The 55707-nt window shown below is 65.6% G+C and carries 54 protein-coding genes and 1 pseudogene (2 of these 55 only partly in view); 20 read left to right on the top strand and 35 right to left on the bottom strand.

From position 1 onward, the window contains the following. On the top strand, positions 1-1464 hold the 3' portion of the coding sequence (locus B1A87_RS03535) for an aminopeptidase P family protein (RefSeq protein ID WP_078028093.1). Its footprint begins 117 nt before the window's first position; the window shows 1464 of its 1581 coding nt (coding positions 118-1581); its start codon lies off the left edge, out of view; its stop codon occupies positions 1462-1464. 151 nt (positions 1465-1615) lie between these two features. Here B1A87_RS03535 and B1A87_RS03530 read toward each other — a convergent pair whose 3' ends face one another. Further along, on the bottom strand, positions 1616-2458 hold the full coding sequence (locus B1A87_RS03530) for a general stress protein (protein WP_078028094.1): 843 nt from the start codon (positions 2456-2458) through the stop codon (positions 1616-1618). Positions 2459-2535: 77 nt separating this feature from the next. Between B1A87_RS03530 and B1A87_RS03525 the strand changes: the two genes are divergently transcribed. From B1A87_RS03525 to B1A87_RS03515, 3 genes are read left to right on the top strand one after another with little or no spacing between them, the layout of a single operon-like run. Next, entirely contained in the window at positions 2536-3819 is a 1284-nt protein-coding gene (locus B1A87_RS03525; protein WP_078028204.1) for a magnesium transporter MgtE N-terminal domain-containing protein, read from the top strand. Continuing rightward, entirely contained in the window at positions 3800-4534 is a 735-nt protein-coding gene (locus B1A87_RS03520) for a DUF1003 domain-containing protein (RefSeq protein WP_078028095.1), read from the top strand. The genes B1A87_RS03525 and B1A87_RS03520 overlap by 20 nt, the downstream gene beginning before the upstream one ends. An 11-nt stretch (positions 4535-4545) precedes the next feature. After that, entirely contained in the window at positions 4546-5673 is a 1128-nt protein-coding gene (locus B1A87_RS03515) for an Mrp/NBP35 family ATP-binding protein (protein WP_078028096.1), read from the top strand. Positions 5674-5718: 45 nt separating this feature from the next. Here the strand turns inward: B1A87_RS03515 and B1A87_RS03510 are convergent, their stop codons facing one another. From B1A87_RS03510 to sigE, 3 genes are all read right to left on the bottom strand, one after another. After that, on the bottom strand, positions 5719-6141 hold the full coding sequence (locus B1A87_RS03510) for a Sec-independent protein translocase TatB (protein WP_078028097.1): 423 nt from the start codon (positions 6139-6141) through the stop codon (positions 5719-5721). Between the two features lie 89 nt (positions 6142-6230). After that, complete coding sequence (locus B1A87_RS03505) at positions 6231-7145, bottom strand: hypothetical protein (protein WP_144275710.1); 915 nt, start codon at positions 7143-7145, stop codon at positions 6231-6233. A 118-nt stretch (positions 7146-7263) separates the two neighbouring features. After that, the gene (gene sigE / locus B1A87_RS03500) at positions 7264-7881 is read right to left on the bottom strand and encodes an RNA polymerase sigma factor SigE (protein ID WP_078028098.1); all 618 of its coding nucleotides are present in this window, start codon (positions 7879-7881) and stop codon (positions 7264-7266) included. Between the two features lie 256 nt (positions 7882-8137). On the opposite strand from sigE, the gene B1A87_RS03495 reads away from it, so the two are divergent. Further along, positions 8138-8770, top strand: coding sequence for an O-methyltransferase (locus tag B1A87_RS03495; protein WP_078028099.1), 633 nt, complete (start codon positions 8138-8140; stop codon positions 8768-8770). A gap of 44 nt (positions 8771-8814) precedes the next feature. Here the strand turns inward: B1A87_RS03495 and B1A87_RS03490 are convergent, their stop codons facing one another. The 4 genes from B1A87_RS03490 to B1A87_RS03475 form a co-directional block, all read right to left on the bottom strand. Further along, a complete protein-coding gene (locus B1A87_RS03490; protein ID WP_009357720.1) occupies positions 8815-8982 on the bottom strand; it encodes a DUF3117 domain-containing protein in 168 nt (55 codons plus the stop codon). 237 nt (positions 8983-9219) lie between these two features. Beyond that, positions 9220-10473, bottom strand: coding sequence for a hypothetical protein (locus tag B1A87_RS03485; RefSeq protein WP_078028100.1), 1254 nt, complete (start codon positions 10471-10473; stop codon positions 9220-9222). Between the two features lie 95 nt (positions 10474-10568). After that, positions 10569-10976, bottom strand: coding sequence for a DivIVA domain-containing protein (locus tag B1A87_RS03480; protein ID WP_260680626.1), 408 nt, complete (start codon positions 10974-10976; stop codon positions 10569-10571). A 35-nt stretch (positions 10977-11011) separates the two neighbouring features. Continuing rightward, positions 11012-11797, bottom strand: coding sequence for a TIGR00730 family Rossman fold protein (locus B1A87_RS03475; RefSeq protein WP_078028101.1), 786 nt, complete (start codon positions 11795-11797; stop codon positions 11012-11014). Between the two features lie 106 nt (positions 11798-11903). Here B1A87_RS03475 and B1A87_RS03470 point away from each other — a divergent pair, with 106 nt between their 5' ends. From B1A87_RS03470 to B1A87_RS03455, 4 genes are all read left to right on the top strand, one after another. Beyond that, a complete protein-coding gene (locus B1A87_RS03470) occupies positions 11904-12659 on the top strand; it encodes an amino acid ABC transporter ATP-binding protein (RefSeq protein WP_078028102.1) in 756 nt (251 codons plus the stop codon). Between the two features lie 59 nt (positions 12660-12718). Further along, a complete protein-coding gene (locus tag B1A87_RS03465) occupies positions 12719-13606 on the top strand; it encodes a glutamate ABC transporter substrate-binding protein (RefSeq protein ID WP_078028103.1) in 888 nt (295 codons plus the stop codon). A gap of 99 nt (positions 13607-13705) precedes the next feature. Further along, complete coding sequence (locus B1A87_RS03460) at positions 13706-14356, top strand: amino acid ABC transporter permease (RefSeq protein WP_078028104.1); 651 nt, start codon at positions 13706-13708, stop codon at positions 14354-14356. Then, positions 14353-15192, top strand: coding sequence for an amino acid ABC transporter permease (locus B1A87_RS03455; protein WP_078028105.1), 840 nt, complete (start codon positions 14353-14355; stop codon positions 15190-15192). Before B1A87_RS03460 ends, B1A87_RS03455 begins: the two co-directional genes overlap by 4 nt. Positions 15193-15313: 121 nt before the next feature. Here the strand turns inward: B1A87_RS03455 and dapE are convergent, their stop codons facing one another. After that, positions 15314-16438: a succinyl-diaminopimelate desuccinylase gene (gene dapE, locus B1A87_RS03450; RefSeq protein ID WP_139362791.1), complete on the bottom strand. Its 1125-nt coding sequence runs from the start codon at positions 16436-16438 to the stop codon at positions 15314-15316. 64 nt (positions 16439-16502) lie between these two features. Here dapE and dapD point away from each other — a divergent pair, with 64 nt between their 5' ends. Both dapD and B1A87_RS03440 read left to right on the top strand, forming a co-directional pair. Beyond that, a complete protein-coding gene (gene dapD / locus B1A87_RS03445) occupies positions 16503-17531 on the top strand; it encodes a 2,3,4,5-tetrahydropyridine-2,6-dicarboxylate N-succinyltransferase (protein ID WP_078028106.1) in 1029 nt (342 codons plus the stop codon). A 61-nt stretch (positions 17532-17592) separates the two neighbouring features. Further along, positions 17593-18444 (top strand): hypothetical protein, encoded by an 852-nt coding sequence (locus tag B1A87_RS03440; RefSeq protein WP_078028107.1) that lies wholly within the window; start codon positions 17593-17595, stop codon positions 18442-18444. Here B1A87_RS03440 and B1A87_RS03435 read toward each other — a convergent pair. Continuing rightward, on the bottom strand, positions 18441-19052 hold the full coding sequence (locus B1A87_RS03435) for a hypothetical protein (protein WP_078028208.1): 612 nt from the start codon (positions 19050-19052) through the stop codon (positions 18441-18443). The genes B1A87_RS03440 and B1A87_RS03435 overlap by 4 nt on opposite strands. A 90-nt stretch (positions 19053-19142) precedes the next feature. Next, positions 19143-19769: a TetR/AcrR family transcriptional regulator gene (locus B1A87_RS03430; protein WP_078028108.1), complete on the bottom strand. Its 627-nt coding sequence runs from the start codon at positions 19767-19769 to the stop codon at positions 19143-19145. Positions 19770-19882: 113 nt separating this feature from the next. Between B1A87_RS03430 and galE the strand changes: the two genes are divergently transcribed. After that, on the top strand, positions 19883-20902 hold the full coding sequence (gene galE, locus B1A87_RS03425; RefSeq protein ID WP_078028109.1) for a UDP-glucose 4-epimerase GalE: 1020 nt from the start codon (positions 19883-19885) through the stop codon (positions 20900-20902). A gap of 139 nt (positions 20903-21041) precedes the next feature. Here the strand turns inward: galE and B1A87_RS03420 are convergent, their stop codons facing one another. The 3 genes from B1A87_RS03420 to fdxA all read right to left on the bottom strand — a co-directional run bounded on the left by B1A87_RS03420 (position 21042) and on the right by fdxA (position 24058). After that, positions 21042-22325: a citrate synthase gene (locus B1A87_RS03420; RefSeq protein ID WP_078028110.1), complete on the bottom strand. Its 1284-nt coding sequence runs from the start codon at positions 22323-22325 to the stop codon at positions 21042-21044. A gap of 244 nt (positions 22326-22569) precedes the next feature. Next, entirely contained in the window at positions 22570-23718 is a 1149-nt protein-coding gene (gene dapC, locus B1A87_RS03415) for a succinyldiaminopimelate transaminase (RefSeq protein ID WP_078028111.1), read from the bottom strand. Between the two features lie 13 nt (positions 23719-23731). Further along, on the bottom strand, positions 23732-24058 hold the full coding sequence (gene fdxA, locus B1A87_RS03410) for a ferredoxin (RefSeq protein WP_028269445.1): 327 nt from the start codon (positions 24056-24058) through the stop codon (positions 23732-23734). 154 nt (positions 24059-24212) lie between these two features. Here fdxA and B1A87_RS03405 point away from each other — a divergent pair, with 154 nt between their 5' ends. Continuing rightward, on the top strand, positions 24213-24458 hold the full coding sequence (locus tag B1A87_RS03405) for a hypothetical protein (protein WP_078028112.1): 246 nt from the start codon (positions 24213-24215) through the stop codon (positions 24456-24458). 6 nt (positions 24459-24464) lie between these two features. Here B1A87_RS03405 and B1A87_RS03400 read toward each other — a convergent pair whose 3' ends face one another. Further along, complete coding sequence (locus B1A87_RS03400) at positions 24465-25745, bottom strand: MFS transporter (protein ID WP_078028113.1); 1281 nt, start codon at positions 25743-25745, stop codon at positions 24465-24467. A 63-nt stretch (positions 25746-25808) separates the two neighbouring features. Here B1A87_RS03400 and B1A87_RS03395 point away from each other — a divergent pair, with 63 nt between their 5' ends. Then, positions 25809-26315, top strand: coding sequence for a helix-turn-helix domain-containing protein (locus B1A87_RS03395; protein ID WP_078028114.1), 507 nt, complete (start codon positions 25809-25811; stop codon positions 26313-26315). Here B1A87_RS03395 and B1A87_RS03390 read toward each other — a convergent pair. Together B1A87_RS03390 and typA are read right to left on the bottom strand one after the other, a co-directional pair. Next, positions 26312-26740, bottom strand: coding sequence for a hypothetical protein (locus B1A87_RS03390; protein ID WP_260680624.1), 429 nt, complete (start codon positions 26738-26740; stop codon positions 26312-26314). The two genes, B1A87_RS03395 and B1A87_RS03390, sit on opposite strands and share 4 nt — an antisense overlap. A gap of 26 nt (positions 26741-26766) precedes the next feature. After that, complete coding sequence (typA, locus tag B1A87_RS03385; protein ID WP_078028115.1) at positions 26767-28695, bottom strand: translational GTPase TypA; 1929 nt, start codon at positions 28693-28695, stop codon at positions 26767-26769. Positions 28696-28967: 272 nt separating this feature from the next. Here typA and B1A87_RS03380 point away from each other — a divergent pair, with 272 nt between their 5' ends. Beyond that, a complete protein-coding gene (locus B1A87_RS03380) occupies positions 28968-29174 on the top strand; it encodes a hypothetical protein (RefSeq protein ID WP_144275709.1) in 207 nt (68 codons plus the stop codon). Next, complete coding sequence (locus tag B1A87_RS03375) at positions 29152-29835, top strand: SGNH/GDSL hydrolase family protein (RefSeq protein ID WP_144275708.1); 684 nt, start codon at positions 29152-29154, stop codon at positions 29833-29835. The genes B1A87_RS03380 and B1A87_RS03375 overlap by 23 nt, the downstream gene beginning before the upstream one ends. A gap of 104 nt (positions 29836-29939) precedes the next feature. Here the strand turns inward: B1A87_RS03375 and B1A87_RS03370 are convergent, their stop codons facing one another. The 5 genes from B1A87_RS03370 to B1A87_RS03350 form a co-directional block, all read right to left on the bottom strand. Further along, the gene (locus tag B1A87_RS03370) at positions 29940-31655 is read right to left on the bottom strand and encodes an ABC transporter ATP-binding protein (protein ID WP_185982225.1); all 1716 of its coding nucleotides are present in this window, start codon (positions 31653-31655) and stop codon (positions 29940-29942) included. Between the two features lie 11 nt (positions 31656-31666). Next, positions 31667-32653: an ABC transporter permease gene (locus tag B1A87_RS03365; protein WP_078028117.1), complete on the bottom strand. Its 987-nt coding sequence runs from the start codon at positions 32651-32653 to the stop codon at positions 31667-31669. Beyond that, complete coding sequence (locus B1A87_RS03360) at positions 32643-33572, bottom strand: ABC transporter permease (RefSeq protein WP_078028118.1); 930 nt, start codon at positions 33570-33572, stop codon at positions 32643-32645. Before B1A87_RS03360 ends, B1A87_RS03365 begins: the two co-directional genes overlap by 11 nt. A 216-nt stretch (positions 33573-33788) precedes the next feature. Then, a complete protein-coding gene (locus tag B1A87_RS03355; RefSeq protein WP_078028119.1) occupies positions 33789-35429 on the bottom strand; it encodes an ABC transporter substrate-binding protein in 1641 nt (546 codons plus the stop codon). Positions 35430-35658: 229 nt separating this feature from the next. After that, positions 35659-37494, bottom strand: a complete 1836-nt coding sequence (locus B1A87_RS03350; RefSeq protein WP_078028120.1) for an ABC transporter ATP-binding protein — start codon at positions 37492-37494, stop codon at positions 35659-35661. A 79-nt stretch (positions 37495-37573) separates the two neighbouring features. On the opposite strand from B1A87_RS03350, the gene B1A87_RS03345 reads away from it, so the two are divergent. Next, the gene (locus B1A87_RS03345) at positions 37574-38203 is read left to right on the top strand and encodes a PH domain-containing protein (RefSeq protein ID WP_078028121.1); all 630 of its coding nucleotides are present in this window, start codon (positions 37574-37576) and stop codon (positions 38201-38203) included. A gap of 25 nt (positions 38204-38228) precedes the next feature. Here B1A87_RS03345 and B1A87_RS03340 read toward each other — a convergent pair whose 3' ends face one another. From B1A87_RS03340 to ychF, 4 genes are all read right to left on the bottom strand, one after another. Further along, on the bottom strand, positions 38229-39380 hold the full coding sequence (locus tag B1A87_RS03340) for an ABC transporter permease (protein WP_347032754.1): 1152 nt from the start codon (positions 39378-39380) through the stop codon (positions 38229-38231). Next, entirely contained in the window at positions 39377-40918 is a 1542-nt protein-coding gene (locus B1A87_RS03335) for an ABC transporter permease (RefSeq protein WP_078028122.1), read from the bottom strand. The genes B1A87_RS03340 and B1A87_RS03335 overlap by 4 nt, the downstream gene beginning before the upstream one ends. Before the next feature lie 187 nt (positions 40919-41105). Next, positions 41106-42869 carry an ABC transporter family substrate-binding protein gene (locus B1A87_RS03330; protein ID WP_078028123.1) on the bottom strand — a complete coding sequence of 588 codons (1764 nt, stop codon included), beginning with the start codon at positions 42867-42869 and terminating at the stop codon, positions 41106-41108. 323 nt (positions 42870-43192) lie between these two features. Then, on the bottom strand, positions 43193-44278 hold the full coding sequence (ychF, locus tag B1A87_RS03325) for a redox-regulated ATPase YchF (RefSeq protein WP_078028212.1): 1086 nt from the start codon (positions 44276-44278) through the stop codon (positions 43193-43195). Between the two features lie 144 nt (positions 44279-44422). On the opposite strand from ychF, the gene B1A87_RS03320 reads away from it, so the two are divergent. After that, positions 44423-45790 carry a DNA recombination protein RmuC gene (locus tag B1A87_RS03320; RefSeq protein WP_078028124.1) on the top strand — a complete coding sequence of 456 codons (1368 nt, stop codon included), beginning with the start codon at positions 44423-44425 and terminating at the stop codon, positions 45788-45790. A gap of 29 nt (positions 45791-45819) precedes the next feature. On the opposite strand, the gene B1A87_RS03315 is transcribed toward B1A87_RS03320, so the two are convergent. Beyond that, the gene (locus B1A87_RS03315; protein ID WP_078028125.1) at positions 45820-46896 is read right to left on the bottom strand and encodes a 4-hydroxy-3-methylbut-2-enyl diphosphate reductase; all 1077 of its coding nucleotides are present in this window, start codon (positions 46894-46896) and stop codon (positions 45820-45822) included. Between the two features lie 51 nt (positions 46897-46947). Continuing rightward, complete coding sequence (locus tag B1A87_RS03310; RefSeq protein WP_078028126.1) at positions 46948-47796, bottom strand: hypothetical protein; 849 nt, start codon at positions 47794-47796, stop codon at positions 46948-46950. A 179-nt stretch (positions 47797-47975) separates the two neighbouring features. Between B1A87_RS03310 and xseA the strand changes: the two genes are divergently transcribed. Beyond that, positions 47976-49274, top strand: coding sequence for an exodeoxyribonuclease VII large subunit (gene xseA, locus B1A87_RS03305; protein WP_078028127.1), 1299 nt, complete (start codon positions 47976-47978; stop codon positions 49272-49274). Positions 49275-49367: 93 nt separating this feature from the next. Further along, a complete protein-coding gene (locus tag B1A87_RS03300) occupies positions 49368-49628 on the top strand; it encodes an exodeoxyribonuclease VII small subunit (protein ID WP_078028213.1) in 261 nt (86 codons plus the stop codon). A gap of 27 nt (positions 49629-49655) precedes the next feature. Here the strand turns inward: B1A87_RS03300 and B1A87_RS03295 are convergent, their stop codons facing one another. The 7 genes and pseudogenes from B1A87_RS03295 to rsgA form a co-directional block, all read right to left on the bottom strand. Continuing rightward, positions 49656-50510 carry a polyphosphate kinase 2 family protein gene (locus tag B1A87_RS03295; protein ID WP_078028128.1) on the bottom strand — a complete coding sequence of 285 codons (855 nt, stop codon included), beginning with the start codon at positions 50508-50510 and terminating at the stop codon, positions 49656-49658. A 36-nt stretch (positions 50511-50546) separates the two neighbouring features. Beyond that, entirely contained in the window at positions 50547-51767 is a 1221-nt protein-coding gene (locus tag B1A87_RS03290) for a pyridoxal phosphate-dependent aminotransferase (protein ID WP_078028129.1), read from the bottom strand. Positions 51768-51980: 213 nt separating this feature from the next. Beyond that, positions 51981-52937 carry an ABC transporter substrate-binding protein gene (locus B1A87_RS03285; protein WP_078028130.1) on the bottom strand — a complete coding sequence of 319 codons (957 nt, stop codon included), beginning with the start codon at positions 52935-52937 and terminating at the stop codon, positions 51981-51983. Next, positions 52934-53680, bottom strand: a complete 747-nt coding sequence (locus B1A87_RS03280; protein ID WP_078028131.1) for an ABC transporter permease — start codon at positions 53678-53680, stop codon at positions 52934-52936. The genes B1A87_RS03285 and B1A87_RS03280 overlap by 4 nt, the downstream gene beginning before the upstream one ends. Continuing rightward, the gene (locus B1A87_RS03275) at positions 53677-54390 is read right to left on the bottom strand and encodes an ABC transporter permease (RefSeq protein WP_078028132.1); all 714 of its coding nucleotides are present in this window, start codon (positions 54388-54390) and stop codon (positions 53677-53679) included. The genes B1A87_RS03280 and B1A87_RS03275 overlap by 4 nt, the downstream gene beginning before the upstream one ends. Next, positions 54390-55508, bottom strand: a pseudogene (locus B1A87_RS03270) (ABC transporter ATP-binding protein). Before B1A87_RS03270 ends, B1A87_RS03275 begins: the two are co-directional and overlap by 1 nt. 175 nt (positions 55509-55683) lie before the next feature. Further along, on the bottom strand, positions 55684-55707 hold the end of the coding sequence (gene rsgA / locus B1A87_RS03265) for a ribosome small subunit-dependent GTPase A (protein ID WP_078028134.1). The gene runs 1089 nt beyond the window's last position; only the last 24 of its 1113 coding nucleotides appear in the window; its start codon lies beyond the right edge, outside the window; it ends in the stop codon at positions 55684-55686.

The raw sequence follows: 55707 nt of genomic DNA, 5'->3' as shown, positions 1-55707 counted from the left end.
GCGCCGTCCCCGCAGGTGACCCCTGCGCGCGACGCCGTGGCTGACCACGCCGCCCGAAGGCGCCGCGCCATCTCCGGACAGTTCAAAGGTGAACGCCTGGTGCTGCCGGCCGGTCCGCTGAAGGTCCGCTCCAACGACTGCGACTACCGCTTCCGGCCGCACTCCGGTTTCGCGCACCTCACCGGCCTCGGCCTCGACCATGAGCCCGATGCCGTGCTCATTTTCGAACCTGTCAAGGAAGGCACCGGCGACGACGGCGGGAACCACCGGGCCACCCTTTACTTCCGCCCGCTGGCGGGCCGGGACACCGAGCAGTTCTATGCTGACGCGCGGTCCGGCGAATTCTGGATCGGCGCGCGGCCCACCCTGGCCGAGTTCGAGGCACGCCTGGGCCTCGCGACAGCGCACATCGACGAACTTGAAATGGCCATCACCAAGAACGTGGGCGCCCCGGAAATCGGCGGCATCTCGATCCGGCTGGTGCGCAAGGTGGACGAGAACATCGACGCCCTCGTGGACACCGCCCGCTACAACACGGCCAAGGACCCGGACAACCTGGACCTCGGCGTGCTGGACGCCCTGGACGAGAAGCTCACCGAGGCCCTCTCCGAACTCCGCCTGATCAAGGATGAGTGGGAAGTCGAGCAAATGCAGATCGCGGTGGCAGCCACGGCTGAGGGCTTCACCGAAGTGGTCAAGGCGCTGCCCCGGGCGCTGACGCACTTCCGCGGCGAGCGTGTGGTGGAGGGCGCCTTCTTCGCCCGGGCCCGCGAGGAAGGCAACGAACTCGGCTACGACACCATTGCCGCGGCCGGCAACAACGCCACCGTGCTCCACTGGACCAGGAACACCGGCAAGATCAACGCCGGCGAACTCCTCCTGCTGGACGCGGGCGTCGAAGCGGACTCCCTCTACACCGCAGACATCACCCGCACGCTCCCGGCCAACGGCACCTTCTCCGAGGTCCAGCGCAAGGTCTACGAAGCTGTGCTTGACGCGGCCGACGCCGGATTTGCCGCAGCCCAGATCGGCACCAGGTTCCGTGACATCCACACCGCGGCCACCACCGTGCTGGCGGAACGCCTTGCCGAGTGGGGCCTGCTTCCGGTGCCGGTCGAGGAAGCCATCAGCGAGGACGGGCAGCAGCACCGCCGCTGGATGCCGCACGGCACCAGCCACCACCTCGGCCTGGACGTCCACGACTGCGCGCAGGCCAAGCGGGAACTCTACCTTGACGGCGTGCTCGCCGAGGGAATGGTCTTCACCATCGAACCCGGCCTCTACTTCAAGAACGAGGACCTGGCCATCCCCGCGGAGTACCGCGGAATTGGCGTGCGCCTTGAGGACGACATCCTGATGACAGCTGACGGCCCGGTCAACCTCAGCGCCGCCCTGCCCCGCACCGCCGACGACGTCGAGGCATGGATGGCGGGAATCTACCAGGAGCTCGACGCCCGCAGTTAGCACGGGCGGCGCCTGCACGGGAGGCTGGGCAGCGCCGGGCGCGCACTGGCGCAGTGCACGAGCAAGGGGTCGCAGTGTACGAATAAGGCAGGGCCACCGTCAGGTGGCCCTGCCTTATTCGTACAGGCCGTGCAGCGCAGCCGCCGGGCTGCTACCGGTGCTCTTCGTCCTTGTGCTGCGGCGCCTGGCCGGAATCGCTCACGCGCACGCCGTACTGCGGGCGTCCGTCCGGCAGGTCCGGGTAGCGGACAGCCGGTGAAGGCCGCTGCACCTGAGGCTCCGCGGCGTGGTCGCCCTGCGCCGGGGCACCGCCCTGGGCCAGGTTACCCTCGGCCGGTGCGCCCTGCGGCTCCTGGCGCTGGCCATAGGGGTCGTTCCACCCGGCGGGCCGCTGCGGTGCCGGGCCCTGCTGACCGGGCTGCTGGTAGGGCTGGCCCTGGTAGTCGCGCTGCGGGTAGCTCACGGGCCGGGCACCCGAGGCGTCCGACGGCGACATGGGCAGCTGCTGGAGCAGCCGGCGGGCCTCATGTGCGGCTTCCAACGCCACCACGACGTCGTAGTTGGTCGCCACCACCTGGCTGGTGGACGTGAAGTCACGCTTGCCGCGCTGCGCGGCATAGGTGACGATCCCGAAGAGCATGAAGAACGCCGCGCCCATCAGGACGGAACTGATGATCGAAAACGTCCCGCCGGCAGGCGTGAAGAAGGACAGCATGACGCCGACGAAGAGACCGAACCACATGCCGCTCAGCGCACCCGAAAGTGCCACGCGGGGGTAGCTGAGCCGCCCGGTCACCCGTTCCACCATCTTCAGGTCGTTGCCCACGATCGACACCATGTGCACGGGGAACTGCTGGTCGGCGAGGTAGTCGACTGCCTTCTGGGCGTCCAGGTAGGAGGTATACGTGCCGACGGTATCCCCCGTGGGGACTGTCCGGGATTCGTCGGAGCCGTTCGGGACACCAGCCTTGGGACCACCAAAAATGTTTGACATACACCCATTCTTGCCCATAAGGATGTGTGCGAGCTGAAAATTCAGCTAAAAGAGAGCAGACTCGGTAGCCTGTAGTGGTGAGCACAAATCCTACCCGCGTCTTCGTGGCACGCCTTCTGGGACTGGACGTCTTCGACCCCCTGGGCGACCGTCTGGGCCGGCTGCGCGACGTCGTGGTGCTCTCCCGCGGTACCCGCGGCGCCCCGCACGTGGTGGGCATCGTCGTCGAGGTGCCCGGCAAGAAGCGCGTGTTCGTACCCATGACGCGGATTACCTCCATCGACCAGACCCAGATCATCTGCACCGGCCTGGTCAACCTCCGCCGCTTCGAACAACGCGGTGCCGAGACCCTGGTGGTGGCCGAGATGTTCGACCGCCGCGTCACGCTCCGGGACGGCAGCGGTGACGCCACCATCGAGGACATCGCGATGGACCAGCACCGCTCCGGCGACTGGTTCGTCAGCAAGCTGTTCGTCCGGCGCGGCCATTCGCTGGCCCCGTTGAGCAGGCTCCGGCGCAACGAAACCATGATCATCGACTGGGCGGACGCGCACCAGGGGGCCAAGACCGAGCCCCAGGCCGCCACGCAGTTCGTCGCCAACCACGAGGACCTCAAGCCCGCGGACTTCGCCGAGGCACTGCAGGAGATGAGCGACAAACGGCGGTTCGAAGTCGCCAGCGAACTCCAGGACGAACGCCTCGCCGACGTCCTGCAGGAGCTGCCCGAAGACGACCAGGTGGAGATCCTCTCCGCCCTGGACGTCCAGCGCGCGGCCGACGTCCTGGAGGAGATGGACCCCGACGACGCCGCCGACCTCCTCGGTGAACTCCCCTCCGCGCAGGCCGAAGAGCTGCTGCAGCTGATGGAGCCCGAAGGCGCGGAGGACGTTCGCCGCCTGCTCGAATACGACGAAGACACCGCCGGCGGCCTAATGACGCCCGTTCCTGTCATCCTTCCGCCCGAGGCCACGGTGGCTGAGGCACTCGCCCACGTCCGCCGTGAAGAGCTGTCCCCCGCTCTGGCCTCGTCCATCTTCATTGCCCGGCCGCCGCTGGAAACTCCCACCGGCCGCTTCCTTGGCGTGGTGCACATCCAGCAGCTGCTCCGCTTTCCGCCGTTCGAGCCGCTCGGAAACCTCGTGGACAAGAACCTGGAGCCGCTGTCGGACCAGGCCCACATCAGCGAGGTGGCCCGCACGCTGGCCACCTACAACCTGAACTCGCTACCCGTGGTCAACCAGGCCGGCCGGCTGGTAGGGGCCGTGACCGTTGATGACGTCCTCGATCATCTGCTGCCGGATGACTGGCGGGCAAACGACGGCGAAGCTCCCATCAGAAGGCTTGGAGGCCGCATTGGCTGAAAACACCGCAAAGGGCGCCGGTCCGCGGACTCAAGGTAAGGCCGCGGGCAAGGGCAGCCTGGACACCCCGCTGAGCGGCCGGCAGCGCATCCTGCCCAAGTTCTCCCCCGATCCCGATGCGTTCGGCCACGCCACCGAAGGTTTTGCCCGCTTCATGGGCACGCCGCAGTTCCTGCTGTACATGACCGTGTTCTGTTTGTTCTGGCTGGCCTGGAACACGTTCGCCCCCTCAGCCTGGCAGTTCGACAAGGTTGAGCTTGGCTTCACGCTCCTGACGCTGATGCTCTCCCTGCAGGCCTCCTACGCCGCTCCGCTGCTGCTGCTGGCCCAGAACCGCCAGGACGACCGCGACCGCGTCTCCCTCCAGCAGGACCGCCAGCGCGCCGAGCGCAACCTCTCCGACACCGAATACCTGACCCGCGAACTGGCCTCGCTGCGCATCGCGTTGCGTGAAGTGGCCACCCGCGACTACGTCAGGGCCGAGCTCCGCAGCATGCTCGAAGACCTGCTGGAGGCCCAGGAGGAGTTGCGCACGCACGAAGCCACCGGCCCCGGCAGCCACGAGTCGCCCCGCGAACTGGTCAGGGAGAAGCTGAAGGAAAAGCGGGACCGGCAACGCAACCCCCGCACGCAGCAGATCCCCAAGGTCAAGCCGGACAAGGCGGCGCGCCAGAACCGCTCGGCGCAGCCGCGTCCCACCTCTCCCGAAAGCTGAGTACCCACAGCATGAGCACCGCCCTCGTTGAGGCAGTCAACGCTGCCCTGGCAACCGTCATCGATCCGGAACTCCGCCGCCCCATCACGGAACTTGGCATGGTTGATTCCGTGGAGATTTCCGAGGACGGCACGGTGCGCCTCGCGGTGTTGCTCACCATCGCGGGCTGCCCCCTCAGGGACACCATCACGAGGGATTCCGAGGCAGCGTTGCTGCGTGTTCCAGGCGTCACCGCCGTCGACGTCGACCTGAAGGTGATGACCCAGGCCCAGCGCGACGCCCTGAAGGAGCAGCTCCGCGGTCCCGGGGGCCAGCGCGGCATCCCGTTCAACCAGCCGGGATCGCTGACCAAGGTGTTTGCCGTGGCCAGTGGCAAGGGCGGCGTGGGAAAGTCCTCCGTCACCGTCAACCTGGCCTGCTCCCTGGCAGCCCAGGGCCTCCGCGTCGGCATTGTGGATGCGGATGTCTACGGCTTCTCGGTTCCGGCCCTGATGGGCATCACGCAGCCGCCTACCCGGGTGGATGACATGATCCTTCCCCCGGTGGCCTACGGTGTGAAAGTCATCTCGATCGGCATGTTCGTCACGGGAAACCAGCCGGTCGCCTGGCGCGGACCGATGCTGCACCGGGCACTCGAGCAGTTCCTCACGGACGTCTACTTCGGAGACCTGGACGTCCTCTTCCTTGATCTGCCTCCGGGCACCGGCGATATCGCCATTTCTGTGGCGCAGCTGCTGCCCAAAGCCGAAATCCTGGTGGTCACCACTCCCCAGGCCGCCGCGGCCGATGTCGCCGAGCGGGCCGGCGCCATCGCCACCCAGACGGGTCAGACGGTGGCCGGGGTCATCGAGAACATGTCGTACCTGGAAATGCCCGACGGCGGCCGGATGGAACTGTTCGGAAGCGGCGGCGGGCAGTCGCTCACCGAACGGCTGAGCGCCACGACCGGCACGGACGTGCCGTTGCTGGGTCAGATCCCGCTGGATATCCTCTTGCGGGAAGGCGGGGACTCCGGCCAGCCCATCGTGCTCGGCCGGCCCGAAACGCCCGCAGCGGCGGCACTGTCAGGGATCGCCGGGAAGCTTTCGGCCAAGCCGCGCGGCCTCACCGGGCTGTCGCTGGGGCTGCAGCCCCGCTGAGCCCGGAGCAGAGGGCTGACCGCAGCGCCTAAATAAGGGCAGCGCCTAGGTGGCTTCCGTGTCGAACGGTGCGGGCACGCCGTCGGGCAGGCGCTCCAGCAGCGGCCTGATGTGGGATTCCGGCGACGATTCTCCAGCCGCTACCGCGCCGGAAACGGCGGCCGCGGTGGCAGCGGTCCCGCTGGAAGGTCCGCCCGGGCTCACCGGCTTCGTGTCGTCGTCGAGGAGCGCTTCCTTGATGATGCGGCGCGGATCGTACTGGCGCGGATCGTACTTCTTCCAGTCGACTTCATCGATGTCGATGCCGACTTCTTCCTTGATCTGCTCCCGCGCCCCGGACGCCATCCGGCGCACCTCGCGGACCAGGTTTGTCAGCTTCTGGGTGTATTCGGGCAGCCGCTGGGGGCCGATCACCAGAATGCCGATGAGCAGCAGCAGAATAAACTCCGGGCCGTTGATTCCAAACACTTTAGGAAGATTACCCTCTCCTGGGACGTGGGGACGATTTGATGCCGGTCACGGCCGTATTCCGCCCGCCGGCACAGCCGGGATGCATGTCATTTCGGGAACTGCCGCGCCAACTTGCGGAGGCCGCGTTCCAGGCGGTCAAGGATGGATTCCGTACCGGCATGGTCCGCGCCCGCGTCCGGCCGTGCGTTCGCCACGAGTCCCGGATCCGTTGCCAGGCCTGCCGCCGCCAGCGCTGCCACGGCGTCGTCGGCTGCCTCGGCCGGAAGGTCGGACGTGTAGGTGAAGGTGGTCCCGGAAGCCTCGTAGATGGCGCTCCAGGGCGCCGCCGCCTTGATCCAGAGCCTTCCGCCCGCCTCACTGCCGGCAGCAGCGACTGCAACGAACCCGTCGAGGCCGGCCGGGTGACCCGTCAGCGGATTGACAGGTGAGTCCGGCTGGGTGGGAACGGCCGCATCCTGCCCCTCGGCCGGGAGCGTTGCGGAGTGCTGTTCCAGGATGGTGGCCAGATGCCGGCCGTCGGAGAGCCGCAGCACCACGGCGCGATGGCCGCCCCGCACTGTCGTCGTGGCTGACACCAGGCGGAAGCCCATGGCCTTAAGGTCAGGACACGCCCAGCCCTGGGATCGCAGGTTGGCCAGCCGGTTTTCCGCCTCGCTGGCGGCCGGGCCGTTCCCGGCCGCGCCGGTGACGGGGGTACCGTCCTGGCCAGGAGTGTCAGCGGGGCCGGTGTGCCCGGTGTCGCCGGACACCGAAGCAGCGGTGGCCGCATATTGCGGGGGTTCTCCGGCGGACAGGTAGGCTCCCGCGGCGACTGCCCCGGCGGCCACGACGGCGACGCCGCCGGCAAGACCTGCCAGCCTGAGGGGCTGGTGCGTGGAGCGGCCGCGGCGGGCGCCATGGCCAGATGTGTATAAGAGACAGGATCGTCGCTGGCCGCGGGGATGGCAGCCTCGCGGAGCCTTTCCAGGTACTGGCGCTGCCGCCGGAGCGCGGCGGCGCATTCGCTGCACTGGCGGAGATGATCCGGCGTCCTCGGATGGCGCGCCGCAGCGACGTGCAGAGATGCCGTTTTGTCTTTAAGCCCCCCCAGCAAGCGATGCAACTGAACCATGGCGCCGATCAGAGAACGCCGGCGATGCGGGACAACTTCAACCTCGGCTTGCGGGACTGCTGGGGCCTCGGATCCCGGTGGGCGAGCTTCTCGCGGAGCATGGTCCGGCCACGGTGGATGCGCGACCTCACCGTACCGAGCTTCACGCCCAGGGCCTCGGCGACCTCGTCGTAGGACAGGCCCTCCAGGTCGCACAGCACCACTGCGGCGCGGAAGTCCGGCGGCAGTTCCTCCAGGGCGGCCTGCACGTCGAGGTCCAGGTTGTTGAGTTCGAAGCTCTGCTCCGGCCCCGGCTCCCGGCCCGGCAGCCGTGATTCGGCGTCCTCCGCCAAGGCATCGAAGCGGATCCGGCTCTTGCGCCGCGCCTGGTCCAGGAAGAGGTTCGTGGTGATCCTGTGCAGCCAGCCGTCCAGCGTCCCGGGCTTGAAGTTGGCCAGGGAACGGAAGACCCTGACGAACACTTCTTGGGTCAGGTCCTCGGCGTCGTACTTGTTGCCGGTCAGCCGGTACGCAAGCCGGTAGACCTTGGCGGAGTGGTTGGTCACCACTTCTTCCCACGTGGGCATGACCCAGTCGGCTGCGGGCTCTTCAATTGTAGGGACAGGTGCCACAACTGATCCTGACATCGTCCACTCCCCTCGTGGATGTACTAACGCCTGATGTGGTTGACATCATTGGTTCGGCGCCGATCACCACTTGGATGAGCGGATAACCATCATTTCAAAGATGGCTGGGAATTTCCTGACTGCGGGTCCCCCTTTTGCCGTAAGCGCAACAGTATCCGCCATCACAGGCCACCCCGCCGTCACCTTCCGGCCGTGCGCCGCCGGACCAAGTACGCTGTAAGCAACACGCCCCCTGCCGCCCAGAAAGCGAATACCCATGAGCGCCGATAAGTCCACGAGCTGGTCCTACGCAGAAGATCTGCCTGCCGAGGACGAGGTCCTGCTGCGCGCCCGGGAACGATCATTTGAGCTGGGTGTGACCCCCATCGGACGCGGAGTGGGAGCCGTGCTGACGGTGCTGGCGGCAGCATCAAAGGCGCAGACCGCCGTCGAGATCGGCACGGGCGCCGGGGTGTCCGGCGTGTGCATCCTCCGCGGGCTCGGGCCGCAGGCCGTGCTGACCACCATCGATGTCGACGTCGAGCACCTCAAGGCCGCGCGCGAGGCATTCCACGAAGCCGGAAGCCCGGCGAACCGGACGCGCACCATTTCGGGCCGCGCGGGCGACGTCCTGCCCAGGCTGACCGATGCCGCCTACGACCTCGTGTTCATCGACGGCGACAAGCCTAATTTTCCCCGCTACGTGGAGCAGGCCGTCCGCCTGCTCAAATCCGGCGGCCTCCTGATCGTCAACGATGCCTTGGACAAGGACCGGGTCTCCAACCCCGCGGCGCGTGACGCCACCACCGTTGTACTGCGCCAGGTTGGCAAGTCCGTGCGCGACGACGACCGGCTGTCCTCCGCGATGCTGCCCACCGGAGACGGGCTGCTGGTAGCGGTTAAGAAGTAAAGGCAGGGCCCGCAGCCTGCTGGCTGCGGGCCCTGCCCAACACATTATTCGGTGACGCCGACGAGGCATTCCTTGAGGTTGGCCGCTTCTGCGGCGTTGAGTTCAACCACGAGCCGCCCTCCGCCTTCGAGCGGCACACGCATGATGAGGCTGCGGCCCTCCTTGGTTACTTCCATAGGGCCGTCGCCGGTGCGTGGTTTCATAGCCGCCATGAGGAATATCCCCTCCAAGTAGTCCCAGGACTGAGCAGCCCGGCCGGGCTGAGTCCGCATGGTCAAACAAGCCGCTATGGCGACCGGTTCCGGCAGCCGCCATGGCTGAACACTTCGTATGCTTCTTGTCCCTGCTTATCCTCTATTATCCTGTAATTACCCGTCTGTAGCTAATCGATGGACATTCCGTGCGGCTGAAGATTACGTGTGCTGCCGCACGGCGTGTCGGCGCGGCGGTCAGGGCGGATAATCCCCGCCTCCGGGGAGCTGGGCCCAGGCCCAAAGCCACACCACCCACACGATCTGCAGCAGGACGAACATGACGAGCACCGCGCCACGGTAGGCCCGCGACCTCGACACCAGCGCTGCGGACAGGGCCAGCGGAAACAGCGGGAGCAACATGCGGAACGTGCTGGTCTGCGGGTGCAGGAAAACCACGAGATACCCCATGTAGCACACGCACCACAGCCTGAGTTCCGTTCCCAGCCGCAGCACCGGCCGGGACATCATGAGCAGGCCGAACGCCGCCACGAAGGCAAAGGGCGCCACAATGCCCATGACGGGGCCGAACAGTTGCACGCCGGTGTCGAACCACGGCCTGAACGGCACCAGGTCCTGCCCGCGCCACACCGTTTCGGTCTTGGTGTAGGCCTCGATGTCTCCTGTTGTTGCCCACGCGATGGCGGGCCACAGGAGCGCGGCCGCCGCGCTCACCGCGGTTAGCGCCGCCAGCGACCACAGCTCCGCCCGGCCATGGACGCCTGGGAGGTCCGGCGCGGCAGGGTTCGCCGCACCCCTGTTCCGGCCGTGCCGCCATGCCTCCGCCGCACGGTAGAGGAACAGGAAGCCGGCCATCGCGGCGAACGGCACGCCGGTGGGGCGGGAAAGGCACATCGCCACAACCACGGGAATGGCCCACAGATATTGCCGCCGAATCACCAGCAGCAGGGAGGTGGCGAGCAGAAGTACGTTGAGGGACTCCGCGTACGGCACCTGCAGCACCGGGGAGACGGGGAACGTGGCAAAGAACGCCACTCCCCAAAGGGCTGTCGCGTGCCCGGCCCTGTCGCGGAACAGCACATAAATCACCAGTGAGGCGGCGAGGCCCGCGAGCATCGCGATGACCGTGAGGGCGGCCGCAGGGCTGATTCCCGCGACGCCGGACAGCATCCGCGCCAGCGCGGGGAACAAAGGGTAGAAGGCCCAGGTGTTTTCCCTGACGTTCCCGGCACCATCCACCGGCAGCTCGGAGGGGTACCCGCCGGTGATGACATCGCCGTACCAGCGGGCATCCCAGATGTTGATGAAGTTCCAGTAATCGGGCTTGGCGGGGAACCAGGGGTTCACCCCCTGGTGCAGCGCCGCGGACATGAAGATGCAGGCGCTGAGCAGCCGGGCACCCACATAGAGGGCCGCCGCCTGGACCCACCACGGCGAGCGGCCTGCCCGCGCAGCAAACGACGACGAGACCGCACCCAGCGCACCCGTCATTCCGCCGGCCCGAGCGGGCCGAAGTGCCCCGGACGCTGCCTCGGGCCTGCTGGAAGCAGATCCGGAAGCGGAGCCGGGACCGGGGGCATGACCGGTCAAGGCCGGTCCTCGGCGGTGGCGCTCAGGACATTGTTCCGGAGCTGCTCCCGGAGCCGCTCGATCTCGGCGTCCCGGGCCGCGATCTCGGCCTCCTTGGAAGCGAGCTGGCCATCCTTGGACGCGATCTGGTCGCGGAGGTCATCGAGCACCTCGTCCACCTGGTCCATCCGGTACCCGCGAAGACCCAGCGAAAAGCGGACGTGGTCGACGTCGGTGGGCTTGGCATCGGCGGGCAGCAGGACCGGGGGCAGCGACGCCACAGGCTCATCGAAACCGTCGTCGATCAGCGGGTTCCCGGAGCGCCTCTTCCGCATGAGGCCTGCCCCGATGTCGGTCCCGATCAGGGCTGTTGCGCCTATCAGGACGATGGCAAGGAAAACGAGGAAGAAACTCACATCAACCATCGTGCCAGACGCCGGCGCCTCTGCGGCCCAGCCCGCTACTCGGGCCGCTGGTCGCCGTTGGTGGACGGCGGGCGGACGTGGCCGTGCAGGACAAGGTTGACGGCCTCTTCCGGGTCGTCCACCACCTGGACCAGGTCCATGTCCTTCTCGGACACCATGCCCTCGGCCACCAGCGTCCCCCGGATCCATTCCATCATCGGGCCCCAGAAATCCTTGCCCAGGAGCACGATCGGGAAGGAGGTCACCTTCTGCGTCTGGACGAGGACCATGGCTTCGAAGAGTTCGTCAAGGGTGCCGAGTCCACCGGGCAGGACAATGAAACCCTGCGCATACTTCACGAACATGGTCTTCCGGGCGAAGAAGTACCGGAAGTTGATCCCCAGGTCCACCCACTGGTTCAGCCCCTGCTCGAACGGCAGTTCGATGCCAAGGCCGACCGACACGCCGTTGCCTTCCACGGCTCCGCGGTTGGCCGCCTCCATCGATCCCGGGCCGCCTCCGGTGATGACCGCCACGCCGGCTTCCGCCAGTTTGCGCCCCACCTCAACACCCATCTCATAGAACAAGCTCCCCGGCTTGGTGCGTGCCGAGCCGAAAACGCTGACAGCCTGGCCCAGGTCCGACAGCGCACCGAAGCCTTCCACGAATTCGCTCTGGATCCGCATCACCCTCCAGGGGTCGGTGTGGATGAAGTGTCCGGGGCCCTTGGTGTCGAGCAGCCGCTGGTCCGACATCTCAACCGCCGCCTGCTTGCGGCGGAGCTCAAGGGGCCCTTTGCGGCGGGGCTGAACGGATTTTGACGGATCTGCGTTGATGCTCATCACCCAAGGCTAACCTGCTGACCTGCAGGTATCTCTTGAATTACGATCCGCAGGAAGTTGGAGTGATTGCGGTCATATGTGACCAATGTTCGCTAGATTCGTACTTATGACTACTCAAGTGCCCGGCGATGCCCTCGTCTCCCTGAATGCCGTCAATAAGCACTACGGCCAGCTGCACGTTTTGAAGGACATCAACCTCCAGGTCCGCAAGGGCGAGGTCGTTGTGGTCATCGGTCCGTCAGGCTCGGGCAAGTCCACGCTGTGCCGGGCCATCAACCGCCTCGAAACCATTGATGACGGCGATATCGCCATCGACGGCAAGGAACTGCCCGCAGAAGGCAAGGAGCTTGCGCGCCTCCGCGCGGACGTCGGCATGGTTTTCCAGTCGTTCAACCTCTTCGCGCACAAGACCATCCTGGAAAACGTGACCCTCGGCCCCATCAAGGTGAAGGGAGTGTCCAAGGCGGAGGCGGACAAGGAGGCCATGGCCCTGCTCGAGCGTGTGGGAGTCGGCCACCAGGCACCCAAGCTGCCGGCCCAGCTCTCCGGCGGCCAGCAGCAGCGTGTGGCCATCGCCCGCGCACTGGCCATGAAGCCCAAGGTCATGCTTTTCGACGAGCCCACCTCGGCGCTGGACCCGGAGATGATCAACGAAGTCCTGGACGTCATGATCCAGCTGGCCAAGGAGGGCATGACCATGATCGTGGTGACCCACGAGATGGGCTTCGCCCGCAAGGCAGCCGACCGCGTCGTGTTCATGGCGGACGGCCAGATCGTCGAAGACGCCACGCCGGAGCAGTTCTTCACCAATCCCCAAAGCAGCCGCGCCAAGGACTTCCTCTCCAAGCTCCTCACGCACTGACAACTCCCCAGTTCGCACCCCAAGGCCGTCTATGGCGGCCGCCCAATGAAAGGAATGTCATGAAGGCATTTTTGACCCGAAGGAAATCCCTTCTGGTAGCAGCATCCGCAGCTCTTGCACTGACCCTGAGCGCTTGCGGCGGCGGCAGCACCGGCGGCGGCACCAATCCCTCCCCCGTCGAAAAGCCGAGCTTCGCCGCTGGTTCCACCATGGAAAAGCTCTCTTCTGCCGGCAAGGTGACCATCGGCACCAAGTTTGACCAGCCGCTGTTCGGCCAGAAGGGCCTGGACGGCAAGCCGGTGGGCTTTGACGTCGAAATCGGGAAGCTGATCGCTGCCAAGCTGGGGATCCCCGCTGACAAGATCGAATGGGTTGAAACCGTCTCCGCCAACCGCGAACAGTTCATCAAGCAGGGCAAGGTGGACCTGATCGTCGCCACCTACACGATCAACGACAAGCGCAAGACCGAAGTCGACTTTGCCGGCCCCTACTACGAAGCAGGCCAGGCGCTCATGGTGAACAAGGACAACACGTCCATCACCAAGCCAGAGGACGTCAAGGGCAAGAACGTCTGCTCCGTGACCGGATCCACCCCTGCTGCCACCATCGTGGAAAAGTACGGCGCAGTCCTGGTTCCGGCGGCCACCTACTCGGCCTGCCTTGAGCCGCTGCGCAACAAGCAGGTTGAGGCGGTCACCACAGACAACGTGATCCTGGCCGGCTTTGTCAACAAGGAACCGGACGCCTTCAAGCTGGCCTCCGAAGAGACCTTCACGAAGGAGCCCTACGGCATCGGCCTGAAGAAGGGCGATACCGAATTCCGCAACTGGATCAACGACCAGCTGGAAGGCTTTGCCAAGGACGGCTCCTACAAGAAGGCCTGGGAAGCCACTGCTGGCGCTGTCATCAAGACTGCACCTGACCTTCCCGCGATCGACCGCTACTAAAACCGGTGTGGCGGTTACCTGCGGCCGTGCACTCCACGGCGCCGGTAACCGCCGCCTCCGTTTTCCGCTCATTCCCCACGAACGCAGCTGAAGGACCCTATGGACGTCATCATTGAGAGCCTCCCGCAGTACTGGGACGGCTTTCTCAGAACCCTGTTCCTGGCCGTCGTGTCCGGCATTATTGCCCTGGTCGTTGGCACGCTCCTCGCCGCCGCCCGGGTGTCCCCCGTAGCAGCCCTCCGCGGTTTCAGCATGGCGTACGTGGAGGTGGTGCGTAACACCCCCCTGACCATCGCCTTCTTTTTTGCTGCCGTGGTTCTGCCCCGGCTTGGCGTGACCTTCCAGCAGTTCGAGGTCGCCGCCATCATCGCGCTCAGCGCGTACACGTCGGCCTTCATCGCCGAAGCCGTGCGGTCAGGCGTCAACAGCGTCCCGGTCGGCCAGGCGGAGGCTGCACGCAGCATCGGCATGAAGTTCGGCCAGGTGCTGTCCCTCATCATCCTCCCCCAGGCACTGCGCACGGTGGTTCCGCCCCTCATCAACATCCTGATCGCACTCGTCAAGAACTCCTCGGTGGCCGGTGCGTTCTACGTGCTGGAGCTGTTCGGCTACGGCAAACAGCTCGCCAACGAACACGGTGACGCGGTCATGTGGGTGCTCGTGGGCGTTGCCTTCTTCTACCTCCTGATCACAGTGCCGCTTGGCTACCTGGCCCACCAGGTCGAACGAAAGGTGGCGATCGCCCGATGACTTCCGTTCTCTACGACGTCCCGGGCCCCAAGGCCCGCCGGGTCTCCCTGATCGGCTCCGTCATCGGTGTCGTGCTCATCGGCGGCCTGCTGGCGCTTGCCATTGTCACGCTCGCCCAGCAGGGAATCTTCCAGGCGCAGCGGTGGGCGATCTTCGGGCAGGCGGATGTCTGGACGCTGATCCTTAACGGCATCGGCGCCACGTTGAGTGCCGCCGCCATCTCAGCTGTCATCGCCTTCCCGCTGGGGCTCCTGCTGTGCCTCATGCGCATCTCTGATATCGCCTGGATCAGGATTCCCACCCGGATCGTGCTGGAATTCCTGCGCGGCATGCCCGTGGTCCTGATGATGCTGTTCGTGCTGCTCGTGTTCGCCACCAGCTCGTTCATTGCGGTCGTTGCCGGCCTGGTGCTCTATAACTCGGCGATCTTTGCCGAGATCATCCGCGCGGGCATCCAGTCCCTTCCAAAGGGCCAGCGCGAAGCCGGCCTGGCGATCGGCCTGACCAGCTTCCAGTCCCGGCTAAGCGTCGAACTGCCGCAGGCCATCAGGCGCATGCTGCCGTCCCTGGTGGCTCAGCTCGTGGTGCTGCTGAAGGACACCTCGCTGGGGTACATCGTCGCCTACGGCGAGCTCCTGCGCGCGGTGCAGGTGATGGCGGACTTCCTCGGCCCGCAGTTCCTGTTCCCGGTGTTCTTCGTGGCGGCGGCAATTTACATCGCCATCAACCTGGCGGTCTCCCGGCTCGCCATCTGGATTGAACGCCGCGGTTCCAAGAAGGCTGCCGGCGGCGTGGCGAAGGCCCCCACGGCCGGCGTCTCCACCGTGGTCAAGTAAACCCGTGAAGTAACCCGCCAGGTCCGCGGGCGCAAGGACAGAAGGTCCGCAACCGAATGGTTGCGGACCTTCTGTCTTTGCCAACGTTCGGGCTGGTCGGCCCTTCAGCCGGAACGGCTGCTCAGGACAGCCACGTCTGCAGTGCGCGGAGGCAGGCCCGGACGGCTTCGGCCTCCACGTGCTCGTTGTCCTTGTGCGCCAGCAGCGCATCACCGGGGCCGAAGTTCACCGCCGGGATCCCGAGCTCGCTGAAACGCGCGACGTCGGTCCAGCCGTATTTGGGTTTGGGTTCGGCTCCCACGGCGGCCACGAAGGACGCGGCCGCGGGGTGGTGCAGTCCGGGCCGCGCGCCGGCGGCGCTGTCCGTGCGGACGACATCGAATCCTTGGAGCAGCTCCTGCACGTGGGCCTCCGCCTGGTCGGGTGTCTTGTCCGGCGCGAAGCGGTAGTTGATCTCCACCACGCAGCGGTCGGGAATGACGTTGCCGGCTGTGCCGCCGTGGATCTTCACGGCATTCAAGCTTTCGCGGTATTCCAGGCCGTCCACGTTGATGGTCTGCGGCCGGTACCCTGCGAGCCGTTCCAGGATGGGCGCCGCGGCGTGGATGGCGTTGCGGCCCATCCACGCACGCGCCGAATGGGCGGCCTCCCCCGTTGTGGTGGCCTCAAACCGCATGGTTCCGTTGCAGCCACCTTCAACGTTGCCGTCGGTCGGTTCCAGCAGGATGGCGAAGTCGCCCCTTAGCAGGTCCCCGTGGTTCCGGACAAGCCGGCCCAGGCCGCTCTTGACGGCTTCCACTTCCTCGTGGTCGTAGAAGACGAACGTGACGTCCTTGGTCGGCTCAGCGCCGCCGTCGAACATGGACGCGGCGAGCGCGAGCTGCACCGCAACGCCGCCTTTCATGTCGGTGGCGCCGCGGCCGTAGAGGACTCCTTCGCCCGGAACACCTGAGGGCCAGCTGGACGGAACCGTCCCCAGCGAGCCGGGCGTCACAGGCAGCGGCACCGTGTCCAGGTGGCCTGCCAGGATCACGCGTTCGGCCCTGCCGAGGTCCGTGCGGGCGATGATCGAGTCCCCGTCCCGGACCAGATTGAGGCCGGGGAGCCGGCGGAGCGCGGACTCCACCGCGTCGGCAAGCGCGCCTTCGTTGCCCGACACGCTGTCCATGTCGATGAGAGCAGACGTCAGCAGGGCCACGTCCTGGCGCAGGTCAAGGGTCACAGGGGCTGTTTCGGCAATCACCATCCAACTCTATCGCCGCGGGGCTGCAGGTTTCTGTGCGTGCACGTCGTCTCGATAGACTGGGGCCATGACTGAAACCGCTTCTTCTGCCGTGCCCGCTGCCCAAACGCTGTCCGACGACTCCCGCTCGGCCTACGGATTCGGAGTGGCCACCATCGCCACCCGCAGCGGTGACGCCACGGTGCTCGATGTCTGGTTCCCGGCCCCTGCCCTCGGCGTGGCCGCCGAAAGCCTTCGCCGCGTCGAGAACGCCGACGAATCCCTGGCCGCGATCGCCGCGGAGGGAACAGATGCGGACCGCGGCACCGAACAGAAGGTCGTGTTCGTGCAGGTCAACCTGGACGAAGCACCGGCCGACACCGCCGATGCCTACCTCCGCCTCCACCTCCTGTCGCACCGCCTCGTCAAGCCCAACACCATCAACCTCGACGGCGTCTTCGGAAAGCTCCCGAACGTCGTCTGGACCAACTTCGGCCCGTGCGCCGTGGACGGCTTCGAACTGACGCGCGCGAAGCTCCGCAGGCGCGGCGCCGTGACCGTCTACGGCGTCGACAAGTTCCCCCGCATGGTGGACTACGTCGTCCCCGCAGGCGTCCGCATCGCCGACGCCGACCGCGTACGGCTCGGTGCCCACCTGGCCGAAGGCACCACCGTCATGCACGAGGGCTTCGTCAACTTCAACGCCGGCACGCTGGGCACCTCCATGGTGGAAGGCCGCATCTCCGCCGGTGTGGTGGCGGGCGACGGCACCGACGTCGGCGGCGGCGCCTCGATCATGGGCACCCTTTCCGGCGGCGGAAAGGAAAAGATAGCTTTGGGCCAGCGCGTGCTGCTGGGCGCAAACTCCGGCGTGGGCATCAGCATCGGCGACGATTCCGTGGTGGAGGCCGGCCTCTACGTCACCGCCGGCACGCGGGTCCGCGTGGTCGGTCCGAAAGACGCCGACGGCGAAGATACCTCCAAAATCGTCAAGGCCGTGGAGCTCTCCGGCGTGCCCAACCTGCTCTTCCGCCGCAACTCCAGCACCGGTGCGGTGGAAGTCCTGCCGCGCAAGGGCCAGACCGTGGAGCTGAACGACGCCCTGCACGCCAACTGACCCGTCCGGGTGCGGCCGGCACTGGCATCTACCGGCCCGACGAGGGCCTGAGGGAGAGTACGTGACACGCAGACGCAAGCTGCGCGGAGCGATCGTCGTCGTCCTCTCCCTCGTCCTCGTCGCCGGCGGCATCTACACGGTGACAGCGCTGGTGCAGCGCTCCGAGCAGCTCGTCACGGAAGGGTGCACCGCCGTCGTCGGGACGCAACGCGCCGAGCTGGCCACGGACCAGGCCGCCAACGCGGCCTTGATCACTGCCGTCTCAGTGCGCCGGGGGCTGCCGCCGCGTGCGGCGAGCATCGCCCTCGCCACGGCCATGCAGGAGTCCAAGCTGAGGAATATCGGCCACGGCGATCTGGCGGGACCGGATTCCAGGGGCCTGTTCCAGCAGCGGCCTTCCCAGGGCTGGGGCACCCAGGAACAGGTGATGGACCCGCACCACGCCACGAACGCGTTTTACGACGCGCTCGTGGAGGTTCCCGGTTACGCGACCATGGCGATCACCGAGGCCGCGCAGCGCGTCCAGCGTTCGGCGCACCCCCGCGCCTATGCACAGCACGAGGCCATGGGCCGCGTCTTCGCCTCGGCGTTGAGCGGCCAGGCCCGCGGTGCCCTTGACTGCACGCTCCGCACCCCGGACGCCGCCGGTGACCCCGAGGCCCTGTTGGCCGAGGCGGAGTCCGCGTACGGAGCCCTTCCCGCCACGGCGTCCGGCCGGACCCTCGAACTGGAGGCAACGGATGACCTGGCGTGGTCGCTGGCGCACTGGGCGGTGGCAAACGCGAAAAAGTTCGCCGTGACCCGCGTCCAGGTGGACGGACAAAGCTGGGACCGGCAGGCCCGGAACGGATGGCAGGACGCGGGCGCCTCCGACGGCAGGGTAGTTATCACCCTTGCCGGGGACCCGGCTTAGACCAGTATTTCCACGACTGGCTGCACGTAGCTCCGGAACACTTCGGGCTGGGACAACAGGTCGTGGCTCATGATGATCTTGTCAGGTTCCAGGAACCATGCGCGCTGCTCATCGAGCGGGAGTTCAATGATGGTCAGGTCGAAGTCCCGTGAATTCCGGCCGACCTCGAGCAGCCGGTCCTCCACGATGTCCTCCAGCAGGTGCGCGGAACCGCCGGCCACGCGTTCGGCTTCCAGCTCCGCGTATTCCTTCCGGCGCTCCCGGGCCCAGGTCAGGGCGGCCCCGAAGTGCGCCTGCAGTACCCGCCGGAGCGCCGGGGAATTGGCAAAGGACCTGAAGCCCGGCGGCGACATCTCCGGGGACATCTGCGGATGGGCCTTCACGAGCTGTTCCCACCAGGCTTCCCACTCGGTCTTGAGCGCGCTGATCCCACCCACCTCGGCGGTCAGGTGGGAGTGATCGGCGTGCCGGACCTTGGGCGCGGCATGGGAAAGGGCGGGAAAGCCTGCACCGTCCAGTCCGGAAACATCACGTATGTAAAGGGCAATGAGCATGGGCCCTGACGTGTCCATGGTGATTCGCCAGCCTGGACCGCCTGTGTGCTGCATCCGCATGCCTCCTTGGCATCTTGAACTCCGCCCCCGTTTATCCGGCAACCCGCTCTCCGGCTTTCAGTCTATTCCCCCAGCCCGGGGACGTTAATGGCTGGCGCCGGCGGTCCTGCGAAGCCCCGCCAGATGGGATTCGAGCACATCCCGGCACATTTCCCGGGTCAGCCACGCCGGTTGCAGGAGCGCGTGCATCGTCAGCCCGTCCAAAGTGGCAAGGAGGCGCTCGGCCTCGGTGACCAGCTGCACGCCGCCGCTGTCGCCCTCGGCCAGAAGGCGGGTGATCAACTGCCCGACGACGGCGGCCACGGCCCGGTGGCTCCGGTCGGCTTCGGCGGCAAGGAACGGCCGGATCCGTGCCGCATTCTTGAAGGCGAGCCACGCACAGGCATCCAAGGCACGTTCCTCATCCAGCGGGAGGAACTCGCTCAGCAGGGTTAAAACTGCCTCGTGCTGCGCATCGGCGCCGGATGCTCGGGATACCCCGGCAAGGGCAGCGTCAAGGCGGCCAAGGATGCGGTCCACCACGGCCGCGAAGGAGAGCGTCAGCAACTCCTCGCTCGTGGCGAAATAGTGCCGCACCGAGCCCACTGCCAGGCCTGCCTCGTCGGCAACCTCGCGCAGGGACGCACGTTCCAGTCCGTCGGTGGCGATGATCCGGCATACGGCGTCAACAATCTCCAGGCGCCGGGCGGCGGCATCCACTATTTTGGGCACCCTTGTTTTTAGCACGCTTGTGCCGTGACGCGGGGGAGGCCCGCCGAGGTTCCCGCCGCCGCCATGGCCGAAACAGTCGGTAACCGCCGGTGCGGTTGGGATAACGTTGGAGCATGAAAATTCTGGTCACCGGCGGCACCGGCTACATCGGTTCGCACACGGTATTGTCCCTGCAGCAAGCCGGCCACGATGTGGTTGTCATCGACAACCTGGTGAACTCGAGCGAAGAGTCCCTGCGTCGGGTCGCCGAACTCACGGGCAAGGAGGCCGTCTTCCACAACGTGGACCTGCTGGACGAGCCCGCCGTCGACGCCGTCTTCGACCGGCACGGCATCGATGCCGTCATCCATTTCGCCGGCCTCAAGGCCGTGGGCGAATCCGTGCGTGAGCCGCTGAAGTACTACCACAACAATCTGGTCGGCACGCTGAACCTCATCAGGGCCATGGACCGGCACGGCGTCCGCTCGATCGTCTTCAGCTCCTCTGCCACCGTCTACGGCGAGCACAATGCCGTCCCGTACGTGGAGAAGATGGAAATCGGCGCGAACAACCCGTACGGCCGCACCAAGGAACAGATCGAGGACATCCTGTCGGACCTCGGCGCCGCCGACGACCGCTGGCATATAGCACTGCTGCGCTACTTCAACCCGGTGGGCGCCCACCCCTCAGGCCGCATCGGTGAAGACCCGCAGGGCATCCCGAACAACCTCGTCCCGTTCATCGCCCAGGTGGCCGTCGGCCGGCGCGAGAAGCTCATGGTGTTCGGCGGCGACTACGACACCCCGGACGGCACCTGCCTGCGCGACTACATCCACGTGGTGGACCTCGCCGAGGGCCATGTCGCGGCCCTGGACCACATCACCGGACGCAGCGGCGTGTTCCGCTGGAACCTCGGTTCAGGCAGGGGTTCCTCCGTGCTGGAGGTCCTGCGGTCCTTCGAAAAAGCCGTGGGCCACGCGCTTCCGTACGAGGTCACGGGCCGCCGTGCCGGGGACCTGCCGGCTTTCTGGGCGGATGCGACCTCGGCCCTCGCCGATCTCTCCTGGTCCACCACCAAGACGGTCGACGAAATGTGCGAGGACCACTGGCGCTGGCAGAAAAACAACCCGCACGGCTACGTCGACGCTGGCTGAGCCCGGGCCCGCGCCCGCCGTGTTCCCTGACCGGGCTTGCGAGGTTAGGGGGCGGGGAGCGAAACCCTGCCAATAACAACGACGCCGGCCGCGCACCCTTTCGAGGGTGCGCGGCCGGCGTCGTTTTGGGCGGTCGCTGTTAGCGGGCCGGGTAGTGCCGCTCGGGCTCTCCCGTGTAGAGCTGCCGCGGGCGGCCGATCTTCGTGTTGGGGTCGCTGATCATTTCACGCCACTGCGCAATCCAGCCCGGCAGGCGGCCGATGGCGAACAGCACGGTGAACATCTTCTCCGGGAAGCCCATGGCCTTGTAGATGAGGCCGGTGTAGAAGTCCACGTTCGGGTAGAGCTTGCGCTGGATGAAGTAGTCGTCGCCCAGGGCCTTCTCTTCGAGGCGCATCGCGATGTCAAGGAGTTCGTCGTTGCCGCCGAGCTTGCTGAGGACCTCGTGCGCGGTCGCCTTGATGATTTTGGCGCGGGGATCGTAGTTCTTGTAGACGCGGTGCCCGAAGCCCATGAGGCGGACGCCGTCTTCCTTGTTCTTGACCTTCTCCATGTAGTCCTCAGGCTTGATGCCGTCGGCCTGGATCTGGCGCAGCATCTTGAGGACCGCCTCGTTGGCGCCGCCGTGGGCCGGGCCGAAGAGGGCGTTGATGCCGGCGGAGACGGAGGCGAAGAGGTTGGCGTTGGAGGAACCCACCAGCCGGACCGTGGAGGTGGAGCAGTTCTGCTCGTGGTCGGCGTGCAGGATGAGCAGCAGGTCCAGTGCCTTGGCGATCACCGGGTCCATCTCGTACTGCTCGGCCGGCAGGCCGAAGCTGAGGCGCAGGAAGTTCTCCACGAGGTTGTGGGAGTTGTCCGGGTAGAGCATCGGCTGACCGATGGACTTCTTGTGCGCGTAGGCGGCGATGACCGGCATCTTGGCCATCAGGCGGATGGTGGAGACCTCCACCTGCTCGGCATTGAAGGGGTCCAGCGAATCCTGGTAGAAGGTCGACAACGCGGAGACGGCCGACGACAGCACCGGCATCGGGTGGGCGTCACGGGGGAAGCCGCTGAAGAAGCCCTTGAGCTCCTCGTGCAGCAGGGTGTGGTGGCGGATCCGCTGGTCGAAGGCATCCAACTCGGTGGGCGTGGGCAGGTTGCCGTAGATGAGCAGGTAGGAAACTTCCAGGAAGCTGGAGTGCTGGGCCAACTGCTCGATCGGGTAGCCGCGATACCGCAGGATGCCTGCGTCGCCGTCGATGTAGGTGATCGCCGAGGTGGTGGCCGCGGTATTCATGAAGCCGGGGTCAAAGGCAACGGCGCCCGTCTGCTTCAGCAGTTTGGAAACGTCATAGCCTTCGTTTCCTTCTACAACCTTGATGCGCGGGAGTTCGAGTTCGCCGCCCGCATGGCGCAGGGTTGCGCTGGTGGTCTCAGTCATGGAGTCTCCTCATGAGGCGTCGGGGCCTCTCTGTAGAAAGCTTGATCCAACATCAGGTGAGCCGCGCGGGGATCCCGCACAGGCGGGATATCCAACGGCCGTGCTGCCTTCTTGTAGAAAGCCACCATTGATAGTCAGTTAAAAAGTACCGCCACTTGCAACGCACCACTAATCCGCGACCGCCAAATATCCCCCAAAACGGCCCACTTGTGGCGCGTGTCACACCATTGTTACGGGGTAACCGTTAGGGGGCACTGGCCAGCCGGGCCACCGCGGCGTCGATCCGCTCATCCGATCCGGTGAGCGCCACGCGGACGTAGCCGTTGCCGGCGTCGCCGTAGAACACTCCGGGCCCCACCACGATGCCCCGCTCCGCCAGGCGCGCCACAGTGTCCCAAGTTGCTTCGCCGGCGGTGCACCACAGGTACAGGCCAGCGGAGGACGCTTGGATCTCCAGGCCGAAACCTTCGAGCGCGGGCAGGATCCGTTCGCGGCGCCCGCGGTACAGGTCCTTCTGTGCCTGCACGTGCCCGTCGTCGCCCAGGGCCACCCGCATGGCTTCCTGGACCGGGTAGGGGACGATCATTCCGGCGTGCTTGCGGCTGTTGACGAGGTTGGCCATGATGGCTGAATCGCCCGCAACGAAGGCCGCCCGGTAGCCGGCCAGGTTGGACTGCTTGCTCAGCGAATAGACCGCCAGGAGGCCGTCGTGGGAGCCGCCAGCCACACGGGGATCAAGGATGCTCGGAACGGCTTCTCCCCCGCGCTGCAGGTCCCACTCCCCCCAGCCGAGTTCGGCATAGCACTCGTCGGAGGCCACGAGCGCGCCGATTTCGCGGGCCTGGTCCACGATCTTCCGCAGAGAGGCCGCATCGCGGACACTGCCGGTCGGGTTGCCCGGGGAGTTGACCCAGACAAGCCGGACCTTCGCACGGGTGGCGGCGTCCAGTTCATCGAGGTCGTCCGCGGCCACGGCGGTGGCTCCGGAAAAAGTCGCCCCGATGTCGTAGGTGGGGTAGGCAACGGTGGGGCGGACCACGACGTCGCCGGGCCTCAGGCCGAGCAGGAACGGCAGCCAGGCCACCAGCTCCTTGGAGCCGACCGTGGGCATGACATCCCGGGGATCCAGCCCCTGAACGCCGCGCCGGCGTGCAAACCATCCGGCGATCGCCTCCCGCAGCGCAGGAGTGCCGTGCACCGTGGGGTAGCCGGGGGCGTCCGCCGCGGCGCGGAGGGCGTCCTGGATGACCGCGGGCGTGGGATCCACGGGCGTTCCGATGGACAAGTTGACGGCCCCGCCCGGGTGCTGGGCCGCCCTGGCGAGGTACGGCGCCATCGCCTCCCACGGGTAATCGGGAAGGCTCAGGCCGAAACTACGCACAGCTGTCGTCACCTACGCGCCCGCCTCAGTGGTCCTGGTTCTGCGGCGGCAGTGCAGCGATCATCGGGTGGTCCGTGTGGGTGTTGCCCACTTTCGCGGCACCGCCCGGGGAACCGAGGTCGTCGAAGAACTCCACGTTGGCCTTGTAGTAGTCGGCCCACTCTTCGGGGGTGTCGTCCTCGTAGTAGATGGCCTCCACCGGGCAGACCGGTTCGCAGGCACCGCAGTCGACGCATTCATCGGGATGGATATAGAGGGAACGCTCGCCTTCGTAGATGCAATCGACGGGGCACTCCTCAATGCATGCCTTGTCCTTAACATCTACACACGGCTGCGCGATTACGTACGTCACGTCCCTTGCCTCTCCACGTTGGTTCCGGCGACTGGCCGGTTGTTGCTTCCGGCCTGCATGCCGGACTATCGACTTCCGAGCCTATTATCTCCCAGGCCCGCACCGCGAACGAAGCGGCGCGTCACACTCCGGGTCGCGTCATACGATTGAAGGCGTGAGTCTGCCTACGCCATCGCCCCGGGAATTCCTGGCCGCCGCCCCGCCGGGGACCCGCGTGGTGGTGCGTTACCGGATCGAGGGCGGATTCACGGACGCCCTCGGAGACCTACTGGAGTGCGGCGACGCCCAGTGCACCGTGCGGACCCGGAGGTCCGACGTCGCCATTGCCCTGGACCTGGTGGTCGCCGCCAAGCAGGTGCCGCCGGCGCCGTTGCGGCGAAGGCCGCGTACCGGGGCGTGACAGCCCTCAGTCCTCGAGCACCTGGTCCGGAAGCTTTCGCATCCTCCGCAGCGGCGACAACAGCACCGGGAGGGCCGCGAGGAAGCTGCAGGCCGCGCCGATGGAGATCGCCGGAACAAGCCCGATGTGCTCGCCGAGGAACCCGGAGGCGAGCGCGGCCAGCGGCATCACGCCCCAGACGGCGAACCGGATGGATGCGTTCATCCTGCCCAGCAATCGGGGCGGACACACCCGCTGGCGCATGGTCAGCTGCATGATGTTGTAGACGAGCACGTTAATGCCGAAACCGAACTCGGAAACGAGCAGGAGCACCAGCGAGACGGCAGGCTCGTGGACGACCGCGGCGACTGGGACCAGCACCAGAAAAACCGAACTAGCCAGGGCGCAGAGCGGTATCACCGTGCCTTCGCCGATCCGTGCTGCCAGCCGGGTCGCGGTGACGGCGCCCAGCAGGCCTCCGGCTGCGCCGGCAGTCATGATCAGCCCCACGCCCTGGGGCCCGAGTCCGAGGTCCCTCAGGACCAGCAAGGGCATGAGTGTGTAGATGAGCGTGCCGCAGAAATTCATGCCTGCGGTGCAGGCGGCGATGCGGCTGATCAGTGGGTGCCCCACCACGAACGCAAGGCCTTCCTTGATCTCGGTGCCGAGCGGGCGCCTGTCCGCCGGGGTGGCGCGCTCCTCGCTGTCGCGGGTCCGGGCGAGGAAGACCGCGGAGAGGAGATACCCGGCGGCCTCCCCCAGGAACAGCACCGGCGCCGACACAAAGGTCAGGAGCGCCCCGCCGGCCGCGGGTCCGCCAACCCTGGCTATCTGCGCGGTGGATTCGAGCTTGGAATTGGCTTCGGTGACATGCCGGGAGCCCACCAGGACAGGCACATAGCTTTGGTACGAGACGTCAAAGAACACTGTGGCCGTGCCCACCAGCGCTGAAATGACGTAGAGATGCCAGATTTCCAGGATGCCGCCCCACCACAGCACGGGCACGGCGGCCATGGCCGCCATCCGGGCGGCGTCGGCGATGATCATGGTTCGCCGCTTAAGCCACCGGTCCACCCAAGCGCCGGCCGGAAGTCCGATGATCAGGAAGGCCGCCAGGCCGGCGGCGTTCAGGACGCCCACCTCGAATTCGGAAGCCTGAAGCACCGAAACTGCCAGCACCGGAAAGGCCAGCTGCCCCAGCTGGGCGCCGAACTGGCTCATCGCCTGCCCGGTCCAGAATGTGGTGAAGTTGCGGTCCCGCCACAGCGACGTGGCGGCGGTATCTGCTGCGGTGGAGTCAGCTGTCACGGCAACAGTTTCCGGCAGCGATTGATGTATGTCAATCACTTATTGCTGGCTACACTTGCGTCTATGACAGCGCTGGAGAGCGACGACGCAGACCTGGTGGCTAAGGGCCGCGCGCTGAGTTCTCCGCTGCGGCTCAGGATTCTCCGGCTGTGCCTGCACCAGTCGCGGACCAATAAGGAAATCGCCGAACTCCTGGACCTCAATCCCGCCTCCAGCCTGCACCACGTCCGTACGCTGGTGCGGACCGGGTTCCTGCTCGCTGAGGAACGCCGGAAGGGCCGGCGCGGGGCCACCGAGGTGCCCTACATCGCCAGCCGCAAGTCCTGGAGCACTCCGGTGGACAACGTCTCGCCCATCCTCATCGAGACGTTCCTGCAGGAAATCCGGGATCTCCCCCCGGAGGACATCGAGGTCTGGCGGCTCGGCGTGAAGTTCAACGCCGCACGGCGCGAGGAAATGCTCGGCAAGCTCCGGGCGGTAGTGGACGAGTACGTGGCCCTCCCCGCAGACGACGACGGCGAGGCCACCTCACTCATGATTGCCCACCACCGGGACCCGACGGCGGACTAGGACGGCCGGTCGGCCGCGACCGGCACGGTGTCGGCAGTTGCCGCCTTGCCTGGGGCCCGGCGGCGGTACCGCCTGGCCCACACGAGCATGAGCACGGTGACGCCGACGATCCCGTAGACCCAGGCGTTGCCGGCGAGGTCGCCCGCGATCAGCCGCTTTCCTGGCTCCATCGCCGACCACCAGCCGACCAGGACGTAACAGAGGACGCCGCAGACCGCCGTCGGAATGGGTGAACGGAACGCGGCCGCCAGAAGCAGCTGAAGCGAGGCCAGCAGCATCAGTGCGGCGAACGCTCCCAGCGGGAGCTCGACGCCGGCCATCACCACCTGTTGGTGGTGCAGCGCCGTGCCGGCCAGTGCAGCAAAAAGAGCTGCCGGCACGGCGGCGGCTATGCCGCCTGCCATGCCGGCAGCTCTGTTGTTCACGAGGTTGATGACCGGAGGGTGCCGGATCAGACCTTGGCGCGGGCGCGGTTTGCCTTGGAGCGCTCGTTGGTGTCCAGGATGACCTTGCGGATACGGATGGACTCCGGGGTAACCTCAACGCACTCGTCCTCGCGGGCGAATTCGAGGGACTCTTCGAGGGTCAGGTCGCGCGGCGGCGTCAGGTTCTCGAAGGTGTCGGAGGAAGCGGCACGCATGTTGGTGAGCTTCTTTTCCTTGGTGATGTTCACGTCCATGTCGTCGGCGCGGGAGTTCTCGCCCACGATCATGCCCTCGTAGACCTCCGAGGTGGGCTTCACGAAGAAGGAGCCGCGTTCCTGCAGGTTGATCATGGCGAACGGCGTCACAACGCCGGCGCGGTCGGCGATCATCGAACCGTTGGTGCGGTACTCGATCGGGCCGGCCCAGGGCTCGTAGCCCTCGGAGATAGAGGACGCGATGCCGGCGCCGCGGGTGTCCGTGAGGAACTTGGTGCGGAAGCCGATGAGGCCACGGGCCGGGACGATGAACTCCATGCGGCACCAGCCGGTGCCGTGGTTCGCCATGTTGGTCATGCGGCCCTTGCGGGCGGCCATGAGCTGCGTGACGGCGCCGAGGTACTCCTCCGGCACGTCGATGGTCATGTGTTCCATCGGCTCGTGGATCTTGCCGTCAACGGTCCTGGTGACTACCTGCGGCTTGCCGACCGTCAGTTCGAAGCCTTCACGGCGCATCTGCTCGACCAGGATGGCCAGCGCGAGCTCGCCACGGCCCTGGACTTCCCAAGCGTCGGGACGCTCGGTCGGCAGAACCTTAATGGAGACGTTACCGATCAGTTCCTTGTCCAGGCGGTCCTTCACCTGGCGGGCGGTGACCTTGGCGCCCTTGACCTTGCCGGCCAGCGGGGACGTGTTGATACCGATGGTCATGGAGATCGCGGGATCGTCCACGGTGATCAGCGGCAGCGGCTGGGGGTTGTCGGCGTCGGTCAGGGTCTCACCGATGGTGATCTCCTCGATGCCGGCGACGGCGACGATCTCGCCCGGGCCGGCGGACTCGGCGGGAACGCGGTCCAGCGCCTTGGTTGCCAGCAGTTCGGTGATCTTGACGTTCTTCAGTTCGCCGTTGGCACGTGCCCATGCGACGGTCTGGCCCTTGCGCAGGGTGCCGTTGTAGATGCGGAGCAGAGCCAGGCGGCCCAGGAACGGCGAGGCGTCCAGGTTGGTAACGTGCGCCTGCAGGACGCCGTTCGGGTCGTACGTCGGTGCCGGGATGTGCTCGATGATCGTCTTGAACAGCGGCTCAAGGTCCTCGTTTTCTGGAGCGGAGCCGTCGGCCGGCTGCTCGAGGGATGCGCGGCCCACCTTGGCGGCTGCGTAGACGACGGGGACTTCGAGGATCTTGTCCAGGTCCAGGTCCGGAACTTCGTCCGCGAGGTCGGAGGCAAGGCCCAGGAGCAGGTCCATGGACTCGTGGACGACTTCCTCGATGCGGGCGTCGGGACGGTCCGTCTTGTTCACGAGCAGGATGACCGGCAGGTGCGCGGCCAGGGCCTTGCGCAGCACGAAGCGGGTCTGGGGCAACGGGCCCTCGGAAGCGTCGACCAGGAGCACCACGCCGTCAACCATGGACAGGCCGCGCTCAACCTCGCCGCCGAAGTCCGCGTGGCCGGGGGTGTCGATCACGTTGATGGTGATGGTCTCACCGTTGGAGGACGGTCCGTTGTAGGCCACGGTGGTGTTCTTGGCCAGGATGGTGATGCCCTTTTCGCGCTCAAGGTCACCGGAGTCCATGACGCGGTCTTCGAGGTGGTTGTGCTCGGCAAAGGAGTTGGTCTGCTTGAGCATGGCGTCGACCAGCGTGGTCTTGCCGTGGTCAACGTGGGCCACAATCGCGACGTTGCGCAGGTCACTGCGCGATGCAGTGGCTACCGCGGTGTTGGTGGTGGTTTCAGACATGCGTTATTGCTCGATTCAGTGGTGAAGTCAGCTGTTGTATCGCGACATTTCCAACCGGAACGCACGACGGATCAGACCCTTTAACACAGGGCACCTACTGCAAGTCTAGACGCTCTCCCATTTATTGGCCTAAAAACCTAATGCGGGCCATTCCCCGCCCCGTTACCAAATCGTGAATCCACAGGCACGTCATGTGAGCAAAATCACTGGCTTTTCCCGAAGTGATGCACCACTATTACTGGAACACTTTCGAACAGGCCAGGAGTTCCAGGATGCTACACGCCTCGAAGCGGGCCGTCCTGATTGGCCCCATGATTGCCGCCAGCGTTCTGCTCGCCGGCTGTGGAATGCCCGCCGAACCTGCGCCCGGCGCAACGGCGGGCGGCTCTTTACCCCGCGCTGCCGCCCCGGCGCCGGTGGCCGCTCCGGGCGAGGCGGTGGCTGCCGGCTCTGCAGATGTGTATAAGAGACAGGGGTGACCTCGCCGCCCCGGCCAATCCCGCTGCCCTTCCCGACGGCGCCCTGTACCGGAATCCTGCCAACGGGCGGGACGAGGTGATCGTGGACAACATCGCCCGCACAGCCCTGCTGATCGGCGATTCGCAGTCCGAACCGGCCCGCAGCTGGCCGCGCCGGGCCCTCGCCGGCATCGGCTACGACGTGTTCTTCTGCGGCAAGGGAGGCACCGGATATGTTGCCTCCAACGGCACGACGGGCAACTACATCGACGCCCTCCAGCGCGGTGACTGGCACCTGCCCTACGGTTTCCCCCCGCTGGTGGTCATCGAGGGCGGCGGAAATGACGCCAAGCAGGGCGCGAGTGACGACCAGATCGTTGCGAACGCCGAGCGCCTCATCAAAACCATCAAGCAGCGCTATCCGGGCGCAAAGCTCGCCATGGTGGGCACGCTGTCGAAGAGTGCCGAGCATGGCGGCGGCCGGCGCACCGAGGTGGATGCCCTGCTGGGGACGGTGGCCGCAGACCACGGCATTCCGTTTGTCGGCGTCGGCGGCTGGCTGACCCGGTACGGCCTCGAGGGCGAGCTCGCTGACAGGGTCCACATGAACGACGCCGGTCACCGCGCGCTCGGCGCGCTGCTGGGCAGCAGGCTCGCGGCGCTGGGCCTCGGGCTCGAATAGGACGGTTGCCGGACGCCCGCACAGAACAAGCCGCGGACGCTAAAGGAGCCGGTGGCCACCCATTGGGCGGTCACCGGCTCCTTTGCTGTTGCGGTCAGGGCAGGTCAGGCAACTTCCGGCGGAAGCATCAGCTGTGCACCGGGAATCGCATTGAGCAGGGCCCTGGTGTAGTCCTGCTGCGGCGAATCAAAGACGTCGTCCGTTGAGCCGGTTTCTACCAGTTTTCCCTTCTCCATGACGCACACGTGATCGGCGATCTGCCGGACCACCGCGAGGTCATGGGTGATGAACAGGTAGGTGAGCCCGAGGTTGGACTGCAGGTCCGCGAGCAGGTTCAGCACCTGCGCCTGGACCAGCACGTCCAGCGCCGACACTGCCTCGTCGCAGATGATCACTTCCGGATCCAGCGCAAGCGCGCGGGCAATCGCCACACGCTGGCGCTGGCCGCCGGAGAGCTCGTTGGGGTACCGCTGCATGGCGGACTGCGGCAGCGCCACCTGGTCCAGCAGTTCCCTGACCTTCTTTTCGCGGCTGGCCTTGTTGCCTACCTTGTGGGTCCGCAACGGCTCTTCGATGGTCCGGAAGATGTTGTACATCGGGTCCAGCGATCCGTACGGGTCCTGGAAGATCGGCTGCACCCGACGCCGGAAGCCAAACAGCTGCTTGCTGCCGAGCGTGGACGTGTCCACGCCGTCGAAGATGATGGTCCCGGACGTCGGGGTCAGCAGGTTCAGCACCATCTGGGCCACCGTCGACTTGCCGGAGCCCGACTCCCCCACGATCGCCGTCGTGGTTCCGCGCTTGACGCTGAAGGAGACGTTGTCCACCGCAGTGAAGTCGGTCGATTTTCCGAGTGCACCGCGGAGCTTGAAGACCTTCGTCAGGTCCTGGACCTTCAGGACATCCTCGGGCAACGATTCCTCGACGGCGACAGGTTCCGCGGGGGCAAGCAGATCCGAAGATTCCAGGCCCTGCTCCTTCGCCACCTGGATGCGGCGGGAGGCCAGCGACGGTGCCGATGCGACCAGCCGCTGCGTGTACGGATGCCGCGGGTTCCGGAGGAGTTCCAGGGACGGCCCGGCCTCGACCACCTGGCCGCGGTACATGACGACCACCTTGTCGGCCCGCTCGGCCGCGAGGCCCAGGTCGTGGGTGATCAGGAGCACTGCGGTGCCGAGTTCCGCGGTCATCGTTTCCAGGTGATCCAGGATCTGCCGCTGGACGGTGACGTCCAGGGCCGACGTCGGCTCGTCCGCAATCAGCAGGCGCGGCTGGCACGACAGGCCGATGGCGATCAGCGCACGCTGGCGCATGCCGCCGGAGAATTCATGCGGATACTGCTTGGCGCGGCGTTCCGCGTCCGGCAGCCCCGCCTGGGACAGCACCTTGGCGACGTCGGCGGGGCCGCTGGGCAGCCCGTTTGCCTTCAGCGTCTCCCGCACCTGGAAGCCGATCTTCCACACCGGGTTCAGGTTGGACATCGGGTCCTGCGGGACCATGCCGATGTGGCTGCCGCGCAGTTCGATCATCCGCTTTTCGCTGGCGTTGGAGATGTCCTCGCCGTCGAACAGGATCTGGCCGCCGGCCACCCGGCCGTTGGTGGGCAGGAGGCCGATGGCGGCCAGCGCCGTCGTCGACTTTCCGGAGCCTGATTCGCCCACAATGGCGACTGTTTCGCCGGGCATGATGGTCAGGTGTGCGTTGCGGACGGCATTGACATCGCCGTTGCTCGTGCGGAAGTTGATCGCGAGATCTTTGATCTCGAGAAGCGGACGCTCGACGTCGGCCCCTTGTTCCCGGACCTGGACAGCGGAGCTCATAGCGTCTCCTTTCATCGCTTGCGCGCTTTGGGATCGAGGGCGTCACGCAGGGCGTCGCCCAGCATGATGAAGCTCAGGACGGTGATGGACAGCGCGATGGCCGGGTAGATCAACGGCATGGGATTGGACCTCAGGGAGGCCTGTGCCGACTGGATATCGTTACCCCACGACATCACACTGGGCGGCAACCCAATGCCCAGGAACGACAACGTCGATTCAGCGACGATGAACGTGCCCAGTGAAATTGTCGCCACGACGATGATCGGCGCCAGCGAGTTGGGCAGCACATGGCGCATCAGCGAACGGAACCTGGACACGCCAAGGGAGCGCGCAGCCGTCACGAAATCCGCGTTGCGGACCTCGATCACGGCGCCTCGGGTGATGCGCGCGATCTGGGGCCAGCCGAAAATAATCAGGATCAGCACCAGCGACCACACGTTGCGGTTGGCGCGGAACACGGGAAGCTGCATCATGACGATGGCTCCGAGGATCAGCGGCAGGGCGAAGAAAATATCGTTGATGCGGGCCAGCACGGCGTCGACCCAGCCGCCGTAGTATCCGGCCAGGGCGCCCATGATGCCGCCGAAAATCACCACACCGATAGTGGTGAACAGGCCGACCGTCACGGACGAGCGTGTGCCGTAAATGACGCGCGCGAAGACATCGCAGCCCTGTTGGGTGTAGCCGAGCGGGTGTCCGCCCGCCGGGCCGCCGTCGGAGTTCGCCAGCTGGCAGGCCTCCGACGCCGGATCAATCTGGGCAAAGAGGCCCGGAAACAGGCACACGACAATGACCGCGAAGATCAGGAAAGCCGAGAGTAGGAAGAGCGGCTGCTTGCGCAGGTTCTTCCAGGCCTCACCCCAGAGGCTTAGCGGAACCTGGTCTTCCTTGACCTTGTCCGTTGCCTGCAGGGGCGTCTCATCAATGTCGGCCACGAAGTGCTCGATCGGGCGACGGACGGCGGTGCCGCGAACAGTTGCATTGTTCTCAGGAGTCATAACGGATCCTCGGGTCAAGCCAGGCGTACAGAAGGTCAACGAGCAGGTTGGACACGCAGTAGATCAGCACGAGGACTGTGACGATCGAGACGACCGTGGGGCCCTCACCCTGCGTGACGGCCCGGTAGAGCCGGTTGCCGACGCCCGGCACGTTGAAGATGCCCTCGGTGACGATGGCTCCGCCCATCAGGGCGCCCAGGTCGGCGCCGAGGAAGGTGATAACCGGGATCAGCGAGTTGCGCAGGATGTGCACGCGGACCACGCGGGCCCGGGACAGGCCCTTGGCCGTGGCGGTGCGCACATAGTCGGCATTCATGTTTTCGATAACGCTGGTCCGCGTCAGGCGCAGGACGTAAGCGAACGAGCCCAGGCCGAGGACGATCGCCGGCAGGATGAGGTCCTGCACGGTGGCGGCCGAGCTCACGGTGGGCTTCGCCCAGCCAAGCTGGACTCCGACGAAGAACTGCATCAGGAAGCCGAGGACAAAGATCGGGATGCCGATGACGATCAGCGAGGCAACCAGGACCGTGGCATCAAAGAGCTTGCCCTTGCGGAGTCCGGCAATCAGGCCGAAGAGGATCCCGAAGACGGCTTCGAAGATCAGGGCCATGACGGCGAGGCGTGCGGTGACCGGGAATACCTCGCCCAGAACCGTGGCGATCTGGCGGCCCGTGAAGTCCAGTCCGAGGTCGAAGGTAAAGATGCTCTTCAGGTAGAGCAGGTACTGGATCCAGAACGGCTGGTCCAGGTTGTACTGGGCGCGCAGCTGGGCGGCCACAGCTTCATTGACGGGCTTGTCACCGAAGAGGGCCACGATGGGGTCACCCGGCAGGCTGAAGACCAGGAAGTAGACCAGGAGCGTGGCGCCGAGGAATACGGGGACAAGTTGAAGGAATCGCCGAAGGATGTACCACGCCATCAGCGCATCACACCCTGGGCAGCGGGCACCCGGAAGCGGGGTGCTTGGGGGTTGTTCATGTGGGAATCTTTTCACTCGGAGTGCAAGCCGGCGCCGGCGCGTTCACGGCGGACGGTCTGCACACGACGATCCGGCAATGCCGGGCGTCTGAAATTGTGCAGCAACAGAGCGACGGCGGGAGTGCTCTTCCGAGCAGCCCCCGCCGTCGTTCAGTACTTACTTGCCAGTGATGTTGTAGTAGAGCGGAACACCGTTCCACGCGTAGTCAACATTGGTGACCTGGTCGCTCCAGCCACCCTGGGAGACCTGGTACCACAGCGGGATGGCCGGAAGGTCCTGCAGCAGGATCTCCTGGGCTTTGTTCATCGCGGCGTTACCTTCGCTCACCGAGGAGGCCTTCAGGCCGTCGGAGATGGCCTTGTCGAACTCAGGGTTCGCGTACTGTGCGTCGTTCGAGCCTGCGCCGGTCTTGTAGATCGGGCCCAGGAAGTTGTACAGCGACGGGTAGTCTGCCTGCCACCCGGCGCGGATGGCACCGGTCAGCGTCTTGGCGGTTGCGTCGTTGCGGGCTTCCTTGAAGGTTGCGTACGGCTTGCCCTCAACCTTGATGCCGAGGTTGTTCTTCAGCTGGTTGACCACGGCTTCAACCCAGGCCTTATGGCCGCCCTTGTCGGCGTTGTAGGCGATGGTGAACGTCTTGTTGGCGTCCCACTTCTGGATTGCGTCAGCCTTGGCCCAGAGGTCCTTGGCCTTGGCTGCATCGAACTTCAGGTTTTCCGAGCCCTTGATGCTGTCGCTGTAGCCGTCCAGAACAGGAGCAGTGAACTCCTTGGCGGGCTGGCGGGCGCCGTTGAAGATCACCTTGGTGATCTCTTCGCGGTTCATGGCCATGGAGATGGCCTGGCGGCGCAGCTTGCCGGCTTCACCGCTCCACTCCGGCAGGTATTCCGGGATGGCGATGGTCTGGTTGCCCGCGTACGGCTTGTCAATCGTGCGGTCGCCCAGGTCCGACTTGAAGTTCTTCAGGGCGCTGGTGGGGATGGTCTGCAGCACGTCCAGGTTGTTGGACAGCAGGTCCTGGTAAGCGGCGTCGTCGTTCTGGAAGATCTTGAACGTCACACCGGCGTTCTTGGCCTTGCGGGGGCCGTTGTACTCCGGGTTCGGCACGAGTTGGATCTGCACGTTGTGCTGCCAGCCGCCGTCGGCCATCTTGTAAGGGCCGTTGCCGACCGGCTTCTCGCCGAAGCCCTTCGGGTCCTTGATTGCGCCGGACGGGACCGGGACAAACGCAGAGTAGCCCAGGCGAAGCGGCCAGTCGGATTCCGGCTGCTTGAGCTCAACGGTGAACGTCTGGTCGTCAACGACTTTCAGCCCGGACATGGTCTCGACCTTGGAGCCCTCTGCGCTGGCTTCGTCGTAACCCTTGATGCTTTCAAAGAAAGCACCGCTGAGCTGCGCGTTCTTCGCTGCTGCTCCAAAGTTCCAGGAATCCACAAACGTCTTGGCCGTGATGGCCTCTCCGTTGGTGAACTTCTGGTCCTTCTTGATTTTGATGGTGTAGTGCTGGGCGTCTTTGCCCTCAATCGATTCGGCGAGCTCGTTGACCGCCTTGCCGCTGGCGTCGTAGCTGACCAGTCCCGCGAACATCAGCTCGATGACTTTGCCGCCGCCAACTTCATTGGTGTCGGCCGGCATCAGCGGGCGCTGGGGTTCGGAACCGTCGGCAAGGATGACTTTGCTTGAGTTTCCGGCCGCGTTCGTGCTGCCGGAGTTTGCTCCGCCGCCGCCGCAACCGGTAAGGGCAAGAGCGGCGATTGCCATCATGCCCAATGCTTTGGAAGTGCGCGAAAAACGCATTCCGCCTCCTATGAGTTGTGGGAGAGATTCAGGGGATATCTTTTGCATCCCCGCAGTCCAGGCACAGACGTATCCTGTGACGTGGGCTACATATGCATGTAGCCTAACCGCAAAGTGTCCAAATAGTGGTACGCCGTTGCCAAACCGTGACCGGGCTCTATCGTCTGCCGGGGCAGATTTCAAGTCACAAGTTACCGACTGGTACTATACGCCAAAAATGTGGCGCAGGTTACTCCGAGCCGGCCGTGAGCAGCTGCGCGCGGAGTTCGCGGCGTTCCCGCTGCTTCTCCGGATCCGGCAACGGCACCGCGGCCAGGAGTCGCTGCGTGTAGGGCTCCTGCGGGTTCCGGAGGATCTGGTCCCGCGTTCCCTGCTCGACGATGCGGCCGCGCTGCATGACGCAGATGCGGTCCGCCAGGACGTCGACCACCGCAAGGTCGTGGGTCACGAACAGGCATGCGAAGCCGAGCTCCTGCTGGAGGTTCTGGAACAGCTCAAGGACCTTGGCCTGAACGGATACGTCAAGAGCAGACGTGGGCTCATCGGCCACCATCAGCTTGGGCTTGAGTGAGAGGGCCCGGGCAATGCCCACGCGCTGCTTCTGCCCGCCGGACAACTCATGCGGGTACCTGTTCCGGTAATCACGCGGCAGCTCGACCTGGTCCAGCAGGGCTTCAATGCGTTTCTGCAGGTCAGCGCCCTTCGCTGCGCCGGCAAGGTACATGGGCTCGCCGATGCTCTCACCGATGGGAAGGCGCGGATTCAGAGACGAGGACGGGTCCTGGAAGACCATGCCGATGTGCCGACGGACCTGGTGAAGCTGCTTTCCGTTTTTCTTGGCCGCGGAAATGTCCTGCCCCACGACGCGCATCGACCCGGCCGCGACCGGCAACAGTCCCACGGCGGCACGGCCGATGGTGGTTTTGCCGGAACCGGACTCCCCCACCAGCCCCACCACCTGACCGGGGTAGATCGTCAGGTTCGCGCCTTCAACGGCCCTGAATGCCGGCACGCGGCCCTGTTTCGGGTACTCGATGGCAACGTCCCTCAGCTCGAGGACCGGCTCGCCTACGGGCCGTGCAGCCTCGGCTGCGGCCAGCGCTGCCGCGTTCTCGCGCTCACGGCGGATCAACTCGGCGTGGTCCACGGACTGGAGTTCCGCGTGGGTGGCGGCGGCAAGGGCGGCCGTCACGTCCACCTCCGCCTCTGAGTCCGTCCCGCCCTGGCCAAGGTGCGGCACGGCGGCAAGGAGCGCCTGCGTGTAGGGGTGCTGGGGACTGTGGAAGATCTGGTCTGCCGTGCCGGTTTCCACGATCAGGCCCCTGCGCATGACGGCGATCCGGTCGGCGAGGTCGGCCACGACGCCCATGTCATGGGTAATCAGGACGATGGCGCTGTCCAGTTTGTTGCGCAGGTTCCTCATGAGGTCAAGGATTTCCGCCTGCACGGTGACGTCCAGGGCGGTGGTGGGCTCGTCGGCGATCAGCAGTTTGGGGTCGCAGGACAGCGACTGGGCAATCATCGCGCGTTGGCGCTGACCGCCGGACAGCTGATGCGGGTAGGACCTGAACGCCTTCTCCGGATCGGGCAATTCGACAAGATCCAGCATGCGCAGGGCGCGTTCGCGCGCTTCATCGGGCGATACTTCGTTGTGCAGGCGCACGGTCTCGACGATCTGCGCGCCCACCGTGTAGACGGGGTTCAGGGCCGTCATGGGCTCCTGGAAGATGACCGCCACGTCCTTGCCGCGGACGCTGCGGATGTTGGCGGCGTCCGCTCCAAGCAGTTCCTTGCCGGAGAGCTTCACACTGCCGGAGACCCGGCTGTTGCTGGGCAGCAGGCCCAGCAGGGCCATGGAACTGGCGCTCTTGCCCGACCCGGACTCGCCCACGATGGCCAGCACCTCGCCCGCGCGGACCTCATAGTTAAGTCCGACGGCGGCCGGAACCCACTTCTTGTCCACGCCGAAGTCGACGCTCAGGTCGCGCACTTCAAGCACCACGGCACCCTTTGCACCAGGCCCGGAGTCGGCACCGGCGGGGTCAGGGCTGATGTAGTCAGACATGTTGGGGTTTTCCTTCCACCCGTACCGGCGGGACAGCGGAGATTAGTGCTGTGGCCGGGAATCCTGAATTATTGGGGGCATGAGCACTGCGCCGCATGCCGAAAACACTGAAATTTTCAAAGCCCGCACCAATAAGTGGTTCGCAGGGCTGTCCTGGCTTGTGGCCGTCGTCGGGCTGGCGGGCATCGCCCTGACGGGAGGGCCGGGGGCCCTGATCGGTGCGGGGCCGCTGCTGCTCATCGCGTACCTGGGCTGGCTGTTGTTCTGGCGCCCGGCGGTGGTGGTCCACGAAGCCGGGGTCAGCCTCGAAAATCCGTTCCGGTCCATAGTTGTGCCGTGGGAAGCCCTGGTGCACGTGGATACGCGCTATGCGCTGACCCTGGTCACTCCGGACAAAAGCTACGGCGCCTGGGCCGCGCCGGCGCCCGGCATCTGGGGCGGCCGAAACGCCCGCCCCGAAGATCTCCAGGGACTGGCCCGCAGCACGTACGGTCCCGGTGCGTCCGTCCGCCCGGGCGACCTGAAGAGCACCGACTCCGGGCAGGCCGCGCAACTGGTGCGGGTCCGCTGGCAGGAGCTGGTTGAATCCGGGGCCCTCGATGCCGGAAATGCCGAGACCACGCCGGTGACTGTGAGGTACCGCTGGGCGGAACTGGCGGCCACGCTGCTGCTCCTCGCATTCAGCTGCTGGGGCGTCGCCCTGGCATAGCGTCCGGCGCGGCTCGGTCAGCATTTCAGGCTCCCCTGGTTCCGCCGGCTGCCGGTCCGTCCGCTGCGGTGCCGCCTGCCGCGCCGTCCAAGGCCGCCACGGGTGACTTCTCGGGCGCAACCGGGCCGCCGGTGCCCTTGGCCTTCTTGGCGTTGAACTTCTTCTGGCGCGGGTCAAAGGCATCCCGCAGCCCGTCGCCGATGAAGTTGATGCTCAGGCAGATGAGGACGATGAACAGGCCGGGATACCAGAAGAGCCACGGCCGGGTGGAGAAGGCGTCCTGGTTCTGTGAAATGAGCAACCCGAGTGACGTGTCGGGCGACTTGACGCCGACTCCCAGGAAGCTGAGTGCCGTCTCGGTGAGGATCGCCGCCGACATGGTCAGGGTGACGTTGACGATCAGTACGCCGACGGCGTTGGGCAGGATGTGCTTGAAGATGATCCTGGCATTGCTCGCCCCGGAAATGCGTGCCGCGTCAACGAATTCCCTTTCCCGCAGGGAGAGGAACTCGCCGCGCATGAGCCGCGCCAGGCCCACCCAGCTGATCAGGCCCAGGAAGATGCCGATGGCCAGCACGCCGTTGGTGCTGGCGAATGAGGCGAACCATCCTGCTTCGTCGCGTCGGCTGGCCATCTGGGCCATCACCGCTGCCAGGAGCAAGGCCGGCACAATGATGATGACGTCCGTGAGGCGCATGAGGATAGCTTCCACCCAGCCCCGGAAGTAGCCGGACAGGGCACCCACGACCACGCCGATAAGCCCTGCGATGAGCCCGATGACCACCATGATGGTGATGGACTGCTGGGCGCCGCGCATGGTCATGGCAAACAGGTCACGGCCGATCCTGTCCTGCCCGAAGGGGTGCTCCCCCCATGCCAGGGGCCACAGCGAGGACGTCGGGGTTCCGTCGTTGACCAGCGGAGTCACGGTCTCGTGGCCGAACTTCCACCATCCTGGAATGCCCGCATAGCCCACGGACGTGAACGCTACAACGAAGATCACGGCAAAGACGGCCAGGCCGACGAGGGCGCCGGCGTGGCCGAAGAAGCGTTTGCGCACGATCTGGCCCTGGCTGAGGCCCTTGGCCTCGATGACGGGTTCAATTCCGGCAGCCGGCTGGTGCTGCAGGCCGGCCTGCTCGGCCATGATTTCATCCTGCTGGCTTGGCTGGCTCATGCTTTCACCCTTACTCGTGGATCAAGCGCGGAATAGGCAAGGTCCGCGATGAGGTTGAACACCATGGCTGTGATGGCGACGCACACGAACACGCCCATGACAGGGTTGGGGTCCACGTGCTGGATGCCGTCGAGGAACAGGAACCCCATGCCGCGGACGGAAAATACAGTCTCCGTGATGACTGCTCCGCCGATGAGGCCGCCGATGTCGAAGGCAACAATGGTGGCAATCGGGATCAAGGCGTTCCGGAACGCGTGCCGCATCACCACTGTCCGTTCCGAGAGGCCCTTGGCCCGCGCCGTCCGGATGTAGTCCATGTTCATGATTTCCAGCATCGACGCCCGGGTGAACCGGGTGTACCCGGCCAGTGAAATAAGGATCAGCGCCGAGGTCGGCAGGATGAGGTGCGTGAACGAGTCAAGGCTCAGGACCCAGAAGTCGCCTTCGATGTTGGGGGTGCTGGCGCCGATGGTCGCGATGGGCCGCCCGCGGACCCTGCTGTTGTCGAAATAGGTGGGCCAGGCCTGCATGAAACGGTCCAGGACGATGAGGAATCCGACAAGGAAAGACGTGAGGGCCGCCGACCGCATGGATTGCCCGCGGTCGTAGCCGCCCACGAGGTAGCCGATTGCCATGCCGACAAGAACTGTTGCGATCGCGAGGAGGACGATCATGAGGAACGTTGCCTGGTTGAGCAGCGGCTGGATGGCGAAATATGCCACCAGGCCCACACCCACTGCAATGAGCGCCGCCTGCAGCGCCTTGCGGTTCTTTAGGCCCGCCGTGAGCAGGGTGACGGCGTAGGCGAGGCCGACGCCTGCGATGCCGATGACCACGGGCCCGAGGCCTGGAGTCTTGAACCAAAGTGTCACCGAGAAATAGATGAGGACGGCGGTGGAAACCGCAAAAACCACGCCGCCGGTCAGTGCGCGGCGTTTGGGGTCGCCGCCGGCGATGATGGCCGCGACGATTCCCAGGGCAGCGCCGATGCCGACGGCTGCCGGCCAGGGGATTTCGGGATTTCGCAGGAAATTGTTAAACCCGATGGCGCCGAATTCCTTCAGCAGCACGGCCACCCAGAAGATGGGCAGCGAGAAGAACAGGAACGCCATGAACGTCACGCCGTAGTCCAGGGTGCTGTACTGGCGGAGCGCCGTGATGATGCCGAGGGTGATGCCGACAAGGATGGCGAGCACGGTCGCGGCCGTGACGAGCGTCAGGGTCTGGATCAGCGCGTGGCCGAGGGCGTCGGTGATGGGCTGGCTGGCCGTGTTCTGCCCGAGGTCACAGGTTCCGGCGAACGGGACGAGGCATCGTGAGGCTCCGGCGAGCCATTTGAAGTACCGGATGGGCGCCGGGGTGTCCAGATCAAGCAGGTTGGACCTCGCGGCCATGAGCTGGTCACGGTTGGGCGCATTGCTGGCACGGAATTCCGCGAGCGGATCACCGGACGCCGCCGTCAGGAGATACACGAGGAAGGACGCGCCCAGCAGGATGAGGGCGGCGGTCACGAGCCGCCGGACGATGTAAGTCAACATGGTTTTTGCCTCTGGTTTGGTGCCCGGGGATCCGCCCGGTCAGCTCGCAGTCTTGGTTCGCGTCGTGCACGGGCCCGTTGATGATCGGCCCGTGCCGGGCATTAGCCTCTGGCGCTAGAAAGCGCCGGGACCTTAGTGCTCATGGTCCCGGCGCCTGTACTAGCCTGTCAGGCCTGGGCCCGGAGGCTTACTTGACCTGCCAGTCCCACACATTCCACCAGACGCCGCGCTGGCCCGGGCTGGACTTGACGCCGGTAACGCGGTCGCTGAAGGCGGCAACGCCGACTGTCTGGAACAACGGAACGCCGTAGGCTTCGTCCCAGATGTGCTTGTCGATCTGGGCGGTCAGGTCATCCTGCTTGCCCTTGTCGGTGGTGACGATCAACTCGTCCATGAGCTTGTCCGCTTCGGCGCTCTTGAATCCGTTGAAGTTGCTGCCGCCGGTGCTCTTGAAGATCTGCGGAACGCCCGACACGCCGACGCCCGAGTTGATCCAGCCGAAGATGGTGGCGTCGTAGCTGCCGTCGCCTAGGTGGCCGCTCCAGTCGGAAGCCCCCAGGCCGCCGTCGACGATCTTGAAGCCGGCCTTGGTGGCCGATTCGCGGATCAGCGAGAAGGCATCAACCCGGTTGGGGTTGTCCTTGTTGTACATGATCTTGATTTCCGGCGTGGCTCCGGCGAGGAGTTCCTTGGCGCCGGCGATGTCAACGGAGCCGTAGTTCGCGGAACCGTTGTTCTTGACGGAGTCGGCGTACTTGGCCTGGGACGGCAGGAAGAGCTCCGAGTCCAGCGGTTTGGAATTCGGGTCCAGCTTCTTGACGATCTTGTCCACGATGTCCTGGCGCGGAACCGTCTTCATGAACGCTTCACGGACCTTCTTGTCCTTGAACGGGCCGGAGAAGTTCAGGTCCAGGTGGTCATAGGCGAGTTCGCCGTAGCTCTCGGTGGTCACGCCCTGGCTTTCCAGTGCCTTGAGCTGCTCCAGCGTGTCAGCCGAGGGCTGCGGGGCGATGACGTCCGCCTCGCCGTTCTTGAGTGCCTGGACAGCTGCGGGTGCGGAGCCGATGTAGCGGATGGTGATTTCATCCAGGTGGGTCTCGGGACCCCAGGTGTAGTCCTTGTTCTTGACGAGCGTCATGGACGCATCCTGCTCGATGCTCTTGACGATGTAGGGACCGCTTGAGAGGTATAGGGAGGGATCACTCGGCAGCGTCTTGGTGTCGAAGCCGTGGTTCCAGAAGTCGGCGACCTTCTTGAGTTCGGCGTTGACCTTCGGCGCCTTGGCGTCGCCGCGCGGGGTCTTCTTAAGGAGGTCGATCAGTGCCTTCTCGTCGGCCAGGCCGCCCTTCTTGGCCACGACATGCGCCGGCAGGTCCATGTCAAAGGCGATTTCCCAGTCAGCGAAGGGCTTGGAGTACTTGAGCGTGATGGACCGGCCGTCGTCGCCGACTTCGGGGAACTCGGTCAGGTTCAGCCCGCTGGTGTCGGCGGCGGTGGTGAAGTACGTGGTGCCCGTCTTCGCGTCGGCGTTGGCGTCGTCGTAGTAGCCAGAGTTGGCCGCCCAGGAGAGGAGGAGGTCGCCGGCGTCGATAGCTTCGCCGTCAGACCACTTCACGCCTTCATTGACGGTGTACTTGACCGTCAGCGGATTATCGGAGACCTTTTCGTATTTGCCGAACTTGTCGTTGTGGACAACGTTGAGCTTGTCGTCCACGTAGTAGAAGCCCGAATGCGTGATGTAGCTGATGTTGCCGTTGATGTCGCTGTTTCCGTCGGCAGATCCTTGGTTGAACGACGAGAAAGCGTTGACTTCAACGACGGTGGCGTTGCCACCCTGCTTACCTGCTGTGGCGCTCGTCGGGGTTGTCCCGGTGTTGCCCGCGCAGGCGCTGAGAGCTAGAGCAGCAACCGCTGCGACGCCCACTGCTTTGGAAATACGGCCGAAGCGCATTCCGCCTCCTTGTTTCTTTTGAGTGTGGAAAAGACCGCCGCTGTGGGCGCCGGCCAGACCGCCAAATCCCCCCAGCGGGCATGTGGCCTGTCTCACATGAGATGTAGCCTAGACCCGAAGACGGCCTCCGCGGTCCGAAAGTTGTCCCTCAGTAAAGGTTGTTATCGAGATGCAACCTAGCCGGAATCCCGCGAATTCTCCGTAAAGATTCCTTCACCTGCGCAACGTCGACAACTATGCAAGCCAATCACGACAAAGGCCCCGATCCAAGGGATCGGGGCCTTTGAGCGTTAATTCTCAATCACTGAGTCGTGACGGGAACCTCACACGTTGAAGCGGAACTCGACGACGTCGCCGTCGGCCATCACATATTCCTTGCCTTCGATGCGGACCTTGCCGCGCGACTTCGCCTCGGCCATCGAACCGGCAGCGATGAGGTCTTCGAAGGAGACGACTTCGGCCTTGATGAATCCGCGCTGGAAGTCGGAGTGGATGACGCCCGCGGCCTGCGGCGCGGTGTCGCCCTGGTGGATGGTCCAGGCGCGGGTTTCCTTGGGACCGGCCGTCAGGTAGGTCTGCAGCCCGAGGGTGTGGAAGCCGACGCGGGCCAACTGGTCCAGGCCGGATTCGTCCTGCCCGTTCATCTCCAGCATCTCGCGGGCTTCTTCCTCATCCAGCTCCACGAGGTCGGATTCCAGCTTGGCGTCGAGGAAGACGGCGTCGGCCGGGGCAACCATGGCCCGCAGCTCCTCCTGCTTCTCCGGATTGCCCAGTATGCCTTCGTCTGCGTTGAAGACATAGATGAACGGCTTGGCCGTCAGGAGGCCGAGTTCCTTGAGGTGCTCCATCTCGAGCTTGTCGCTCTTGATCGAGGAGAAGATGGTGTCGCCGCGTTCCAGCACGGCCTGGGCCGCCTTGATGGCTGCCAGCTCAGCAGCATCCCGCTTCTTGATCTTGACTTCTTTTTCGATCCGGGGGATGGCATTTTCAATGGTCTGAAGGTCGGCCAGGATCAGTTCGGTGTTGATGGTCTCCATGTCGGAGCGGGGGTCCACCTTGCCGTCGACGTGGATGACGTCGGGGTCATCAAACACGCGTACAACCTGGGCGATAGCCTCGGCCTCGCGGATGTTGGCGAGGAACTTGTTGCCCAGGCCTTCGCCGACCGACGCGCCCTTCACGATCCCGGCGATGTCCACGAAGGAGACCGGGGCAGGCAGCAGCCGCTGGGATCCGAAAATGGCCGCAAGCTTCGCCAGCCGGGGATCCGGCAGGTTCACGACGCCGACATTCGGTTCGATGGTGGCGAACGGATAGTTCGCGGCCAGCACCTGATTGCGGGTCAGTGCGTTGAAAAGAGTTGATTTGCCGACGTTGGGCAGTCCGACGATGCCGATAGTAAGAGCCACGGACATTGATTCTACCCGCTGCGGCGGCCGCACGCGGCTCGCATCCCGTCCGGGGAGGGGCTCGGGACCTCATTGTGTGGCTCGTCCGGTTGCGGCGCCGTTGCCTTCGGCAAAAATGTCATAGCTGCATGCCACAGTGAAGGCATGGAACCTTTTGCAGTCATTCTCGCCCTACTGATGCTGTTGCTGGGTGCCTTGGCCGGCGCTGCTTTCGCGTACACGGTCTTGCGCCGCCGGAGCGCCGCCCTGGAAGCGGACTTCGACGGCGTTTCGGCCCGGCTTTCCGAGGTGAGCGCCCAGTTCGCCGCCGCCGACGCGGAGCGGAGGCTGCTGGCGGCCCAAAACCGGGAGCTGGGCGAGTCCCGCCAGCAGGACGGCAGCGTGCTGAGGGCGCTGGCGCCCGTGGCCGAAAAGCTCACTGCCGTGCAGCAGCAGGTCTCCCTGCTGGAGCGGGACCGCCTGGAACAGTACGGGCAGTTGGCCCAGCAGTTGCAGGAAGCCCGTCTCTCGGACGAACAGCTGATGCGTTCCACGCATGCCCTCGAATCGGCGCTCCGCTCCAACAGCGCGCGCGGCCAGTGGGGAGAAGTCCAGCTGCGCCGGGTGGTGGAGGCCGCGGGAATGCTTCGTCACGTCGATTTCCACGAACAGCTGCACAGTTCAGGGGCGGAGGCCTCGGTCCGTCCGGACCTTGTGGTGCAGCTTCCTGGTGACAAGCAGCTCGTCGTGGACGCCAAGGTGCCGCTGTCCGCCTACCTCCGGGCGCAGGAGCTCGGCCAGCCCGACGGCGACCGGCAGGGGCTGAGCCAGTCCTCCCAGCAGGATCTCCTGGCCGCCCATGCCAAGGCCCTCAAGGCCCATGTGGATTCGCTCAGCAGCAAGAAGTACTGGGATATTTCGGGAAACTCGCCCGAACTGGTCATCTGCTTCCTGCCTGCCGAGTCCATCCTGGCCGCCGCGCTCACCGCCGATCCCGCCCTGCTGGACCATGCGCTCTCCAAGAACGTGGTGCTGGCCTCCCCCGGCACCTTGCTGGCGGTGCTCAAGTCCGTTGCGTTCACGTGGCGCCAGGATGTCCTCACCGACAGCGCCCGCGAGCTGTTCGAGCTCGCCCGGCAGCTGTACGAACGCATGGGGACCCTCGGCGACAACGTCAGCAAGCTAGGTTCGTCCCTGAAGTCCTCCGTGGACCGCTACAACTCGATGGTCGGCACCCTGGAAGCCCGCGTCCTCCCTACCGCCCGGAAGCTGAACGCTATGGACGCCGCCGGGCTGGTTACGCCGCCGGCCGTGCAGGTCACGCCGAGGTCCGTCTCAGCTCCGGAGCTTCAGTCCGGCGACCAGGCAGCGGCCCAGTCAACTGGCCAGCTGGGCGCGGTCCAGGAAAGCACGGTTGCGGAAAGCACGGTTGCGGAAAGCATGGTCACGGGAAGCACAGTCACGGCGAGCACCGTCCACGGCAGGGCCGGCGGAGAAGCGGCCGAGCCGGAGGCGGAAGAGGACGCCGCCTAGGGAGAGGATGCCGCAGAGGAAAGGGGGTCCTAGTTTGAACGCCTGCCACCGAGCGCCCGTGAGACGTCCCCGGCTTTCTTGAGGGTCGCGCGAAGTTCCTTCGGCAAGGAAAACAGCAGATCCTCTTCGGCGGTGACAACTTCCTCCACGGAGTCATAGCCGTAGTCGGACAGGAGGCGGAGGACATCCTTGACCAGGACCTCCGGCACGGACGCTCCCGAGGTGACTCCCACCGTGGCGACACCTTCAAACCAGGTCTCGTCCACCTCGTTGGCGAAATCCACGCGGTAGGAGGCCTTGGCGCCGTATTCGAGCGCCACTTCCACCAGGCGCACGGAATTGGATGAGTTCGCCGAACCGACCACGATCACCAGGTCCGCCTGGGGGGAGATCTTCTTGATGGCCACCTGCCGGTTGGTGGTGGCGTAGCAGATGTCGTCGCTGGGCGGGTCCTGGAGTGTGGGGAACCGCTCCTTGAGCAGCCGCACGGTTTCCATGGTTTCGTCCACGCTGAGGGTGGTCTGGGACAGCCAGATGACCTTCTCGGGGTCACGTACGGTCACTTTGTCCACTTCGTGCGGGCCGTTGATGATCTGGATGTGCTCAGGGGCTTCTCCGGCGGTGCCCTCCACTTCCTCGTGGCCGTCGTGGCCGATCAGCAGGATGTCGAAGTCGTCCTTCGCGAACCTGACGGCTTCCTTGTGGACTTTGGTCACCAGGGGGCAGGTGGCGTCGATCGTGCGCAGCCCGCGGTCCTCCGCTGACTGGACGACGGCCGGAGAGACGCCGTGAGCGGAGAAGATGACCAGGGCGCCTTCCGGGACCTCATCGGTTTCATCGACGAAGATGGCCCCCTGCTCCTCAAGCGAACTGACCACGTGTACGTTGTGGACAATCTGCTTGCGGACGTAGACCGGCGGGCCGTAGTGTTCCAGCGCCTTCTCGACGGCGATGACGGCGCGGTCAACACCTGCGCAGTAGCCCCGGGGAGCCGCCAGCAGAACTTTCTTGGGGCCGGCAACCGGCGCGGCAGCGAGCACTTCCTCCGGCGAACGCCGCCTGCGCGGGACTGTTGGCATCGAAAGGGAAACTGCTGAGGAGGTCATTTCTCCATGCTACCGGTTGACGGGCTCCGCCCCGGGCGGGGTAGGGCTGGCTCACACCCGGCGCGCGGAGCCCCCGATGACCCGGATAAGCAGCCCCGCCGCCAGGAGAATTGCGCCGGCCACCGCGGCGGCAAGGATCCACGATGCGAATCCGGCCGCTGCCGCCGCGACGAACTCCCGCTTGAAGAGGTCGGCCATTTCGTTTCCGCTGGCCGTACTGGTCACGGCGCCCGAAACCCAGCCGGATGCCACCGTCCACAATCCGGCCAGCCCCAGCCCGCCGAGGCCGATCACCGCCAGCACTTTCCAGCGGCGCTGCGCGGTCACGAGCGCCAGCAGAAACGCCACCCCGGCACCGAGGGCAAGGCTGTAGCCGACCGGGGAGTACGCGGAAACGCGCTCGATCAGCTGGCGCTGGCTGGACTGCCCGAGGTTCACCAGCGTCTGCTTCGGAGCCTCCAGGGGGACGCCGACTTTATCGGAGATCTGCTTCGTCGCCAGCGCAACGAGCGGGGCCACGTCAAGGGTGAGGGACGTGGCAGAGTCTGCTTCGGGCGGCAGCGTTGCCGGGTCAGCGAAGTTGAGGCGGTGGCTCTTTCGCAGCGTTTCTTCCCAGGCGGCCGGGTACTCCGGCAGGCCGGTGAGGGATGCCGCTGCCGCTTCCAGCACCGGGCGGACAAGCTGGGCCACTGGACCGGGAAGGCTTGCCCCTGCGTCGATGCTGCCCACCGCGGCGGTCGCCAGCCGTTTCTGGAACGCCGGATCCTTGCCCAGCGGCGCCGCCAGTGCCACGAAGCCATCCTCCTGCACGATGCTACGGTCCACCCAAATTGCCGGGACGGCAGCGGCGGACAGCAGCAGACCAAGGATGACGGCCAAGGCCGCAACAAAAGAGCGCAAGGGATTCCTAGCTGGTCGGGTTCCTGGCTTGTCGTCGGGACACTGCCATCCTAGGGGCGCCGCCTCCCGATCAAAAATGTCGCCGCCCGGTGGTAGAGCTATGGATAGAGTTGGTTAACCCACCGCGAAGGCAAAGGACCGCCACATGCAACAGGCAATCGCCGCCATCGGGGCTGCACATGGCTGAAAATGCCACGGTGCCGGCTTCCGGGCCCACCACAGTGCCTGCCACCGCCGCCGACACGAGCCCGGACAACCCCTGGCCGCTGCAGTTGCTGTCCCAGAAACTTAAGACGCACATCGAACGGGCACCGGCCGCCTGGGTCGAGGGACAGGTCATCGAGCTGAACCGGCGCGGCAGCAGCGCATTCCTCACCCTCAGGGACGTGGACGCCGAAATTTCGCTGCCGGCGTCCATCTGGTCCAACGTCCTGGACCGCCAGGAAACCCCGCTTGAACGCGGAAGCAGGGTTGTGGCGCTGCTCAAGGCCGAGTTCTGGCTGAAGACCGGGCGCGTGAACATGTCCGTCAAGGACATCCGCCCCGTGGGGCTGGGCGATCTCCTTGCACGGATCGAACGGCTGCGCCATGCCCTCGCCGCCGAAGGACTCTTTGCCGAGTCGCGGAAAAAGCGGCTGCCGCTGCTCCCCCACCGGATCGGCCTCATCACCGGGCGCGACTCGGATGCCAAGAAAGATGTCCTCCGCAACGCCGCCCTGCGCTGGCCCGCGGTCGAATTCGAGATCCGCGAAGTCGCGGTCCAGGGAAACACGGCAGTGTCGCAGGTGATCGGAGCGCTCCGGGAACTCGACGCCCGCGCTGACGTCGACGTCATCGTCATTGCCCGTGGCGGCGGGGCGCTTGAGGACCTCCTGCCGTTCAGCAGCGAGGAACTCATCCGCGCTGTTGCGGCCGCGCGGACACCAGTTGTCAGCGCCATCGGCCACGAAGCCGACCGCCCCATCCTGGACGATGTGGCGGATCTCCGGGCGTCCACCCCCACGGACGCCGCCAAGCGGATTGTGCCGGAAGTCTCGGAGGAGCTCGCCCGGGTCCGTCAGGCGGAGGCCCAGCTGCGCCGCTCTGTTACCCAGCTGGTGGCCCGGGAAACCGATCGCCTTGCAGCGATTCGCTCACGCCCCGTACTCGCAGCTCCGGAAGGCATGGTCACCGCGCGCGCCGAAGACGTGGACCGGCTCACCCGCCGTTCCACCGCGGCCATCAGCGCAGCCGTCACCCGAGCGGCCGATCAGCTACTCCATCTTCAGGCGCAGGTCCGGTCCCTGTCGCCCCAGCAGACCCTGGACCGTGGTTACGCCGTGGTCCAGCTCTCCGGGAACAACGCATCCCCCGGCGGGGGCGGCACCGTGGTTCGCCATCCTTCGCAGGCCCCAAGCGGAACGGCACTCTCCGTCCGCGTCGCCGGCGGACGGTTCGGCGCCGAGTCGACCGGCGGATCCGATGCCGCACATGCCTGACGCCAAAATCCCGGAAGCACCGTGAGCGACCCCGCCGGCGGCACCAGCCGGACCAATGGAACCCACCCCACCGACATGACAGGCCAGAACACCATGACAGAGCACTCCACCGGCGCCGACCAAAACAGCGCGCCTTCCGCCGGCCAGCCAGACATCGAGTCCCTCAGCTATGAAGAAGCCAGGGAACAGCTGGTGGGCGTCGTCTCTAAGCTCGAAGCAGGCGGGACCAGCCTCGAGGACTCACTGGCGCTCTGGGAACGGGGCGAGGCGCTGGCCAAGCGCTGCGAGGAATGGCTCGAGGGTGCCCGCAAGAGGCTCGCGGCTGCCCGCAGGGACAGCCAAGCAGACAGCTAAACCGCAAACACACGGGGCCCGCCGGGATCAGGACCTCTCGGCCAGACGGCGCTCCGCCTCGACGTCGAACTCAGCCTTTGGCCATTCCAGCTTGAGCGCCATGAGCGCCTCGAGCAGCAACTGCTGCACCGCAATCCGGGCGTACCACTTCTTGTTCGCGGGCACTACGTACCAAGGGGCGTTCTTGGTGTTGGTCGCATCGAACGCGGCCTGGTACGCCGCCATGTAGTCGTCCCAGAACGCTCGCTCCTTCAGATCGCCCGTGTTGTATTTCCAGTGCTTGGCCGGATTGTCCAGCCGGGCCAGCAGCCGCTCCTTCTGCTCTTCATTGCTGATGTTCAGCATGACTTTGATGACGGTGGTTCCCACCGCCGTCTGCCGGGCTTCGAACTCGTTGATGGCGGCGTAGCGGCGCTCGATTTCCTTCGGGTCGGCCCAGCGGTGGACACGATGGATCAGGACATCCTCGTAGTGGGAGCGGTCGAAGACACCCATCATGCCGGCCGCAGGCACCTCCCTTTCGATCCGCCAGAGAAAGTCGTAGGCCTTTTCCTCCGGCGTGGGCGCCTTGAAGGACTTGAACTGGACGCCCTGCGGATCCATGGTGCCCAGGACGTGCTTCACGATGCCGCCCTTGCCCGCGGTGTCCATTCCCTGCAGGACGAGCAGCACCCTCTTGCCGCCCCCGAACTTGGACTCCGCGAAGAGCTGCTCCTGCAGTTCGGCCAGCTTGCTGTCGAGGTCGGTGAGCAGAGCCTCGCCGTCGGCTTTCTCCCCCTTGTAGCCGGGCGTCGAGTCAGGATCGACGTCCGCGAGGCTGAAGCCCTCCTCCACCTTCAACGTTCCGGAAGGGAACTTCGCGAATTCCACGACGCCGGCCATGGGGACCTCTTTCCACAGGTTGTATGTGGGAACAGGCTAGTTCCCCTGATACCTGCTGAGGAAGTCTCCCATGCGTCCGATTGCTTCCTCGATGTCCTTGACGTTGGGCAGGGTCACCATCCGGAAGTGGTCCGGCCGGACCCAGTTGAAGGCCCTGCCGTGGGACACCAGGATCTTCTGCTCCTTCAGCAGGTCCAGGACGAACTTTTCGTCGTCCCGGATGTGGAAGACCTCGGGATCCAGCTTGGGGAACAGGTACAGGGCGCCCCTGGCCTGCTGGGTGCTGACCCCGGGAATGGCATTCAGCATGTCGTAGGCCTTGTTCCGCTGCTCGAGCAGCCGGCCGCCGGGGAGGATCAGGTCGTTGATGCTCTGGTAGCCGCCCAGCGCCGTCTGGATGGCGTGCTGCGCCGGCACGTTGGCGCACAGCCTCATGTTGGCCAGCAGGTTGATGCCTTCGAGGTAGTCGGAGGCATCCTTCTTCGGCCCGGAGATACCCATCCAGCCCGCGCGGTATCCGCAGACGCGGTAGGCCTTCGACAGCCCGCTGAACGTCAGGCACAGGACGTCATCGCCGGTGAGGCCGGCCATGTTCACGTGGACGGCGTCCTCGTACAGGATTTTCTCGTAGATCTCGTCGGCGAAGATGACCAGGCCGTGCTTTTCCGCGAGGGCCACGATCTTGCGCAGCGTGCTCTCCGGATAAACGGCGCCGGTGGGGTTGTTCGGGTTGATGACCACGATGCCCTTGGTGCGCGGCGTGATCTTGGCTTCGAGGTCCTCCAGGTCCGGCTGCCAGCCCGATTCCTCGTCACACAGGTAGTGCACGGGCCGCCCGCTCGCGAGGGCCACCGAGGCGGTCCACAGCGGGTAGTCCGGGGTGGGAATGAGGACCTCATCGCCGTCGTCGAGCAGCGCCATGAGGGACATGGTGATCAGTTCGCTGACGCCGTTGCCCAGGTAGATGTCGTCCACGTGGATATTCTGGATACCGCGGGTCTGGTAGTACTGCGAGACTGCCGTGCGCGCCGAGAAGATGCCGCGCGAGTCGCTGTAGCCCTGGGCATGGGGCAGGTGGCGGATCATGTCCACGAGGATGGCGTCCGGCGCTTCAAAACCGAAAGGTGCCGGGTTTCCGATGTTCAGTTTGAGGATCCGGTGACCCTCCGCCTCCATCTGCTGGGCGGCCTGAAGAATCGGTCCACGGATGTCGTAAAGGACATTATGAAGCTTGGTGGACTGCTTGAATTCTGCCATCCATCAAATATGCCATATGCGGGATGTACTTCCGGGGAGACTTGGCTCACACTCCGCCCATGGCCCGGCGCTGACGTGCGGGCCCGCTCAGACGCCGACAGCGGCTGCCGGCACCCCCGTTTCCGGAGGAGTCCGGCAGCCGCCGTCGTCCTTTTGTTCTGCATCATCAGGTGAGCTCCGGTGCCGGCGGCGCTGTGCTCCCTGACCCTGGGGCTATTTGACGATGCCCTTGTCCTTGAGCCACGCGGCTGCGGCGTCCTTGGCGTTTTGCTTCTGGGTGCCGCTGACTGCCCGGTTGAGGTTGATGAGGTCCTCCGTGGTCAGTACCTTCGAGACACCGTTCAGGGCTTCCTTTGCCTTGTCCGTCATCTTGGCCTCGTTGTAGAGCGGCAGCACCTGCTGGGCCTTGAAGTTGCTCTTGGGGTCTTCGAGGACCACGAGGTCGTTGTCGGCGATGGACGGCGTGGTGGTGAAGATGTCGGCCACCTGGACCTCATCGCTCAGAAGGGCCTTCAGGGTCAGGTTTCCGCCGCCGTCGCTGAACGGCTTCAGAGCCTTGAGCTCACAGCCATAGTTCGTCTTCAAGCCCGGGAAGCCATATGACCGCGTTTCGAACGTGGCCGGGGCTGCCATCGTGAGGTCCTTGCAGACCTTGGCGAGGTCTTCAATGGACTTCAGCTGGTACTTTTCCGCCGTGGCCTTGGTGACCACCATGGCATCCTTGTCCTCAGCCTTGGAGGGCTCCAGGACTGCGAGGCCCTTGGGAAGCTTGCCGGGCAACGCCTTGTAGATGTCCTCCGCCGAAACTTCGGGCGCCTCGGCGTTTACGTGGGACAGCAGGTTGCCGGAGTAGTCCGGGACGACGTCCACGGACCCGTCCTGGACGGCTTTGAAGTAGATCTCCCGCGAGCCGATGTTCGGCTTGGTTGTTGCCGTGACGCCGGCGGCGTTGAGGGCGCCGGCGTAGATCTCGGCGATGATCTGGCTTTCGGGGAAGTCGGCGGAACCGACCACCAGGGAACCGCCGGCGGCGGCACTGCCCGCACTGGTGGTCGGTGAGGACAGCGGATTGCCGCTGCTGCAGGCGGAGAGGGCAAGGGCAATGCCGACACCAGCGGCCAGGCCGCCCAGGCCACGGCGGGTGATGGTCGTGTGGACGGGGTGATTCATTGGGTGCCTCCTTGAACAGCGGCCGCCGCGGGTGCGGCAGCCGTGAGATCGGTGGCGGCCTTGCGGCCGCCCTTGGAACGCGTGGAAAGTCCGGGTGAAACCAGCAGCCGCTGGGCTACGGCCAGGATAAGATCGACGGCGATTGCCAGGCCCGCGATCAGCAGCGAGCCCGCCAGCATCCGGGGAAAGTCCTGAAGGACCAGCCCGTCGAAGAGGTAGCGTCCGAGGCCGCCAAGCGGAAGGTAGGCCACCACGGAGACGGTGGCGATGATCTGGAGCACGGCGGTGCGGATGCCGCCGAACATCACTTGCAGTCCGTTGGGAAGCTCGACGTTGAACAGGATCTGCAGTTCCTTCATGCCCATGGCGCGGGCGGCGTCCACTACGGTGGCATCCACGCTCGAGATACCGGCATATGTGCCTGCCAGCAGCGGCGGGACGGTGAGGATCACCAGCGCCCATACCGGCGGCATGAGCCCGCTGCCGGCAATCAGGGCGAACAGCACCAGGAGTCCCAGCGTTGGCAATGCGCGCAGGGCGCCTGCCACGGCCACGGCTGCCACCCGGCCCCTCCCGGTGTGCCCGATGTACAACCCGACGGGGACGGCGATGGCTGCGGCGATGACCAGCACGAGGGCGCTGTACTGCAGGTGCTCCAGCAGCCGCACGGTGATTCCGGAGCTCCCGGACCAGTGCGTTGGATCCGCGAGCCAGGCGAAGGTCTCGGTAAAGATGTCGCTCACGATCCGGCCCCCGCATGGACGTGGGTCTCGGCGATGAACTCCGCACCCGTTTTCGCATCGGACCGCGCAGAGGCGGCCGACGCCCGGGTCCAAGGCGTCAGCAACCGTTCAAGCACAACGAGGATCGCGTCCATCAGCAGCGCCAGCAGCAGGATGGCAACGATCCCCACCACCACTTCGGTGACAAAATTGCGCTGCAGCCCGTCGGTGAACAGCATTCCCAGGTTTCCCACCCCGAGCAGGGCGGCGACGCTCACCAGGGAAATATTGCTGACGGACACCACGCGGAGGCCCGCGAAAAGCACCGGCAGGGACAGCGGCAGGTCAATCTGCAGGAAGCGGGCGGCCGGCTTGTAGCCCATGGCCACCGCCGCCTGCCGGAGGTCGTCATCCACGGAATCGAAGGCGTCCATCGCCGCCCGCACCAGAAGTGCCACCGCGTAGATGGTCAGGGCGACGACGACGTTGACGGGGTCCAGGATCCGGGTCCCCAGGAGGGGCGGAAGGATGATGAAAAGCGCCAGTGAGGGAATGGTGTACAGCAGTGAACTGACGGTGGTCACCAGGGACGTCAGCGCAGAATGCCGGCGGGACACCTGGGCCAGCGGAATGGAGATGAGCAAGCCGAGGACCATGGGAACCAGGGCCAGGACCAGATGCTGCCCGGCCCGTTCAAGGACCATTCCGCTGTTCGCCAGGAACCAGTCCATCAGAGTGCGCCCTGCCGGACCCGGCGGGCCGACTCGATGACGGCCAGCACTTCAGCCGCCTTGACGGCGCCCGTGACCCGGCCGGCCTCGTCCACGGCGACGCCCAGCCCTGACGGCGACGACAGGGCCGAGTCCAAGGCGCGGCGGAGGGTGTCGCCCGGCCGGAACAGGGAACCGCCCGGAATGAGTTCGGCGTCGGAGCCCGGGCCTTCCCAGCCCAGCGGGCGGGCGTCCGCGTCCACCACGAGCCGCCAGCCGTCAGCGGCCTCCGGACGGCCGGCCTCGCCGCCATCGGCGGTGATCGTCGGCACCGGATGGACGGCGACGCCGTCGGCGGTGGTGAACGCGAGGTGCCGGAACCCGCGGTCCCGGCCCACGAAGGAGGCCACGAACTCGTTGGCCGGGGCGCGCAGGATCTCCTCCGGCGTGGCGTACTGCGCAAGTTTGCCGCCCACGGCGAAAACCGCGACTTTGTCCCCCAGGACGGTGGCCTCATCGATGTCGTGCGTGACAAAGACAATCGTCTTGGCAAGATCGCGCTGGAGCCGCAGGAGCTCCTGCTGGAGCTCGTCCCGCACCACCGGATCCACGGCGCTGAAGGGCTCGTCCATGAGGAGGACCGGCGGGTCGGCGGCGAGCGCGCGGGCCACGCCGACACGCTGCTGCTGCCCGCCGGAGAGCTGCGACGGGTACCGCTTCCCCAGCCCCGAGGCCAGTCCCACGACGTCGAGCAGTTCCTCCGCACGCTTGCGCGCATCCGCCTTGGACACGCCGTTCAGGCGCGTGTCTCTTATACACATCTAGATGTGTATAAGAGACAGGTCCAGGACCGAGCGGTGCGGCATGAGCCCGGATGACTGCATGACATATCCCATGGACCGCCGAAGTTCGGCGGCCGGCACCGTGGTGACGTCCTTGCCGCCGACCGTGATGGTTCCCGACGTGGGCTCGACCATCCGGTTAATCATGCGCAGCGACGTAGTCTTGCCGCAGCCTGACGGTCCGACGAACACCGTGATGGAGCCCTGGTCGATGGACATGCTCAACTCATCCACCGCCGGCTGCCCGCTCTGGTACTGCTTGGTGACGCTCTGGAACTCAATCATGGCTTCGGCCATTCCCGGGCTTACCTAACTGTTGGGCGGTAACATCGGACGGTCAAGCGAACTGATCATAGGCACGCTGATTTTTGGGTGTAAAGCACGTCTTGACAAAGCGTAACCAGTGCCGGACGCAAAGTAACCGCCGGCGCGGATACCGTAATCATTCGGAGACAACACCGGTCCGGATGGGTCAGCGTTTGCCGTACCTCTCAGC

It is taken from the genome of Arthrobacter sp. KBS0703 (assembly GCF_002008315.2).
Taxonomy (GTDB): Bacteria; Actinomycetota; Actinomycetes; order Actinomycetales; family Micrococcaceae; genus Arthrobacter.
This window is presented reverse-complemented; position numbering and strand designations above follow the sequence as displayed.

What these genes read in the sequence shown, in the direction of transcription:
- B1A87_RS03435 (WP_078028208.1), bottom strand. Translation starts at nt 19,052, where the DNA reads ATGCAGCACACAGGCGGTCCAGGCTGGCGAATCACCATGGACACGTCA.
- B1A87_RS03515 (WP_078028096.1), top strand. Translation starts at nt 4,546, where the DNA reads ATGAGCACCGCCCTCGTTGAGGCAGTCAACGCTGCCCTGGCAACCGTC.
- B1A87_RS03355 (WP_078028119.1), bottom strand. Translation starts at nt 35,429, where the DNA reads ATGCGTTTTTCGCGCACTTCCAAAGCATTGGGCATGATGGCAATCGCC.
- B1A87_RS03315 (WP_078028125.1), bottom strand. Translation starts at nt 46,896, where the DNA reads ATGACCTCCTCAGCAGTTTCCCTTTCGATGCCAACAGTCCCGCGCAGG.
- B1A87_RS03285 (WP_078028130.1), bottom strand. Translation starts at nt 52,937, where the DNA reads ATGAATCACCCCGTCCACACGACCATCACCCGCCGTGGCCTGGGCGGC.
- B1A87_RS03375 (WP_144275708.1), top strand. Translation starts at nt 29,152, where the DNA reads ATGTGTATAAGAGACAGGGGTGACCTCGCCGCCCCGGCCAATCCCGCT.
- B1A87_RS03350 (WP_078028120.1), bottom strand. Translation starts at nt 37,494, where the DNA reads ATGTCTGACTACATCAGCCCTGACCCCGCCGGTGCCGACTCCGGGCCT.
- B1A87_RS03370 (WP_185982225.1), bottom strand. Translation starts at nt 31,655, where the DNA reads ATGAGCTCCGCTGTCCAGGTCCGGGAACAAGGGGCCGACGTCGAGCGT.
- B1A87_RS03420 (WP_078028110.1), bottom strand. Translation starts at nt 22,325, where the DNA reads ATGACTGAGACCACCAGCGCAACCCTGCGCCATGCGGGCGGCGAACTC.
- B1A87_RS03470 (WP_078028102.1), top strand. Translation starts at nt 11,904, where the DNA reads ATGACTACTCAAGTGCCCGGCGATGCCCTCGTCTCCCTGAATGCCGTC.
- B1A87_RS03275 (WP_078028132.1), bottom strand. Translation starts at nt 54,390, where the DNA reads ATGGACTGGTTCCTGGCGAACAGCGGAATGGTCCTTGAACGGGCCGGG.
- B1A87_RS03505 (WP_144275710.1), bottom strand. Translation starts at nt 7,145, where the DNA reads ATGCGCCGCCGCGCTCCGGCGGCAGCGCCAGTACCTGGAAAGGCTCCG.
- B1A87_RS03365 (WP_078028117.1), bottom strand. Translation starts at nt 32,653, where the DNA reads ATGACTCCTGAGAACAATGCAACTGTTCGCGGCACCGCCGTCCGTCGC.
- B1A87_RS03455 (WP_078028105.1), top strand. Translation starts at nt 14,353, where the DNA reads ATGACTTCCGTTCTCTACGACGTCCCGGGCCCCAAGGCCCGCCGGGTC.
- galE (WP_078028109.1), top strand. Translation starts at nt 19,883, where the DNA reads ATGAAAATTCTGGTCACCGGCGGCACCGGCTACATCGGTTCGCACACG.
- B1A87_RS03480 (WP_260680626.1), bottom strand. Translation starts at nt 10,976, where the DNA reads ATGGTTGATGTGAGTTTCTTCCTCGTTTTCCTTGCCATCGTCCTGATA.
- dapD (WP_078028106.1), top strand. Translation starts at nt 16,503, where the DNA reads ATGACTGAAACCGCTTCTTCTGCCGTGCCCGCTGCCCAAACGCTGTCC.
- B1A87_RS03475 (WP_078028101.1), bottom strand. Translation starts at nt 11,797, where the DNA reads ATGAGCATCAACGCAGATCCGTCAAAATCCGTTCAGCCCCGCCGCAAA.
- B1A87_RS03320 (WP_078028124.1), top strand. Translation starts at nt 44,423, where the DNA reads ATGGAACCTTTTGCAGTCATTCTCGCCCTACTGATGCTGTTGCTGGGT.
- sigE (WP_078028098.1), bottom strand. Translation starts at nt 7,881, where the DNA reads ATGTCAGGATCAGTTGTGGCACCTGTCCCTACAATTGAAGAGCCCGCA.
- B1A87_RS03485 (WP_078028100.1), bottom strand. Translation starts at nt 10,473, where the DNA reads ATGACGGGTGCGCTGGGTGCGGTCTCGTCGTCGTTTGCTGCGCGGGCA.
- B1A87_RS03335 (WP_078028122.1), bottom strand. Translation starts at nt 40,918, where the DNA reads ATGTTGACTTACATCGTCCGGCGGCTCGTGACCGCCGCCCTCATCCTG.
- typA (WP_078028115.1), bottom strand. Translation starts at nt 28,695, where the DNA reads ATGTCTGAAACCACCACCAACACCGCGGTAGCCACTGCATCGCGCAGT.
- B1A87_RS03530 (WP_078028094.1), bottom strand. Translation starts at nt 2,458, where the DNA reads ATGTCAAACATTTTTGGTGGTCCCAAGGCTGGTGTCCCGAACGGCTCC.
- B1A87_RS03380 (WP_144275709.1), top strand. Translation starts at nt 28,968, where the DNA reads ATGCTACACGCCTCGAAGCGGGCCGTCCTGATTGGCCCCATGATTGCC.
- B1A87_RS03495 (WP_078028099.1), top strand. Translation starts at nt 8,138, where the DNA reads ATGAGCGCCGATAAGTCCACGAGCTGGTCCTACGCAGAAGATCTGCCT.
- xseA (WP_078028127.1), top strand. Translation starts at nt 47,976, where the DNA reads ATGGCTGAAAATGCCACGGTGCCGGCTTCCGGGCCCACCACAGTGCCT.
- B1A87_RS03295 (WP_078028128.1), bottom strand. Translation starts at nt 50,510, where the DNA reads ATGGCCGGCGTCGTGGAATTCGCGAAGTTCCCTTCCGGAACGTTGAAG.
- B1A87_RS03465 (WP_078028103.1), top strand. Translation starts at nt 12,719, where the DNA reads ATGAAGGCATTTTTGACCCGAAGGAAATCCCTTCTGGTAGCAGCATCC.
- dapE (WP_139362791.1), bottom strand. Translation starts at nt 16,438, where the DNA reads ATGGTGATTGCCGAAACAGCCCCTGTGACCCTTGACCTGCGCCAGGAC.
- B1A87_RS03340 (WP_347032754.1), bottom strand. Translation starts at nt 39,380, where the DNA reads ATGAGCCAGCCAAGCCAGCAGGATGAAATCATGGCCGAGCAGGCCGGC.
- B1A87_RS03345 (WP_078028121.1), top strand. Translation starts at nt 37,574, where the DNA reads ATGAGCACTGCGCCGCATGCCGAAAACACTGAAATTTTCAAAGCCCGC.
- B1A87_RS03360 (WP_078028118.1), bottom strand. Translation starts at nt 33,572, where the DNA reads ATGGCGTGGTACATCCTTCGGCGATTCCTTCAACTTGTCCCCGTATTC.
- B1A87_RS03300 (WP_078028213.1), top strand. Translation starts at nt 49,368, where the DNA reads ATGACAGAGCACTCCACCGGCGCCGACCAAAACAGCGCGCCTTCCGCC.
- B1A87_RS03330 (WP_078028123.1), bottom strand. Translation starts at nt 42,869, where the DNA reads ATGCGCTTCGGCCGTATTTCCAAAGCAGTGGGCGTCGCAGCGGTTGCT.
- B1A87_RS03290 (WP_078028129.1), bottom strand. Translation starts at nt 51,767, where the DNA reads ATGGCAGAATTCAAGCAGTCCACCAAGCTTCATAATGTCCTTTACGAC.
- B1A87_RS03395 (WP_078028114.1), top strand. Translation starts at nt 25,809, where the DNA reads ATGACAGCGCTGGAGAGCGACGACGCAGACCTGGTGGCTAAGGGCCGC.
- B1A87_RS03460 (WP_078028104.1), top strand. Translation starts at nt 13,706, where the DNA reads ATGGACGTCATCATTGAGAGCCTCCCGCAGTACTGGGACGGCTTTCTC.
- B1A87_RS03490 (WP_009357720.1), bottom strand. Translation starts at nt 8,982, where the DNA reads ATGGCGGCTATGAAACCACGCACCGGCGACGGCCCTATGGAAGTAACC.